Origin of the sequence: Methanothermobacter tenebrarum, from assembly GCF_003264935.1 — an archaeon.
GTDB classification, from domain to species: domain Archaea; phylum Methanobacteriota; class Methanobacteria; order Methanobacteriales; family DSM-23052; genus Methanothermobacter_A; species Methanothermobacter_A tenebrarum_A.
Genome location: NZ_QLOE01000008.1, coordinates 1 through 57030 on the forward strand (window position 1 = coordinate 1; position 57030 = coordinate 57030).

Consider the following 57030-nt stretch of genomic DNA (forward strand, 5'->3'; position numbering starts at 1 on the left):
TACCATCATAATAATATATAAACATATATTATTACACTTTCCCGCCAAATTTAAATACAAAGTAATAACAAAGTTTTGGGATTAGATAGTTTTAATATCATCCTAAAAATTTTCACAGTGGAAATCCCCACCCAAAATAGGGAATAGATCCCAAATCACAGAAAAAAATATTCCACGTGAAAAGGCCCCAAATAAAAAAATAATATAATCTATTAATTGCATTGATTGGCTATGTGTACTGCTGAGGCCTTGAATTCTATCCATACCATAGAGTTTAAGTTTATGTTCATGTCATGGAATGATTTTCTTGTCATGTGCACTGTGAAAATTTCTTCTCCCGCTTTTACTTGGAGTTGGAATAATGATCCTATCTTCTCTATTTTGATTATTTTGCCTTTGAGTTTGTTGAGTGCGCTTGAATTTCCACGAACCCAAGATACTGTTATGTCTTCTGGTCTTATGGTGGCGATGACTTCACCCTCTGCCTTTTCTGAAGAATAAAGGTTTATACCATTAGCTTTTATGAGTGTGAGTCCATCATCTTCTAGGCGAGCTTCACCTTTTATTATGTTCTCCACGCCTAAGAATTTGGCCACGAAGCTATTTGCTGGTCTTTGGAATACTTCATCTGCTTTTCCCATTTGTATTATGGTCTTGTTGAGTATAGCGATCTTCTCTGCTAAACGTTGTCCTTGGATTAGGTCATGTGTGGTGAATATGATTGTAACTTGGCCTTTTATTTTGTTTATTATATTTTCTATCTGCCTTTTTGAGATTGGATCGAGGTTTGATGTTGGTTCGTCGAGGAGTAGAAGGTCCGGCTGGTTTATAAGGGCGCGTGCGAATGCAAGCCTCTGTTTTTCACCCCCTGAGAGTTTCCTGGCGTCCATTTCCCCATATCCTTGCAAGCCTACAATTTCTAGGATTTCCCCTATTTTCTTGTTTGATGGTTTGAGGCCCCTTATCCTGGGCCCGTATAGTATGTTATCATTGACTGTGCCTTTTAGTAGTGGTGTTTCCTGGAATACCATTCCTATTCTCCGCCTTATCTCTACTTTTTTTGCTTTTAAGGCATCTCTACCATTAAATATTATCCTACCGGTGGTGGGTTCCTCAAGGAGGTCTATGATCCTTAGTAGTGTTGTTTTACCCGCCCCAGTGGGTCCTATAATCCCAATCGTTTCTCCCCTATCAACTTTAAGATTCACATCCTCTAGGATTACTTTTTTGCCATAAACTTTCGAAATCTCTTGTAATTGCAGCATCATCTTTTCTCTTCTTTTAAGTTGTAGAGATGGAGTTGCGTGGCTATATTCTCCTCTTTATATTGAGGAGGGGGATTGTTATGAATAGTAGTATTGGCCATATCTCGAGTCGGCCCACCCAAAAATCGAGCATGAACACTAACTTGGTGATAGCTGGGGAAGCTGGGGTCATAAGCCCACAGCTGAGGCCCACATTGCTCTGGGCAGATGCAACTTCAAACATGACTTGTCCAATATTATGATAATAGAATAGGACTATCATGACACTTATTACGTATATTAGAATGTAGGCGAAGATGAATAATCCTGTCATCTCAAATATTTCTTTGCTAATGTTCATGTCAAATATGTGATGGATTTTTCGGGGTATCTTGGCCTTTGGGAATAAAAATGATTTGATCCCCCAGCTTATCCCCTTCAGCATTATCCCAAATCTGATCCATTTTATCCCGCCTCCAGTGGAACATGAGCCCGCACCTATAATCATGAGTATGGTGAGTATAAACATTCCAAGACCCGCCCACTTGCTTATACCAGGCCCGGAAACTGTTTGGAATCCTGTGGTTGATAATGCGGAGACTACTTGGAAAATGGAATATCTTAGAGAGGATAGGATATCATAATAGTGCATATTGTAAAGGAACATTGTGATAATAAGCGTCCCGAGTATGAGTAGAGGCCAGGATACTTTAGTTTCAATATCCTTGAAATATTCTTTCCATTTTCCCTTCAATATTGCATAATGGACTGCAAAATTCGTAGCCCCTATAATCATCACTATCATTGCAACTATCTCTATCCATATACTATGATAATAGGCTAGGCTACTATTATGCATGGCGAAGCCCCCTGTTGAAAGCGCGCTAAAAGCGTGGAACATGGAATCGAAGAGGGGCATGCCAGCCACTAAATATAAGATTATGGAGATTAGAGTGTAGAGAAGGTAGATGTATAGGATTATCCTAACAGTACTCCTTATCGTCGGGAGTACTCTCTCCTCTCTACCCTCTGATATGTACAATCGCATTATATTGCGAGAAGGTGAAAGGATGACAAGAGCCAAGACTATGATACCTATACCGCCAAGCCATTGGGTAAACCCTCGCCAAAAATGGATACTATATGGTACAATGTCCAAATTCGGGAACATTGAAAATCCTGTGGTCGTGAAACCAGACATGGCCTCAAAATATGCGTCAAAGTAGCTGAGATAACCTGAAAGATAATATGGGAGCGCTCCCAGCGCACATACGAGAAGCCAGAGACTACTCGAAAATATCATAGCACCCCTCAAAGAAAGTTCTCCCCTACTCTTAAAGAATCTATAAAATATGGCGCCGATTAAAATGCTTATAAGAGAGGAATAAAGGAATGAGGAGATAAGTTTTACTTCACCATATATTAGGGCCACCACTATAGGTAAGAGCATTAATAGGCCTAGGAGGATGCAGATATAACCAGTATAATGGAGCATTGAATGTAATTCTCCCTTTCTTAATCGAAGAGCATAGTATTTCATCTGCCATCCCCTCTTTTCTCCATTATCTTCCATGATCATTTATAAAGTTTATGGGGTGCCTCCAAATTATGTCTCAACCTATGCTCTGAGATGTCCTACTATCTTTCTTGGAAATAATTGAGTAGCGTGTTTACCATGAGCGAAATTAGGAGTAGTATTATCCCAAGGGCTATTGAAAGTTCAAGGTTTCCTTTGGATGTTTCAAGTGACATTGCGCTTGTTATAACCCTTGTGTAGCCTCTTATGTTCCCACCGATCATTATAGCTATACCAACCTCTGATATTGCCCTGCCAAAACCAAGGATTATAGCTGCTACTATAGCGTATCTGGCTTCACTTATTAAGGTGACTAGTGTCTGGTATTCTGTAGCTCCTAGCGATCGTGCAAGATCCACGATTTCGCTGCCAACTCCTTTAAGCGCTGTTATAGTGAAACCTGTTATCAATGGCGAAATCAGGATTGCCTGTGCAAGTATCATGCCCCCTGGGGTGAATAGAAGATTTAGGGAGCCTAGGGGTCCGGATTTTGAGATGAGCATGAATACAAGTAATCCTACTAGTACTGTGGGTATACTGTATAGTGTTTGGATTAGGTTTATGATGGCTCTTTTGCCCTTGAATTCTTTAAAGTGTATTATGGCCCCTGTGGGTACTGCAATGAGTGATGCGAATAGTGTTGATGATAATGAGATCATCAGTGTACGGGATGTTATATCAATGACTTCTGGGTTTAGTGTTATTATGAGTTCTAATGCTTCTAGGATGCCTTGTAGTATTTCGTTCAATTCGCATCACCCGCTGGGAAGGTTTTTAGGAGAGTGGTGTGAATAGTGGTTTCCCATATTTGTCTTCGCCGTATTGGCTTATGATTTTTTGTCCTTCTTTGCTTAGTAGGAAGTTTATGAATTTCATGGCGGCGTCATAGTTTGTTCCTTTTATCTTTTCTGGGTTTATGGGTATTGCACTGTAAACGTTAAGAAGGTCGCTGTCATTGCTAATATAGACTGTGAGGTTTAGTTGGTTTTTGTATGCTAGGTAGGTTCCGGAGTCTGTGATTGTGTAGGCTTGTTTTTCATCGGCTACTCTGAGAGTGTCGGCCATTCCACTGCCGGTTTCAATATACCATGGACTCTCTTTTATTTTGTTGTAGTCTATGCCGGTTTTGTTCCAGATTTTTATTTCTTTTGTGTGTGTTCCTGAATTATCGCCTCTTGATACAAATTTTATTTTGGGGTTTTTCCCTGCTTCTGTGAGTATTTTTTGGAATGCTTCTTGCGCGGTTTTTGTTTCGTTGATTTTTGCCGGGTCGTCTTTTGGGCCGACTATGTAGAAGTAGTTGTAGGCGAATGGGTATCTTTTCGTCCCGTAGTTTTCATTTATGAATTCTTCTTCTCTTTTTTTGTCATGGACTATTATTAGGTCCGCGTCTCCTTTTTTTCCACGTTCTATGGCTATTCCGGTCCCTCCTGATACTATTTGGACGTCTATGTTGGGATACTTTTTTTCGAATTTGGCTTCGAGTTCTTCGAGCAATCCTGTGTCTTCGAGGCTTGTTGTTGTGGATATTCTAAGGATTTCTTTTTTAGGGTTGCTTAGCTGGTATATTCCTACTATTGCTACTAATATGATTATTATGGTGGCTATTAGGGTTTTGTTCAATTTTATCACCTTGATGTAATCTATCGACATGCATATAAATACATGTCGATTTGGGTGCCAAAAAGAAATAATTTCAACCTAAAAAAAATCATAGTATGGGATTCAACTTCTCCTAGCCCTTCCATGGAAGTACGCCGCCATCTCCTTTTCCCCTTGCCTTGTAAGGATAGCGCCCATAAGATACCATGCCCTCGCATCCCCAGGATTCTTCTCAAGCACATCATGGAGCTTCAACTTCGCCTCAGCAAACTTACCACTCCTATAAAGAGAATAAACCTCAGAATACACACCCTCAACCTCCAAATCAACATCCTCACCCGCCCCGATCTCAACATCCACCAAAAAGCCTCCACTAATCACACTATCCAAATATGCAAGTAAACTCCTAGTAGCCTCCTTATGCAATGGTTTATTATCATTACCACACTTAGGAGAATATATACAAGAGGGACAACCATCAACACAGCCACAAGAATCCACAAGCTCAAAAGTCGAAGCGATAACATCCTCAAATAATGCAAAAGCCTTCTCAGCCAATCCTATACCACCCTCAAAAGCATCATAAATGAATATTGTAGCCGCACCAGTATCAGTATGATGAGAAGTTGACAAACCACCAATATCCATACGGTCACAAAGCACATGTAAAGGGAACAATGAAATAATAGCATGTTCACAACCATGCAAACCACCCTCAAAAGCCTCATCACCAAACTCATCCCTAATCTTCCCCTCAAGTTCCTCTGAGATGGTGAACCAGAGAGCGGTTGACCTAAACTTTAAAGGCGGCAAAACCAATGGGAAAGTTCCAAGAACTTTACTATAAGCCATCACACGATAAAGATAATAATCCTCTGTAACTTCAACCTCCCCAAAATACAAATCTAAACCCTGAAACCTCCTCTTTCTCAAAACCCTTTTAACCTTAAGATCAATCCTTTTAAGGGCCTGCGTATGATAATCCACACTCTTTTTTGTAACATGGATCCTGCGCCTCTTCAAATCGAATTCATCCACTGTATAGGTGTCCCCACGGTTTATAAGCACCGCACCTTCATGGGCTTCACGATAAGCATGCGCCCTATCCATCCTCTCAAGAACCCTACCATTATCCAAGACTGTGAAATTATCATCTGATATCTGATCAAGTCCATAAGTAAACTGAGGATCGCCTCCTCCACTATATACGAGGCCATGATCTGTTATAGTAAGTTCACCATCCTTTAACATCTCTGCTATAACCTTCAAGTTAAAGTCATGCTCAAAAAAATCTTCAAGATTCAAGGGTAGTTCGCTTGCAGCACATGCTATCTGATTCCTGAGTATAAACCTGTTTTTAAGGTCTATTATAGCATTCTCATGAGACTTTTCAAAAATAAATGATGGATTCTTCATAAGATACTGGTCTAGTGGATTTTCAAAAGCCACAAGTATTATGATAGAATCATTCTCTTTTCTACCTGCACGGCCGGCCTGCTGCCAAGTAGATATCATAGTCCCAGGATACCCTGATATTATAACCGCATCTAAAGATCCTATGTCTATGCCAAGTTCTAGTGCGTTTGTCGCGCTAACACCTAAAAGTTCCCCACTTCTCAAGCCCTCTTCTATTTTTCGCCTGTCTTCGGGCCTGTAACCTGCACGGTATGCTGTTACGCGGTATACGAGCTCTTTTTTCTTTTTGTCGAGTTCTTCTCTTGTCCAACGTGCTATGAGCTCGGCCATCCTCCTCGAGACTGTGAAGCAAAGACACTGCAACCTGTTAAATACAAGGTATGATAGTATGTTCTTGGTTTCTTGGTGCGTTGATAGTTGTTCTTTCTTCTTGGAGGGATTGTAGAGTATGAAGTGTTTTTTTCCAGATGGTGAAGTGTCCTTTGAAACTAATTTGAATTTTTCGCCTATGAGTTTCTCCGCGAACTCTTGGGGGTTTGCAAGGGTTGCGCTTGAAACTATAAATTGTGGATCGGAGCCATAGTAGTTACAGATTCTTTTAAGCCTCCTTATGAGGAATGCCACGTTTGATCCGAAAACGCCACGATATTGGTGTGCTTCGTCTACAACTATAAATTTCAAGTTTTTATAGAATCGATGCCATTGTCGGTGCCATGGCAGAATCCTGTGAAGTTGATAAGGGTTAGTTATAACAATCCTTGCATTCGCTCTTATCCAAGGCCGTTTATTTTTTGGCGTGTCACCATCATAAACACTTGGATTTAGTTTCAGTCCAAGCTCGGATTCCAACTCCTTTAAAACTTTTAATTGGTCGTTGGATAGGGCCTTGGCAGGGTATATGTAGAGTGCTGTTGCATTCTCATCATGGGTTAGTTTTTCCATTATTGGAAGGTTAAATGCTAGTGTTTTACCCGAAGCTGTTGGAGTTGTTATGATAACATTCATACCATTACGGATATATTCAAGAACCTTAGCCTGGTGGTGGTAGAGTTTCATCCCTTTTTTTAGGAGGTATCCTTTTATATTCTCTGGCAGACCACCGACTCTAGTATATTTTGCTTTCCTTCCTGGTATGGTCTCTATGTGCTCGATAGCATCCTTGAATCTCCTATCTTCTTTGAATCTTTCTAGTATCCTTTGGATCATGACAGAAATTTATTATAAATAATATTATTTAATTGTTTTTTTCCTGGGAATAAGGTTTCATAGAATGTTAGATTTGCCATTTTTTGCGTGTTGAGGCCCCCCCTAATATTTTTTGTTTATTTGCAATTATCACAAATTGTATGAATTTTATCATGGGGTTTTCAATGTTTTCCATTGTAAAAAGTGCGGGGATTATATATTAGTTTGTATATAATAGATCTTTGGGGTGTTTTGATGAGTCTTTTGGAAACTATCAAGGAGAGAAGGAGTATAAGGAAATTTAAAAGGAAGGATATACCCGAGGAACATCTTGAGAAGATAATGGAAGCCGCAAGATGGGCTCCATCTGCCGGCAACCTCCAAAGTAGAAAATTCCTAATCGTTAAAAACCCTCAACTCAAAAATGAACTTTCAAAGGCAGCCTATGGCCAACAATCCATAGCAGAGGCTCCTATTGTTATCGTTGCATGCGCCGACCTTGAAAGATCCGCCCTAGGCTATGGTGAACGTGGAAGAAACCTTTACTGTCTTTTTGACGTCGCCGCATCAGTTGAGAACATGCTGCTTGAAATCCATGAACTCGGCCTCGGAGCTTGCTGGATCGGAGCATTCGATGAAAGACTCGTAGCCGGAATATTGGATATCCCATCCACTCTAAGACCTGTAACGCTTCTACCAGTGGGTTATCCTGCTGAGAAACCATCACCACCACCTAGGGTGAGCATAGAAGAGGCCTTTAAGGTGATAGATTAGAGTATATCTAGGCTGTTGATGATAATATCAAAGTTTGGATTTTCATTTTTAAAATTCTCTGGAGTGGTTTTACACTCTATGATATAAAAGTAGTCTCCTTTTTGTAAGATTACTGTCCGGGTCTGTTCTCTTGTCTGGGTTTGATCGCAGCCAAAAGTATATACTATTTCATAGGCCTTTGAACCATCTACCGTGAGAGTCCTGTTGGATATTTGTTTGTAACAGTATTCTGAAAGTTCTCTTGACATTTTCTGGGCGTATTCCAGGTATCTTTCTTCTAGGGTGGTGTTTGCTTTTTCTTTGAATATGAAAACCGTGCTTTCGCGTGAGAAGTCTTCGACAACTACAATGGCGCCTGGAAGATCCATTACTGTGCCAGTTACCCAGCCCATTGGATAATCAAATGATATCCCAGAACCTTCATAATGTCCCTTGAAAATACAACCTGTGGCCAAGATTACAAGAAGGAGTATTAGATATTTTTTCAACTTTTCACCTCTCGAAGGATTTTGTTTTTGTCTATTATATTATTTTCATCAAATTTTATACCCTCAGTTTCTAGTAGTCTTTTTTTCATCCATGCTTTGCCTTGGTATCCTCCAAGGCTCCCATCAGATTTCACGATCCTATGGCATGGCACGATGATAGGGAAGGGGTTTGTGGCGAGGGCTCTTCCTATACTTCTAGGACTTGTTGAAAGTTTCTTCGCTATACAAGCATAGGTACTTACAAAACCGGCCGGTATCTGATAGACTGTATTTAAAACTTTTCTTTGGAATTTTGAGCAAAGGTCCAATGCAAGGTTCTCCATCTTCACAGTCTTTAAGGGTAGGCTGGTAAATTTTACCTTTCTATTTAGATTTCCGGGTAAGATGACCTTGTATATGACTGGTCTGTTATCTTTTATATGCCAGAGTATATGGATTGTTCCGATTGGAGTTTTCCTGGGTGTTATTCTAGTTTGCAGATGTCCTTGTAGCATGTGAATATCTCCTCTGTTATCCTTTTTGTGGCTTCTCTTTTCTCCGAGATCACGATATCTGCCCCGGCCCTGTAGAGTGGTTCCTCGTCTTCGAATCCTCTGATTCTGACTATTATCTTCATAAGAGGGTTTAAGTGGCGTGCTTCATGTACAACATGGACTGTTGAATCATAATCTGTTATAGCCACCACCATCACAGCCGCCTCGGAGACATTAAAATGTTTTAAAACATTAAGGTGGGTTGCATCACCATAATATATATTGTATCCTTCATCTTTGAGCCTATTAACAACCTCTGGATTTATGTCAACTCCAACATATGGTATGTTGTTCTCATCAGCCATATTCACAAGTTTTTGACCTGTTAAACCCGTGCCTATGATGATAAGATGATCCTCTGGGAGTTTCGCAGGTTTTTCATAATATCTTCCCCTTCTAACCTTTCTTGGTAATGGGAATTTCATAAAACGATCAGCTATATGCGGCGAAGCCATGATAACAAAGGGTGTCAGAGCCATAGTCACAACAGAAACTAAAAGAAGACCCTGGAATGTTACACTGTCTATAATACCATACTTTAATCCGCTTTCAGATATGATAAATGAGAATTCTCCAATCTGTGATAACATAAGGGCCACGAGTACCATAACCCTAATAGAATATCCAAGCAGGAAACCTACCACATTGTTAATGAGAAATTTTATGAAGATAACAATGGCGACACCGGCCAAGATCAGGGTATAATGTGTGAACAGAAAGTTAAGGTCTACTAGCATTCCAAGGGACACGAAGAAGAAGCTTAAGAATATTTCTTCGAATGGTAGAATTATCCCTTGGGCCCTGTGGGCATAGTCTGTTTGGGCTACCATGAAACCTGCTATGAAAGCTCCTAGGGCTGGTGATAATCCAGCTTCGCTTGTAAGCCATGTTACAGAAGCGCAGACAAATATAACCGTTACCAGGAATAATTCTCTGCTTTTGGTTTTTGCCGCTAAATGCAAAATCCTTGGTATGATATATTTTGAGGCGATTAATGTGAATGCTATGATAATAGCCCCTTTTAATATCACACTTGGGAGTGTTATCCCCTTATTGGCTCCTGCAAGCACTGGTACGAGTAATATCATGGGTACTGCTGCAAGATCCTGGAATATTAATATTGAGGTTGACACCATCCCATGTGGAGATTCTATCTGCTCAGAATCCTGCAAAACCTTTAAAACGACAGCTGTGCTGCTGAGCGAAACTAGAAAGCCTATGAATAATGCCTTTCCAAAATTTAACCCAACCTTGGATAATATGATTAATATTATGATTATTGTCAGGAGAATCTGGAGCGTGCCTCCAAGTAGTGCTGTGCGTTTAAATTCGCCAAATTTTTCAGTTGAAAGTTCAAGGCCAATTGTAAATAATAATAGTATAACTCCTACTTCGGCCATTAGTCTTATCTGTTCTGTATCCTGGACGAGTCCAAGTACTTGGGGGCCTGCTATCATCCCTGTGATGAAAAATCCAACTATAGTGGGCATTTTCATCCTCTGGAATAGGATGAGCACAAGGAAGGCCAAGCCGAAGATGATAACAATATCTTTAAGTATTGGCAGTGCCATGATTTTTCACCAAGGAAACCCTCTACCTTATTTATAGTGGATTATAGAAAGGTGTAATACAAATCTGTGTGCTGATGAACTCTAGGTAAAAGGTTCATAGAGATACAAGGTTTTGATGGGTATGTATAAGAAGGTTTATCTTTATGCCATTATAACTTTGTTGGTTTCCTTTGGCGCGTTTCTTTTACCTCTTAGTTTACGAGTTCCTATCATAAATGTTATAACCTTTGTCACGGCGTTTATAGCATCTTTTGCGTTCTTTTATCTCGCTATTTATTCAAAGAGGGTTTACCAGAAGTATTATCCCACATTTTTATTTTTGGGCCTTGGTTTGTTCTTCTTGGCGCTTGGAGATGTTGCATGGTTCATCCTTGAGTTTTTGGGTCAGGAACCATTCCCATCCATAGCAGACATATTATACATATTATATTATCCTTTTTTTGGCCTTGGACTTCTCATCGTCCCAGTAGAGAGGAAAGCTGATAAATTTAAGGCCATATTCGATTTTTGCATAATATCGGCGGCCATAGCCACGATAGTATGGATATTCCTTCTTAAACCAGTTATACTTGCTGGCGGATCCCTAATTGAAGTTTTATTTTCTGCAATTTACATTATAGGAGATTTCTTGGTGATATTTATCCTTGTAGACTTCATTATCAACAAGATCGGTTCGTTGAAATCTCGGGCCATTAACATATTCCTTGTTGCTATGATAATTTTACTTTTGAGCGATCTTCTATTTGCCGCTGGAGAATTCTATGGATTCTATTATAGTGGCTGCCTACTCGACGTTGGATGGATAATAGGCTACCTATTATTAACATTGTCAACTGTTGAATTTAGACTTGAAGATTTTGAAAAGCCAGTATATTCACAAGAACGCGCATGGATAATGGAACATTTCCCAGACTTCTTCATATTATCCCTCTTCATATTATTCTTGTTTGTAATTTTCAATTTCAACATTAAAACAGCGCAAGGTTTTGCAATAGCATTCCTCATAATATTATCCTTCACGATTGGACGACATCATGCCACCCTAGTTGAAAATAGGAAGCTTATTGAAGATTTGAATGCCGAGAAAAACCGGGTTGGATTATACCTTGAAATCGCAGCATGGGGTCTCATATTCCTAGATGATAAAGCCCGGATACAATACATAAATAGGAGGGGTCTTGAGATACTGGAAGGTAATGAAGAGGATGTTAAGGGTAAAAATTGGTTCTTGAATTTCGTGCCTGCCAATGAACGAGTTGAAAGAGAGAAAAAATACTTCAAGCACATCAGGGAAGATGAGGGTTATACGATCACTGGCAAGATTATCACATGTAAAGGTAATGAGAAGATAATGCAAATGACCGCCAGGCCAATCTATGAAAATGGAGAATTCAAGGGGGCTATTATCGCAGCTGAGGACATGACAAAACTTTACCATATGCAAAGGAAGCTTGAAGAAAGCGAGAGAAGATACAGGGGCATATTCAACACAGCCCCAAGTATCATCCTCTCACTGGACAAGGATCTTAAAATCCAAGACTCTAATAGGATGGTGAGCATACTCGGCTATAAACCAGATGAACTGATAGGTAAAAACATCAATGATATCCTAGAAGATAAGATCAAAGAACCTGTCCCGGGAGAATATAGGATCAAGAGGAAGGATAATAGCATACTATATGTTAAGATAAACTTCAGCAGACTAAAAGATGAGATAATCGCTATAATAGAAGATATAACACCACTAAAAGAATCCATAAAAGAAAAGGAACTGCTCTTACGTGAAATACATCACCGTGTTAAAAATAACCTGCAGATCATATCAAGTCTACTAGGCATACAAGAGCGTAAAATAAAAAATCAAGAATTCAAAAACATGCTCTCAGGCAGCAAAGAGCGCATAAAATCCATAGCACTCTTACATGAACATTTATACCAGTCAACGGATCTTGCAAGCGTGAAAATCAAAGACTATATAGGAAATCTTGTGACAAAAACCCTACAAGCCTACCCAACAGACATCCATATAACAACGGACATTGAAGACATCACATTAAATATTGAAACAAGCCTCCCAATTGGCCTAATAATAAACGAACTATTAACCAACACAATAAAACACGCAAATGCAACAAAAGCAGAAATCAAACTAAAAAAGACAAACCAAGAATTAAAATTACATTACAAAGACAATGGCAAAGGCCTCACAGAAGATGAAATCCAAAAATCGGAAGGACTAGGATGGCAACTCATAAAATCCCTCACAAACCAACTCCTGGGAAAACTAACAATCAAAGACAATAAAGGCCTAGATCTCATGATAACATTCAAAGAACTCAAATACAAAAAAAGATACTAAAGTTTATTTTATGGGGGGGCGCTTATAGAAGAAAAAGAAAAAATAGAAAAATTAAAAAATGAAATAAGGGAAAAGGACAAAAAGATAGAAGAGCTCCAAATGAAACTCTCAGAATATAAGGGAAGAATAGATGAGTTGAGAGAAGAGAAAAAAAGGCTAAATAAAAGATTGAACGAATTCGAAGTTTTAAGATTAGATCTCAAACTCAAAAACATCCAAAGCCTAGAAGATGAAAACAACCGCCTAAAACACCGAGCCGAGATAACCAAGAAACTACTAGATGAAGCCCGCGAAAAAATAGAAATACTCGAAGAGATAATAAAAGACTTCAAAAATCAGAAACTCATAGATAGAATCACAAAAAAAGAACCCGAAACCCTCATATACTATAAAAAAAGATTCAAATAGGAGGGGAGCGTGCATGGACAAAAAATGGATCATAGCCGCGATAATAATAGTAGTAGTGGTCATCACAGCAGCCTACACACTCCAACCCAAAACAGAAGAAGTGATAAGAGTAGGACACCTAAAAGACGACCACCACTCAGCACTATTCATAGCACAAGCAAAAGAAATGTACGAAAAAGAGGGTTTAAAGGTTGAAACCATAGAATTCAACGCAGGACCAGATCTTGTGAAAGCAGCGGCAACGGGACAAATAGACATTGGCTTCTGCGGAACACCACCAGCAGTCACGGGAATAGCCAAAGGGGTGCCCATAAAAATAGTTGCAGCAGTCAACCAAGAAGGATCAGGGATAATAGTCAGAGAAGATGCAGGAATCCAAAAAATAGAAGACCTAAAAGGCAAAACCATAGCAATACCCATGAAAGGCAGCATACAAGACGTACTATTACAGATGACACTAAAAGAACATGGAATAAACCCAGAAGAGGTTAACATCATAGAAATGCAAGTCCCACTAATGCCGAAAGCCCTAGAAGCAGGGAAAATAGACGGGTTCATAGCATGGGAACCCTACGTCTCCATGGCAGAACAAAAAGGTTACGGGCACGCCATCGCATACTCCAGGGACATATGGAAAGACCACCCATGCTGTGTAGTAATAGCAACAGACCAATTCATAAAAGAGCACCCAGACCAGCTAAGAAGATTCCTTAAAGTCCACGTAGAGGCCACAGAATACCTCAACACTCACAAGAACGAATCGGCGTCCATAGTAGCTGAAGCCCTTGGAACAGACCCCGCAGTAGAAAAAAGAGCATTCCAGAACATGAAATTCATAGCAGTACCAACAAGCTCATTCATAGACAATGTCATGAAATTCGTTGGAATAGAAAAACAACTAGGCTATATTAAAAAAGACCTTAAAAAAGATGATATCTTCGACCTAAAGTACCTACCATAATCAGATAAGGTGGAAGGACTTTGAAGAAATTCCTCGAATCACTAATCATACCAGTGATACTAATCATAGTCTGGTCAATATTAACATTCACCAACATAGTACCATCATATATTCTGCCAAGCCCATATGAAGTACTCACAGCATTCTATAACCTCATAATAACTGGGGAATTATTTTTACACGCCATGAGCACACTACTGAGAGTTGTCGCAGGATTCAGCGCGGCAGCCATGATCGCAATACCATTAGGGATAGGGATAGGCTGGTCCGAAGCCCTGGAGAGGATTTTCAACCCAATAATCCAAATATTAAGACCCATACCACCACTAGCATGGGTTCCATTCGCCCTGCTCTGGTTCGGCCTCGGGCTTAAAGCAGAAGCTTTCATAATATTCATAGGATCATTCTTCCCAATACTCCTAAATAGCCTAGATGCTGTTAAAGGCGTGGAAAAAGTCCTAATCGAAGCCGCATGCACACTAGGAGCCACAGAAGGACAAGTACTAACAAAGGTCGTCCTACCAGCATCTTCCCCAGGTATACTACTAGGTTTAAGGGTTGGCTTTGGAATAGGATTCATGTGCACAGTAGCCGCTGAGATGATAGCAGCCAAATCAGGCCTAGGATACCTTATCATGGAATCCATGCGCTTACTTGACACAGGCGAAGTCGTGGTGGGCATGCTCACCATAGGCTTAATAGGATTCGCCATCGACCATCTACTCTCAAAACTAGAAGAAAAATACATCCCATGGAGAGGTAAAACCATCTAGGAGTTCAAGCATGACACTAAAAATAGAAGGACTCTCAAAGAAATTCAAAGACAGGCCCATACTCGAAGACATAAACCTAGAAGTAAAAGATGGTGAATTCCTATGCATAGTAGGACCCTCAGGTTGCGGTAAAACTACACTACTACGGATAATCGCCGGCCTAGAAAAACCCACCAAAGGCAGAGTATTTGCTAATGGCAAGCCAGTCAAGGGGCCCGGAGCCGATAGGGGATTCGTATTCCAACAATACACATTATTCCCATGGCGCACAGTACTCGAAAATGTAACATTTGGAATGGAAATTAAAGGATTAGAAAAGAACGAACGGGAAAAAATCGCCATGGAATACCTTAAACTAGTTGGATTGGAAGATTTTAAAGACGCATACCCCTATGAACTTTCAGGGGGTATGAAACAGAGAGTTGCAATAGTAAGGGCCCTTGCAAATAATCCTAAGGTTCTTCTCATGGATGAACCATTCGCAGCCCTTGACATACAAACACGGAACCTACTACAAAAAGAACTTTTATACATATGGGAGAAAACAAATGAAACTATAATATTTGTAACACATAATGTGGATGAAGCAGTATTCCTAGCAGATAGAATAGTGGTTTTAAGCGCAAGACCTGGTAGAATACTGCGAACATTTAAAGTTGAAATAGATAGGATAAGAGACAGGCTAAGTAAAGACTTCCTAACCCTAAGGGGTGAAATACTCAAAATACTCGAAAAAGAAGTCAAACTAAGGTGATAGGATGGACCAGAAGATGGTAATAGTAGGTGTAGGCACTCTATTAATAGGGATGATAATAGGATGGGCCCTGGGCATTTCATCAACACAAAACCTAGTCCTTAACATAACCAACAATTCAAGTGACCAACCGGTAGACGAACCAAGCGTCACACAACCAACACAACCAACGGGAGGATATCCGGGAAATGAAACAGGTACACCATCCCCAGATAATCAAATACCATCCCCGTCACAGGATGAAACACCCCCAAGTAACACTTCACAATGATCCTAAAAATAGACCTTAGAGGGGGATGCGAGGAAATGAAAGTTAACGATTGGTGCATGTATTGCGGAGAATGTGCGGGAGTATGCCCCAGAAACCTCATAGAAGTTAAAGAAACATCCATAATTTTCTCAAAGGAAGAATGTAAAGATTGCAGACTCTGTATGCAAGTATGTCCTATAGGGGCTCTTGAACCAGAGGAGTGATAAAAGATGATCAAAACAGACGTGCTTGTAATAGGCGCCGGACCAGCCGGTTCAACCGCGGCTAAACACGCAGCCCTTGGAGGCGCTGATGTAATCCTAGTAGATAAGAAGTCTGAGATAGGCGCCCCTAAACGTTGTGCAGAGGGGGTTTCAATGGGAGGTCTCGAATCCCTAGGGATAAAACCCAACCCCCAATGGATAACAAGGAAAATAGAGGGTGTGCGCCTCGTATCACCCAACGGTACCAGTGTATGGTTAACATCCGATACGGTAGAACTCCCAGAGGCCGGATACATACTAGAAAGGAAAGTTTTTGACAAGCACATGGCAATGGACGCTGCCAGGGCCGGTTCAAGGATAATGATAAAAACCCTCGCAAGGAGCCTCCAACAAGAAGATGATGGTTACATTGTAAACCTTGAGACAATGGGGGAGGAATTCCAGATAAAAGCGAACATAATTATAGCAGCTGACGGGCCCGAATCAAGGGTTGCAAGGTGGGCTGGTCTCAACACAGCCACTAAACCAAAGGACATGGAATCAGCAGCGCAGTTCGAGATGGTGGGGGTTGAAATGGAGGATAATCATTGCATAGAATTCTATTTCGGGGGCGTCGCCCCTGGAGGTTATGCTTGGATATTCCCAAAGGGGGATGATATAGCCAATGTCGGACTCGGTGTCCTTTCAACCAAAACCAGTAAGAGTGCATATGAGCACCTACTAGAATTTGTGGAGGATTGTCCAGCCACCAAGAACGCTCAACCAGTTGAATTAAATATAGGAGGGGACCCAGTAGGTGGAATGCCAAAGAAACTAGTAACTGATGGTTTAATGGTTGTGGGTGATGCTGCAGGTCAAGTTAACCCACTCACGGGTGGGGGTATAATATCTGGGATGACAGGTGGCATGTTGGCAGGTAAAGTTGCAGCCAAGGCCATAGAAGATGATGACACCTCAAAGGAAAGGCTTAGGGAGTATGAGAAGCTGTGCCATGAAAGTATAGGTAAGGAGATCAGTAAGTATCTTAAGGTGAAAGATTACATGTTAAGTCTCAGTGATGAGGAACTTGACTCAATTGCAGAAGCTTTTAAGGATGTGGAATTTGAGAAGATAAGCACAACAGAACTTGTTAAAAAGTTGGTGAAGGTTTCGCCAAGAGCCCTCCTAAAACTTGGAAAATTATTTTAGAAAAAGTAGGATGATTATACACGCCAGATAAAAGACCGATAACATCCTATGATATGTTATATCCGCTATTGTGAGCATTTTCTCTCTGTCTGTTATATTGGAGAGATATAATGGTATTGTCGCTATAAAGGATGGTAATATTACTATTAGGATCTGTGAAAGGCTGATATCATGACTAATATATGCATAATATAAGAGTAGGAAAAATATTATGGATACTATGGTTGTTTCTTTAAGTTTCTCCTTATACATGAGATATGTTCCCAGTCCCGCTATAAACATTAGAATGTAAATGCTGATTGGGATAATAGAGAGACCCCCTAATAATATGCTTGCGGAAGCTAATCTCAGAATATTGTTAGTGGCTGTGCTATTCAATGGTGCGATAGGGGTTTCCTTCAACCTCAGAGGGGGCAGAGTATACAATAGTTGATTTAAGACCATCAGGAGGAGTATTATAGTGAAGAGCGGGTTTAAAAAATTTGAAAGCACCAATGAGAATAGTATCAATGCTGATATAAATAATACAACCATCCCTGGTCTTATATCCTCTCTTATGAATGGTCTGTTAAATTTTAACTTGTCCCTTTTATCAACCTCAATATCTGTGAGATCATTAAGGGAATAAAGTCCTCCCCAGAGTATTGATACAATAACAAGCCCTAAGAGGAATTCTAGTGGACTGAAAACCAGATTATACTTATGGGCATAGGTAAGAGCCAGAAGATACATGTGAATATTTTTAGCCGTCCAAGTGATCCTAGTTGACCTTAAAAGAGCCTTTAACATTATATCACCCAATGCCCAGGGGGCAGCGAAAACCTCTCTTTTTTAACCTTTCAACTTGTCTAGTATGTAGCGGGGTCTGCAACCATAAACTTCAATATATTTTTTTATTCTCTCCTCTTCAACGTCTAAGTGTGCCTTCACGATCTTGATGGTCTCTTTTGGCGTGTATTCTATCCTCACTACTGTGAATATCATTCCCAAGATTTTTGCGAGTATTCTTGAAAGTATGGGGATGTCTGTGAAAATATCATATTTTCTATCTCCCAGTTTTAGTCGCCATGCTGTCTGGAATATGATGTTAAGATTCTTAAACTTCTCCTTATATTTTAGGTATTCTTTAATGCAGAGCAAATAGAAGTATGGGGTTCTCTTTGATTTTAGGGTCCATTCGCTGAAACCATGAACACCATCTTTTAGAAAGTGGCTATCATGGAATTTATCAGCGAACAGAATAGCATCAAAGTCTGAAAGGCGCCTATAAGCTTCATGTTTCTCTTTAACGTTCAATGACCTCTTGGTGTTATCTATTATGGTCTCGAAGACTTCCTGTGGGGTTGCTGACAAATCCTTAAGGTCGCATTCTACATTATATACTTTGAGTCCAAGTTCATCTATGGCCTGGTAAATGTTAGCTGATTTACCAGTGCCGGGGGTGCCTATAACATGTATTATATTCCCTTTTTTATACTTCAAATCCTCTAAGACGTTTTTAAGTTTAAGGTAAGCTTGGGTTTCTACAAAAATTCTATTGTCTGAGGGCACATTTATTTTATGATCCATCACTATCATATAACTAATAATAAGATAATATATATGGGGGTGTAATTGTTGAAGATTAGAAGTAGTGCATTTAATGATGGAGAGAGAATACCAAAAAAGTATACTTGCGATGGTGAAGATGTTTCACCACCACTCACTTGGGAGGACGTGCCTGGGGAGACTGTCACACTCACCATAATATCTGATGATCCGGATGCACCATCCAAAACTTGGACGCACTGGCTGATATTCAACATACCACCAGAGCTTAACGGCCTCCCAGAGAATGTTGAGAAAGTTGGAGAATTGGAAAATGGGATCATGCAAGGATTTAATGACTTTGGACGTATAGGATATGGTGGTCCATGCCCACCATCTGGCGTGCACAGATACTTCTTCAAATTATACGCACTTGACACAAGACTCAACCTTGAACCTGGAACATCCAAGGAAGAACTTCTAAAGGCTATGGAAGGACATATAATCGAAAAAGCAGAAATGATAGGATTATATTCAAGGGATTAGACAATCGATGGTTTATATTCTGTTGGGTACTCTCAGTTTTGGTGGTAGTGCTTTGATTTTTGCAGGGGCTCCTATAGCAAGTGACCATGGTGGAACGTTCCTTGTTACAACGGCACCAGCAGCTACTATAGCCCCTTCTCCAACCTCAATATTTGAGAGAAAAGTCGTGTTAGCGCCTATGGACGCCCCCTTCCTTATTATAGGGCCTCTGAGTTTATATTTAACCCTTACGGGGTATCTGTCATTGGTGAAACAAGCGCATGGTCCTATGAAGACATTATCCTCGATATAACTTTTTTTCGGCAAGTAAACATTGGATTGTATGCTCACATTATCCCCGATCTTGGAATGTCCCTCTATGACAGTATTAGTACCTATAAGGACATCATCTCCAATTGTTGTTTTCTCCCGGATCAATACATTATGGCCTGTGCGTAGATTGTCTCCAATGGTCACATCATTATAAATAACAGTATTAGATCTTATAAGGGGGTTTTTACCTATAATCGGGGGCTTGCTGAACTTCTTATAACCATAACCTATTATTATATTCTCTGTCTCCCTTTTACGGATCCATTCTTCCTCCCTATCCCCGAAAAGAAGGCTTCTAATATCTGGCATTACAATTTCACCCATTCTTTCCAATAAAACCTAGTGGCACCCCAAGTATCTGGGATCCGATTTATTACCTATCATCCCCTTATTATATTATATGGAGTCCTCATATTTAAAGAAGATGATAGAAGAACTTAGAGAAGAGATAGGCCATGAAAGGGTTGATGTAAACATCAAGGAGGCCATTTTTAACAAGAGAAAAGATGAACTCATCATAATAGCCCCTGACAGGTCAGATAAATCCGCTATAATAGGAAAGGGTGGATGGGTTGCGGGTAGGCTTAAAGAAGCCCTTGGAGTTGGCAGAGTCCATGTTGAAGCCTATACCGATATAATCCTGAAAAAGTATAGGATAAAACTTTCACTAGATAAAATAGAGTCCTTAATAAAAAAGGGAATATTCCCAGACCAATTAAAGGTTTTCAGGGATCTTCTCCAAGAAAGGCTGGATAAGATCCCAGAATTCGATCTCTTGGAGTATAAAATTGAGGACTTGAAAGGAGAGGCTATAGTAGCATTATCTGGTGGAGTTGACAGCAGCTTTTCCACAATAATCGCAAAAAACCTCGGTTTTGAAATAAAAGCCGTGACAGTAGACCCTGGGAGCATAATATTACCAAGACATGTTAAAGAAAACATAAAAAGACTATCCAAGACATTGAAAATAGAACACGAATATATTAAGGCCGATTTTTCAGATATTATAAAAGAGGCCCTTGAGGGGAAATTCCACCCATGTGGAAGATGCTCCAAGAGGATAAATGATAAAATATTAGATTATGCAAGGGATCAGAATATTAAAATTGTAATATTCGGCGATTTACTACCCACATCATCCCAGGCTGTAAATCTGGGAGATGATATTCTGAGGCTGAACCTCCCAGCACTCCTCGCAGCATCTAAACAAGAAGTAAAAAGGGTAGTCTCGCAATTCAATATCAGAGGATACGAAGTTTTTGGGTGCCCCCTCCTCGGAGAAGTGCATAAAAAATTCCCACACCTCAGACGATACTCAATACAGAGGATACTAAGGGAGACACGCGCCGGAATATTAGAACCTGGAGAGGCGCTAACCCTTATCCTAGGCCTATTCAAAGAACTTTAATATACCATAGACAATCAAGAAGATACCCACGAGATAACCTACAAGATAAGGGTATATGATCATTAATATGCCTATAATTATTGCAAGAATTCCTATTACGCGGGGGTCAGTTTTCGCTTCCATACAATATGATAAGATAATAGGATATATATATAGATTATGATGAGGTTATTGATTTAAGCTCATTTTTAATATAGGTTTTCAATTTTTTGATAGACTCCTCCACCATCCTCGGGGAAGGACCCCCTGGGACATTCCGCGCCTTGACATTTTCCATGGGGTCAATGACTCTTCTTATAATATCATTATCTAATCTGAGTTTTTCCCCGGTGACCTCCTCACTAATCTTGTCCAGTAGGATAGTATCAACATCTAATAGACTTAAACCTTCATTTATAAGATGGTTGATGAGGCGTCCCACTATTTGATGAGCTGTCCTAAAAGGGATTTTCCTCTCTTTCACAATAGCATCTGCAAGGTCTGTTGCCGTGGCGAAATTGGAAATCGCAAGTTCGAAACCCCTCTCCTTGTCCACTTTAACCGTCGATAACATCCTCCTAACTATATGGATCATGTCATAGCATGTCTCAACAGCATCCCAAAGATGTGGTGTGACCTCTTGAAGATCACGATTATATGTATATGGTAGACCCTTTAAGATCCCAAGGACGCCCATAAGATTACTATAAATGTTTGATGTTCTGGCCCTAGCTATCTCAGCAACATCCGGATTCTTTTTCTGGGGCATTATAGATGATGTTGATGAGAATTCATCAGCCAATTCTATCAAATTGAACTCATAGGTGCTCCAGAGTATTATCTCTTCACAGATCCTGCTCAAGTTCGCGGCTATCATTGAAAGGTCGAATATGGTCTCTGCTATGAAGTCTCGGCTACTTACAGCATCCATTGAATTTTCCATGTAATCACTGAATCCTAGTAATCTTGTTGTAAGTTTTCTATTTATTGGGAAGCTAGTTGTTGTCAAGGCCGCGGAACCCAAAGGGTTAACGTCGACTCGACTATAAGTGTCCTTTAGACGTTCATAATCTCTTTTAAATGCATGGGCATATGCGAGTAAGTGGTGTGCGAATGTGGTGACCTGGGCGTGTTGAAGGTGTGTGTAACCTACTATGATTGTCTCTTTATGGTCTTCAGCCATCTTAACTAAAAGTTGCATGAAATGTAAGAGTTCTTTTTGTATTTCTCGTATTTTTTCTTTGAGGGCGAGTCTGAGGTCTGTTGCTACTTGGTCGTTTCTTGATTTCCCTGTGTGCATGAAACCGGCTTCTTCCCCCACCCTTTCCGTGACATATTCTTCTATGGCCATGTGGATATCTTCGATTGATGGATCCAAATTGAGAGCTTCTATACCCTCTTTTTCAAGTTCTTCTAGGACTTTTATTATCCTATTGGCGGTTTTTTCGCTGATTATCCTCTCTTGGGCTAGCATCCTGGTGTGGGCTATGTTACATTTTATATCGGCGTGGAATATGTGGTGGTCGAATTCTAGGGATGATGTGAATTTGGCAGCTTCTTCATCCATCCTTTTTTGCAGTCTGCCGCCTCTAAGGTTCAATTATCCTCCATCCTCTACCTGTTCTTCCATTGGGTGTACCCACATTTTCCACACGCGTATCTGTCCCCATGGTCGGCCATGAAAACTCCGCTTGAACATCTGGGACAGAATGGGTTTTTCCTCTTGATCTTATCCTCTTTGACTTCATATAATTTATATTTGCTCATTCTTCTCCCTCGGTTTCCATTTTCTCCTCTAGGTTCTTTTCTATGACATGTTTCTGTTCGATCTCTTCTAGTGCTTTTTTGTCCTGGTAGAGTTTAGCATATCCTTTGGCTTTGCCTTCTCCAAAGTATGGTTTTAGGGCGTCTACAACAAGGAGATCCTTATCAGAGTTTAGCATGGCGACTAGTTTCTTTTTAACTTCGAGTATTTTTGGTGTTGGCTCTCCATGATATAAGCATTCAAATTTTATCTCAGTCCTTGAAAGGAGCGGGTTTTCCTTTTCATCTGTTATTTTGATCTCCATCTGCTCTTACCTCCTTGAATTCTCTAATTATATTTTCTGCTTTTTGCTTCATCTTTTCTGCTTTGATTAGGACAACACCCTCATTGGGTTGTCCATATAATATAATAGCATCTGCTGGTGCTAATATGATTGATGGTAAAACTGCAAGGTCCTCCTCGCCATCTACTATGATAAGGAAATTATCCCCAGATTTGATAGCCTTTTTTATAGTTGTCCAGAGTTCATCTGTTATGGTTCCAGGGGGATTTTCACATTTTAGGATTTTAGCATCATATCTAATCTTGTAATTTGAGGCTTTCCTCTGAACCCGATTATCTATTATAGCTAAGCGGGGTTTTAAACCTGCCTGGAGTAGTCTATGTGTTGTAACATCACCCACTGAGATTATAAATGCACCCTCTGGTATGGGCGCCTCCATGGGTGAAGGGTATAATCTCCCAAGAGGTTCCTTTAATTTTCTCCTTAATCTCCTTGGTAGGATTAACACTTTATCTGACCCTCAGCGCATATTCACCAGGTTTGTTAATTGATAATTCCTTGGCTATCCGGGACTTTTCAGGGTTGATTATGATTAGCACTCCACTCCAATTAGTGGATGTTAATCCTCCACAATCTGGGCAACGTTCTTCTTCTGTAATCCTCTTACATTTAGTGCAAGCTTTGAGTGTCATTTTTTACTCTTCCTCTTCTCCTCTTCAATCCATTCAAGCCTTCCAAGTCCTGGCTGTCTCATGGTGAGGCCTATCTTTATCTTCCCTTCTTCTTTAAGGCTTAATGAGACTATCCTGGCCCTTACACGGTTGCCTTCTTCGAGTCTCCTGTTAGTCTCTTTACCGACTAGGACGCGCTTCTTGGCATCATATGTTATGAAATCATCTGTAACCTGTGAAACATGGACTAGACCATCCATGGGTCCTATCCTGACGAATGCACCGAATTCCGCTATCTCGATCACTTCACCCTCTACTACTTCCTGGAGTTCAGGTTTGAAGAAGAGTGCGTTGAATGTTACTTCATGGTAGGCGGCCCCGTCACCCATTATAACCTTGCCTACTCCTATGTTTTCTATGTCTATTACTGTGAGCATCTGTCCAAGTTTCTTATCTATTTTACCTACATAGGTTTCGTTGAGTATGTCAAATGTAACCTCCTCTAGGGGCTCTTCAAACCGGTGTGGTGGTATTCTAACCGTGTCTATGATTTTTGTCTTATAGTACAAGGTATCCCCCTATCCAAAACTTTATTCTGGGTATTTTTCTTTATATAATTCTACTGAGTGGGTGACCGCATCTAATGCTTTTTGCCGGCCTTCCCATCCTATTATCTCGGTATTTTTATCTTCGAGTTTCTTGTATTCCTCGAAGAAGTGGGCTATCTCTTTTAGAATGTGTGGGTGGATGTCACTGATATCATTCACGTCATTATAATGGGGGTCTTTGACTGGTACTGCGAGTATCTTATCGTCCTGGTCGCCGCTGTCAATCATCTTCATCAGTCCTATTGGCCTTGATTCGATGATGCAACCAGGGAATGTAGCCTCGTCTATGAGTACGAGGATGTCCATCGGATCCCCGTCGTCGTATAGTGTCTGTGGTATTATACCATAATCTGCAGGGTAGAAGAATGGTGAATATAATACCCTGTCGAGTGAAAAGGCTTCTAGGTCCTTGTCATACTCGTACTTGTTCCTTGAACCCTTCGGTATTTCGATTATGGCATATACAACCTCGGGGATTGATGGCCCCGGTTTAATATCCTTCCAGAGATTCATATTCTACTCCTCCCATTATCCATTTTTTTATGTGATGTATCCGTTGATGGTGAGATATTTTTTCTGTCGTAGGTAAATGACTGGCACGCCTTTTCTGCGCGCCTTTTTTCTAAGTTCTTTATCATTTGTGCATAGTATATCTGATAAGCGTATTAGCGCATCATCCACGCTTTCACCCTCATTCAGGGGGAGGTTGACGATTTTGAAAGGTCCTGTTTTCGCTAATTTGAGGGCTATTCGCGCGGCGATCCTATCCTTCCCCTTGGATTTCATTTTAATCTTTTTGAGTTCGTCTATTACGAATGATGGGATGATAAATTCGCCATTGGGTGCTATTTTCTCCAGTTCAGAGATGATATCAACCTTGAACTGGAATGGTATCATAAAAAATTTGTGTCGATGATGATCCTATTTGATGATACCATATCCTATCAGCCTCCATCTTGCACCTACCCGCCTTGATAATGCTATTCGCTGACCATCCTCTGCGCAGGCTGGTAACTTTAATGTGATATCAGCATCGTTTTCCCTCGCAGAGGTTACAATACCTACTGTGGTTGTTGTCCCCACGTTGATCATAAGGGGTTCATTTGTCCTTATAGGTTCAACCTTTGCCTCTTCCTCTGTGCCAACGATCCTCTCTAATAGGTGTGTTTCAATGGTGAGATTGTGTCTAACAGGTGGTAGTGTGTCTGGTTCGCCCACCACTGAACCTGATAGGGAATCTGCTTTTGTAAGTGATGGATCTAATTTTGTACCCACACCTACAAGGCCTCCTGGTCCAACTTCTTCCATTGGCTCCCCACCTGCAACTAACCCGACTATCTCTGAATAGAGGCTGTTCCATGATGCTCTACCATCCTTTTTGACTTGTATTCCAGGTTTTATCTCTATTTCGTCCCCGACCCGGAATTTGCCCTGTATCAGTGATCCGCCGATAACCCCACCCTTTAATTGGTCCGGGGTGGCTCCTGGCTTGTTTATATCAAAAGAACGGGCTACGTACATCCTAGCCGGTTTTTTAAGATCCCTTTTAGGCGTTTTAATATTTTCTTCTATTGCCTGGATTAATATGTCGATGTTAGCCCCTTGTTGGGCTGATACGGGTATTATCGGCGCATCAGCTGCACATGTGCCCTTCACGAACTCTTTGATCTCCTTATAATTTTCTATGGCCCTTTCCTTTGATACTATGTCTATCTTGTTCTGGACTACGATAACATCTTTAACTCCTATGACATCGAGGGCCATGAGATGTTCCTTTGTCTGTGGTTGGGGACAAGGTTCATTAGCTGCTATTACGAGTATTGCACCGTCCATGATAGCGGCGCCGGATAACATTGTCGCCATGAGTGTTTCATGGCCTGGAGCATCTACGAATGATACTTTCCTTAAAAATTCTGTCTCGGAACCGCAGTATTCACATTTTTCCTTTGTTGTGTAGGATTGGGGTGGTGGACAATTGGGACACTTCCTAAAGGTTATATCCGCGTATCCTAGGCGGATGGATATTCCCCTTTTAGTCTCCTCGCTATGGGTGTCTGTCCACACCCCTGATAGAGCCTTTGTGAGTGTTGTCTTCCCATGATCGACGTGCCCTACAAGGCCAATATTTATCTCGGATTGTTTTTTCACAAGGATACACCTATAAGTTTTTTTATTCTTCCTCTGAACTTATAAGTTCTTCTAGGGGTTTATCACCCCTTTTAGTTACTACGGTATTTATTTGAACGATATCCTCGGATATAACGTTACCCCTTAAGGTTTTGCGTCTTCTTTCACCCTTGCGCTTTGGCTTGTAACCTGGGCCGGCCGAGACTAGACTTCTAACCCGTCTGGGGCCTGGTATATCCTTTCTCATTGGGAAACCGTCTTTATCGCTTCCACCGGTTATTTTTAACTTGTAACCTTTTAGTCCGATTATTGAACCTTCGAATTCGTCCCCTATTGCGAGTCCTATGAGTTTTCTCTCCTGTGAGGGGTCTGTTTCCATTTGGATGCTTTTTTCTTTATCGGAGATTACTATTTTGAAAGGCACTGTAATCTTCCCTCCCATAACTATTTTTGGATCCCCCATGTTGGGTCCATTTTCCTTTTGATTTCAGCTATTTCTTGGAGCGTATCATATTCGTCTTCTGTAAGATCGTTTTTGAGTTTGTCTATGAGGATTCTATAGTGTTTCTCTGGGATGTCAACGTAGAGTATGTCACCTTCATGGACGTTCCTCCCGAATATGGCGTCACTTATTGCCATTGCTAATTTCTGCCCGACTTTAGCGGATTTTCTGCTTTCGCCCTTGTCTTGCATGCTAGCTACTCTACCAAGGGATTTGCCTTCACTTGTCATAAGGGGGTAGCCTTGTTTTATGGTTCCGGCGAGAACTTCTATACCTGCTATGGCTGGTTTGCTCTGTCTAAACACTAACTTGGGTATTATTCTGATCTTAGCAGGTCTTATGATGGTCTCCATCCATTTTTTCTTCCTTTTCTCCTTGATTTCCTCCATCCAGTCCTCGTATTCTTCCATTAATTTGTAGATTACATTCCCCTGGAATAGTTTTATCTTTGAAGCTTTGATTTCTTCCATGGCAGAGGGTAGAACTTTTACATTGAAGGCTATTATAACACCATAGAGTTCGTTTTCTTGTTTTGCGATCTGTGCATTGACAACGTCTTTCCTTGAAACATCACCTATATCAGCAATTTTTATAGGCACTTTGATATCTTCTAGGAGCTTTATCATGGCTTCAAGGGAACCTAGAGTGTCGGCTTTGACGATTATGCCTTCATCTTTTGTGGCTATCTTAACATCCTCTATCTCTTTTTGTAGTTCATCCTTTATAGATTTTATATCATCTCGTATAACCCTCAGGGGCGAGCCAGGGATAACATCATCTATATTCGGGGCTACTATTTTTATACCCGCGGCCGCCACAACCTCATCTACTTTCTGGAATCTTCTCCGGGTTTCTCTCATCTCTTCAAGGGGTCTTGGCTTTAGTAGTGATCTTATCCTCGTTATTATAATATCATCTACGGTTACTAGGGCTATCTGGTCGTTCTCCCTGATTATACCATCATAGATAACCGCGTCTAATGTTGTCCCCAGTCCTTTTTCCTCTTTGACTTCTAGTACTGTGCCCTTGGCTGGTGCATTGGGTTCTATCTCTAACTGTTTTTTGAGGTATTGTTGTGCAAGGCCCATGAGCATTGTTAAGAGTTCTGGGATGCCTTCACCTGTCTTTGCACTTATGGGTATGATGCTTACTTGGCTTGTGAAGTCTGTTATCCTGTCGAAGCGTTCAGATGCGAAACCTTCCTCGTGGAGGCTGCCGACAAGCTCATATACTCTTGTTTCAAGCTTCTCTTGGACGTTGGCAGCTTGTAATGGGAATGTGTCCATGAATGGCATGTCCTCGTGGACTTGCCATCCGGGGATTTTGTCTATTTTGTTCGCCGCGACTATGAATGGTGTCTTGTACATTTTGAGGATGTTTAGAGCCTCATAGGTTTGGGGTTTGAAGCCTTCGTTGATGTCCACGATTAGTATGGCTAAGTCTGCTAGTGCTCCGCCCCTTCTCCTGAGGGTTGTGAATGCTTCATGGCCTGGTGTGTCAATGAAGAATAGGCCTGGTAATTTTTCTTTTATGGAGAATCTTTCAAGGAATTTGCCACATATCTCTTTTATTGTTTCTATTGGGATTTCCGTCGCCCCTATGTGTTGTGTTATGCCCCCGGCTTCTTTGGTGGCGATGGCGGTTCCCCTAATATGGTCTAGTAGGGTTGTTTTGCCATGGTCCACGTGGCCGAGGACTGATACTATGGGCGATCTTATTTTCATTTTGTTTAGTCTCCAGGTTCGTATATTATTTTTTCGTCTGGCATGGTATAATCGTAGATTTCATCTTCGTTGAAGAATAGTTTTATTTCCCTTTCGGCTGATTTGGGCGAATCTGATGCGTGTATTATGTTTCTTCCTGTGTGGAGTGCGAAGTCTCCTCTTATGGTGCCTGGGTCTGCTTCTTGTGGGTTGGTGGCTCCGACTATCTTTCTTGTCAGTTTTATGCTGTTTTCGCCTTCTATTACTAGTGCCAGTACTGGTGCCGATGTTATGTAGTCTATGAGGTTGTTGAAGAATGGTTTGTTTTTGTGTTCTTGGTAGTGTTCCATTGCTAGTTCTCTTGTGATTTGTAGCATCTTGGCAGCGACTATTTTAAGTCCTCTTTCTTCGAGTCTTGTTATGATTTTTCCTGTTAGTCTTCTTTGGATGGCGTCTGGTTTTAACATTATGAATGTTCTCTCCATTTTATATCACTATTTTTTCTTTGTGACCCATTTGGTTTTCCTGGGGACTCTTTTGAGTTTTAGCATGTTCTTTTCGCATTTGCTGCTGCAGAAGAAGTATACTGTACCGTCTCTTTTCACAAACATTTTCCCGGTTCCTGGTTCTATTTCTTGGTTACAGAATGAGCATGTTCTCATAGGCTTTACACCTTAGGGTGCTTTGATTTCTTTGGCTTCTCTGATGGTGTCCAGTAGCATTAGTATGTCGCCTTCTCTTACTGGTCCCATCACGTTTCTTGTGAGTATTCTGCCTTTGTCTCTTCCTTCTAGTATTCTACATTTTACTTGTAGTACTTCCCCTGTCATCCCGGTCCTTTTTAGGACTTCGATGACTTCTGCTGGGGTTGCTTCTTCCAATATTATCACCTATGCTATTTTTTGAGTTCTTCGACCTTCTCTATCACTTCTTTTATTAGTTCTTCTGATTCTCCAGGGTCTATTATGCATGCAGATGCTGAGGGCACGTTTAAGCCAGCTGCTGCTCCTAGTTCGTCTTTTGTGGGTAAGTATACGTATGGTATTTCTTTTTCTTCTGCCAAGACTGGTAGGTGGGCTACTATCTCTGGCGGGTCAACATCCTCAGCTATTAAGATGAGTTGTGCAACTCCCCTTTCAACTGCTTTGGTGACCTCATTGGTCCCCTTAGCTATCTTACCCGTGTCTCTCGCTATCTCTAACGCCTCAACGGCTTTGTCAGCTAATTCTTTTGGCACGTCAAATTTTACATAGATTGGCTTTGCCATAAAATATTACCTCCTTTTTCATCTGGTCTTTTTTTCTTGATACCATCCATCGGCAATACTCTGAACTGGTGAGTACCCTTTTATATTAATGGGAATATATAAAATTTTTCTAATAAAAAAAATTAGAACTGAATAATATTATTCTAGTTTTATCATTTATAAAACTTTCCCCCGGGAAAAGAAAAAATGAAAAAATTAAGAGAGTTTATATCCTTTTAACGGCCAATTCTATGTCCTCTGCCTTAACAGTCTTTCTACCGGCGTGTTTTGCGAATTTTATGGCTGCTGCTGCTATTTCCTCACCTTTTGCTTCTAGGGCCTTTGCTAGTGCTTCTCTTGCATCATCACTAACTCTCTCGGCACCGGCATTTTTTATGATTCTCCCAATAGGGGCTATTGGCAATTCCATAACCAACCACCTCAATTTACAAATATGATCTATTAAACTACTTCTATATAAATATATCGCCGATCATGCAAATTCTCTCGGCCAACCATGAACTTTTTGCCCATGATATCAAAATATATTATCATCCAAGATTTCATAAAAAACAATAGACTATAGGAGAGCCCAATGAAAAAAGAAACAACCAAAAAATACAAATCTACATAGAACTCGTCTTTCCACCCATAACCTCCAATAAACTGCTAATATCAGCTTCAACTTCCACTGGCTCTTCACAGGCCCTTATAGCAGTGTCAGGATCCTTCAAGAGGTGGCCGGTTGCTATGCAGACAATCTCCTCTCCCCTGTCAATCTCGCCTTCATCCAACAACCTTATAAGGCCTGCTATGGAAGCTGCTGAGGCAGGTTCAACGCCTATGCCCTCCCTTCTCGCCAAGAGCTTCTGAGCTTCCAAAATCTCCTCGTCACTCACAGACTCTGCGAGTCCTTCAGACTCATAAATGGCCCGAAGAGCTTTACGATAACTCACAGGAGCCCCTATACGTATAGCTGTTGCAACAGTTTCAGGGTTCTCAACAACTTCTATCTCCATCTCACCCTTCTTAAAAGCTTTAACGATAGGAGAAGCACCCTCAGCCTGTATACCAACCATCATAGGCCTCTCATCAATAAAACCGGCCTGGTAGAATTCGCTGATACCCTTCCATATCGCGGATATGTTACCAGCGTTACCCACAGGTAATATAATGCGATCAGGAGATCTCCAACCCAATTCATCAACTATCTCAAACCCAATGGACTTCTGACCCTCCAAACGGAAAGGATTCACAGAATTAAGAAGGTAGACTTCACCCATCAAAGCCAATCTAGTCACAGCCTCAAGAGCCTCATCAAAATTACCCTTCACAGACAAAACCCGGGCACCATGAAACATGGCCTGGGCAAGCTTGCCAAGAGCAACCTTACCCTGGGGTAAAAGCACTAAACAGTCAAGGTTGGCCCTCGCAGCATACGCAGCCAATGAAGCTGAAGTATTACCTGTTGAGGCGCATCCAACACTCTTAACCCCCAACTCGAGGGCTTTGGTTATACCGACACTCATACCCCTATCCTTAAAGCTTCCTGTTGGATTAGCACCCTCAAATTTAACATACAATTTCACCCCAAGGTCTTTGCCTATGTTATCACATTTTATAAGGGGTGTTCCACCCTCCTGGAGTGTTACTATTTTTGATTCATCAACTGGCATGAACTCTTTATACTTCCACATTGTTTCTTTCCTACCCTCGAAAACATCCTTTGAAACCTCAGGTTCTATTATGACCTCGAGTATAGAACCGCACTCTCTACAAGTGTATATTATCTCATCTAGGCTGTACTCCATTCCACATTTTATACACCTTATCATAACCTCAACCCATAAAACCTTTTATTATATAATATAATGATAGTGTGAGCTCTGATTCGATTATAGCCGCTATAAATATGAGTATAACAGCTATAAGGAGTATGACTAATGAATCCTTAAATTCCTTCATGTTCTCATTTAATGATCTTTTCAATTTCACAGTGAATGGCCCTGAAATTTTTATAAGATCCCCTATAAATTGTATGAGGAAACTTGATAACTTGAAACCAGCCACGCTAGCAATTATAAGACCAGGAATTTCAAATATGCCATGGGGCGCCACTAATAGGATGAAATCAACCATTGGAACCTTTGTGGCGAAATATCCCATAAATAATCCGTTAAGCGCGAGGAATAAGCCAGTGAAGATGCCCAAAGACAAACCACCGAGATACAATAATATGATGGCCTGCAAATTATGTGAGAATATGGAGAATATGGTGATACCCTCTTCTATGACACTCTTCTTAAACTCTCTCATGATAGGGGCTAGAAGAATATCTAGAAATCCTGAAAGGAAGTATCCTATAAAGAATGCTCCTACAAATATCAGCGCGGATATGATAAGATAGTTTCTATTTTCCCTATAAAGTTCTATGATATTCATGATTGCACCTTGTCAAGTATGGATTCTGCGATTTTCTCGGCTCTTTTCCTCTTCTTTGAAAATTCTTCAAAAAATCTCCGCATATAATCTGCGACATTATTTTTACATTCACCACACATAAGCGTGCCGTTCCTACAATCCTCATACATCTTTTCAAGCTTTTTATCAGAGCCTAGCATATGATATAATAGGATCTCATATACTATACAATCCTCTGGAACCCCGCCGAGTCTCCTCTGCTCCTCTAAGGTTTCCCTCCCACCAGTCTTAGCATTTCTGATCTTCCACTCGATCTCCTCAAGGGAATCTGTTAAAAATATTGCGCTGGCTGGTTTGCTGCTTGACATTTTACCTCCAGTAAGACCCCTCATAAACCTATGATAGGTGGAAGAGGGGAGGATGAAACCATACCTTTTCTCAAAACGGGACGCTATATCCCTCGTAAGACGTATGTGAGGGTCCTGGTCAGGCCCCACTGGTACAAGGGTTGGTCTTGGACCCCCATACTCCTCTAATTGGGGGTGTAGTATATCAGCGACTTGTATAAGCGGAACATAAACATGTGCCATGTTAGTCGAACCAGTGAAACCATATATGGCCCTTAACTCGTTAAAGTTAACCTTTTTTGCGAATATATAAGCGAGATCCTCCACTACAAGATTCTCAGATTGCAAATATACGTGAATGTTATCCTTTGTAAGGTCTAGGCCCAATGCTATATAATTACTTATATATTCTTTGATTGCGAGTTCCCTTGATTCCTCAAAGTGGATGTCGCGTGCAGAATAGGATTCCATATCAGCTATTGGAATGTAGATTTCTGCTCCTTGTTCATCATACCAGATGAGCTGGTCAACTACCATCTTATGTCCAATGTGCATCCTCCCACTGGGCATCATCCCAGTTACCACTGCGAAATCTCTTTCCTCATCCATGGCTGTGAGTATCCTCTCATAGTCCCTGTGGCCGAATATTATACCCCTTCTCATGAGCCAATGAGGATCCTTTATCTTATCTATGATTTCTTTGAAGGGTTTTATGCCGAAGTTTTTCATTATCTCATTGTATTCTAGTATGCTTGAACTCCATGGGTCTATCATCCTCTTCCACCCTTTATGGTCTGATCCATTCTACCATGTAGTAGGTGATGTCTTCTTCGTCATCAACTACTGCAAGGATTAGTTTTTTTCTCACGCCATGGGCGACTCTCACATAACTTGAAAAATCTAGGATTTTAAGGTTTGTACTTTCATGTAGTATCCTTATAAGGTAACTTGAATGATCCTTAGTTGGGGTTTCGCCCCTTTCATATACTCTGAATTCTGAACCATATTTGAAGCCTGTTTTTACTATGTAGCCCCTGTCTCGGAGATCCCTATAGACTATGAATTTCTGGTATAATCCGCGCCTGTTTAGGATGGATATGAGCTCATTGAAGCTTATCTCTTTGTCACCATCCCATATTGTGAGTTTGCCCTTTCCTTGTAGGTAGGCTGCCTCCACTAGTGAAAGTTTTAATTGGTCGCCTTCTAGGTTGCCATAGTGGCTTTTCTGGTTTAGGCGTAAAGCCGTGGGATCCCCTTGTACTGTTACTGTGTTACCTGCAAGTTGACCATCCAAGCCTTCTCACCCTCTAATAGTGTGCTTCTGCAAGGTCCTTTTCTTTTTTCCCCATTTTCTTCATTAACTCGTATATTATACCATCTAATATTAGGAGGCTTGTATCCTCATATAATGTTCCAAGGGGTACTTCATCAGTTTGATTCCCTTCACTTATCGCCTTATTGTAATCTCTCCATGGCCCTACATCTATTATGGCCTCAGATAATCCCTTTGCAAGTTCTGATTCTGCATTTGCTGTCACTCCAATGATCTTAGCACCTTTATCTTTCAATCTTTGGGTTTCTTTTACTATGCAGCTTGTACTCCCAGAACTTGAAATGACTATAATAAGATCTTTTTTCTTGGGTGATATTGTTGTAGAGTCTCCGATTACATGGACATTTAGTCTTAGTTGTGCTAGTCTCATTGCAAATGCTTCACCTACTAGTTTTGACCTGCCACTTCCCAGTATAAATATGGATTTTGATTTTGCGAGTAGGTTCAGGATCTTATCTAGGTTTTGGTATTCTTCTTTGATTCTTTTCACAACATTTTGTGTATGTTCTATTATCTTTTCTATGGTTTCATTGAGATACATGGGATTCCCCTTTAGATGTTTGTTATCCTTATGCCAGCATTTTTTATCTTATTTTTCATGTTTAGGTTTATGAGTAGTGGTGTTATCTTCTCGATTATCCTAGCATTTTCCAAGGGTCCGCAGTCTATACCTCTGACCCCTGGTATTTTCTCTGCAAGTTCTATCACAACCTTCTTGGCCTTTTCATCGTCTGATGTTATGAGGCAGTCGCATTCTACATCCTCTTTGAAGTTTAGTAGGCTATAGGCGCTTATGTTGTTAAATGCTGATACTACGGTCGCATCTTCTAGGAATTTCGCGGATCTTTCAGCGGCTGAACCATCCCAGAGGTCAAGGTATTTTGCACCGGAGCCGCCGATTGAACTTTCAAGGGGTACTGTAGCATCTATAAAGATCTTATCCTTTACATGCTCTTTTATAGACTTTAGGGTTACCATCTGAGCATGTAATGGTACTGTTAATACTATGAGATCTGCTAGTCTGGCAGCGTCCTCATTTTTCATACCCTCCAATTTCAACCTGGGATCCCCTGTCATCTCCTTTATCTCATCCACGGTATTCTGGGCTCTTTTAGCATCCCTAGAGCCTATTATAACATTTTCACCCGCCATCGCTAATCTTAGGGCCAATCCCATGCCCTGGTCTCCGGTTCCGCCTATTATAGCAATTTTCCCATCCATTGTACATCACCTTAGATTAGGTTTAATTTTTCAAGGAAATTTAAACTTTCAATTAACTCATCTTTACTCTTCACTTCAATTGTTAAGATACCATCATATCCCTTAAGGTTCTCGAATACTTTAGGGAAATTTATGCTCCCTGTTCCGAGGGCGTTATGGGAATCTTCTATGCCATCGTTATCTGAAAGGTGTATATGGCCTATTAGTCCCATTTTAATGTCTTTGATTGTGTGACCCATTGTGTGGGCGTGGCCTATATCAAGGGTGGCCATGATTCCAAGTTCCTCTACTAGTCTTTGTAGTTCTTTTAAGTTATTGTAGAGGTATTTTTCCATTCTTGGCATGTTTTCGAGGCAGAGTGTCACGCCCAGATCATCGGCATAATTTTTAAGTTCTTTGAGGGATTTGAAATTATATTCTAATATTCTATCCTTGTATACTCTTGCAAGGAATGGTACACTACCTGGGTGTAATATTAATTTGTCTGAGTCTAGGTGCGCTGCCAGGTCCAGTGAGGATTTTATCTCCATTATTGATGATCTTCTTATCCTATTGTTGGGGGAGGCTATGTTAACATCAGAAATCGGAGCATGTACTATGTATTGGAGGGAGTATGAGCCTGTTAGATCCTCCTCTATCCTATCCAGTGGGTATTCGTTGATTATTTCACAATAGCTGATCCCGAGTCCTTCTATGTATTCCAAGGTGACATTAGGTGGTGCTGGGTGCAAGGCCAATGTTGAAACTCCAAAATCCAAAGAATACCCCCATATTATGTTTCCGATCTTACACGGGCTTTTATTGGCACGCCCTTTTTAACCGCATCTAATATCATCTCTGCCAATTCAATATCCTTTTTTATCTTTATAGTACCCCTTTTACCTACGGTGGCCGTGAACAAGTATTCTTCATCTATTAGTATATCATAGGATACTCCTATAGAATCTTTACCAAATTCTAGTACCACATAATTCCCAGATATATCCACTGGGACTTTTATCAGACCCTTTTCCTCTACCTTTTTGAGTGGTTCTATGTTGATGCTTATTCCTATATTATTTTCGATCTCCTCGATGGTTTTACCCTTCTTGCCTATAATCTGGGGTATATATTTTTCCTCAACCCATACTCTCGCCCTCTCATCAGATTCGAGTTCTACCTTGAACTTACCAGGGGGTAACCTTTTGCTGAACTCCTTTTCAATTTCTCTCTCAACGATTAACTGGGCTGGAGTTTTCCTTCCAGCTACAGTAGAAACTTCCATCACTATGGTCTGTTCACCATAAGTATAAATCTCATATACTAACTCTCCTGTTTCAAAGTCTCTGATTTCTATAACTGGCCTTGCAAGGTCTGCCTCCACCATGCCAGTTGGCACTTTAACTGTTAATGAAATGTCATAGACTGCTTTTATCTTCCCATCTTCGATGAAGATGGTTGTATCTACTATTGAGGGTATCATTCCAAGTTCTACTCGTCCTATTATCCTCTGGATGGCGTCTATGGGTCTGGTGGCGTGGACCACACCCACCATGCCCACACCTGCAAGGCGCATATCAGCGAATATCTTAAAGTCTCTTGTTTTCCGCAGTTCGTCATATATTGTGTAGTCTGGTCTTACGAGGAGTAGTATGTCCGCGGTTTTTTGCATGTCCCTTTCTATTGGGGCGTATTGTGTTATTTCATCCCCTACTTGTAAATCCCTTGGGGATTCCATAGTTTTGACTATGGCGTTCATCTCCTTGCTGAAGAATTCGGCAACTGCCTGGGCAAATGTGCTCTTCCCAGCGCCTGGGGCCCCTGCGATTATTATACCCTTGGCCGTGTCCCTTAAACGTTCCATTAGTTCGTCTGATAAACTATAATCTTCGAGTGAAACCTTTGCAACTGGTCTTACAGCTGTTATCTCCATGGCCTCTGAGAATGGGGGTCTTGCAATGGATATTCTATATTCGCGGAATTGGACGACTGTGGCGCCTTCCATTTCTATTTCAATGAAACTTTTCAAGTCGCTCTTGGCCCTTTCAACTATTTCACGGGCCATCCTATGGATTTCTGAACGTTTAAGTGGTTTGGACCCTATCTTGACAAGTTTTATTTTCCCTGGTTTTCCCTTTTTTGCCATGGGGACAACGTTCTCTTTTAGGTGGACTGACATTGTGTCTTTGTCAAAGTATTTGCTTATTTCGAGTTTATCATATTCTAGGACTTCTGGTTGTATGTATACTACTTCTAGTCCTTGTGCCCTTGCAACTTCTGCTTGTACCCTGTCACTTGTAACTAGTAGGGCATCATGTTCCCTGGCTGTGCTCCTTATCATGGCATCTATTTCACCACCCTTTGCAAGGGCTATCTCGTCTAATGTGGGTCTTCTACCAACGAAGGTTATGGAGATTATATTCTCCTTACTCAACTTTTGCAAGTTTTTAAGCTCCTCTAAACCGTTAAATCCCGTTTCACGGCCCCTGTTCGCCTGATATTCTAGTTCTGAGACTACTGCCTCTGGTATTATAACTTCGCTTCCTTTGAATTCTTCTTCTTGTACTATGTCTGTGATTCTACCATCCACGATAACGCTTGTATCTGGGACTATCCTCATACTATATCATCCCCTATAGACTTCTTCGGGATTGAAAACCTTCTGGCCTATATTCTCCAGTTTCTCTGGGGGGATTAATTTCCGGTAGAAGCATGAGTAATATCCTGTATGGCATGCTCCACCTTTTTGTTCTACTTTGAGTATTATGGCGTCCATGTCACAGTCTACGAGTATTTCATCCACTTTCTGGGTGTGACCTGAACTTTCACCTTTCAACCAGACTTTTTTCCTTGAAGTGCTCCAGTAATGGGCCATACCAGTCTCTATTGTACGTTCTAGGGCTTCTTTGTTCATATAGGCTACCATTAGGACCTCTCTAGTATTTTTATCCTGTGCTATTGCTATTATAAGTTTCTCCCCGCCTATTTCGTGCCTGAAATTTAAAATTATTATTCCTCCTTTAGATATTCCATTATCTTATCAATTTCTACAAGCTCTTGGGAGCCTGTTTTCATGTCTTTTATGGTGACTTTACCCTCTTTGAGGTCTCTTTCACCTACGAGGATGACCTTTTCCACGTTGAGATGATCTGCGTATGATAATATTTTCCTCAGTTTACGACCTGAGAGATCAACATCTGAGGGTATGCCCTCCTCTCGGAGCTCTTGGACTATCCTGTAAGCTGATGGGCGGGTTGAATCCGAAACAGGGGCCACGAAAACCTTTGCGAATTGGAAAAGCTCATCCTTTTGTTTTTTGAGAGCGGCTACTAATCTGTCGAATCCGAAGGCGAATCCTGTTGATTGGATTTTTTCACCACTGAACAATTCTATGAGGTTATATGTGCCCCCTCCACAAATCTGTTTCTGGGCTCCCAAGGATGGTACATAGATCTCAAATACTATGCCAGTGTAGTAGTCTAATCCCCTGGCAATCCCCAAATCAAGGTTATAATCTTCAACTTTAAAATCATCTAGGAGTCTTATAAGTTCTCTGAGATCATCTATAGACTCTAGTGCAGGTTCACAACCCCCAACCATTTTCTCAACATTTTCAAGCACACCTAGGCCACCTTCCATGCCTATAATGGATAATAGCAGACTTTTCATGTTTTCATCCGCTTCTATCCTTTCTAGGTGGAGTTTAAGTTCCTGCACGTCCCCTTTATCGATGAGACCCATTATCCTATCCTGTGATCCTCCTCTTATCCCAGCATCTTCCAATAAGCCCCTGAGTATTCCAAGGTGTCCTATATGTAACCTGTATTCTTTGAGGCCGAGTTCTCGCAGACAATGCACTGCTAATGCTATCACCTCCGCCTCCGCCTGTGGAGATTCCGCGCCCATAAGTTCGCATCCAAACTGCCAGAATTGTCTGAATCTACCAGCCTGGGGCCTCTCATACCTGAAACAACTCCCATAATAGTACATTTTTATAGGCTTCGGATGTTTTCTCAGCTCATTCAAATATAGTCTGGCGGCTGGTGCTGTAAGCTCCGGCCTCAAGGCCAAGTCCCTGTTCGCTTTATCCTTGAAATGGTATATCTGTTTCACTATCTCTTCTCCAGATTTTAAAGTGAAAAGTTTCAAATCTTCGAAAATTGGAGTTTTTATCTCATGATAACCATAAGTTTCAAAGACTCTCTTCAATGTTCTTTCCACTTCTTTCCTCTTTTTCATCTCTTCAAAGAGGAAATCTCTTGTCCCACGTGGCCTTGTTATCTCCATGTATTCTCCTCCAAATCCGTGGACTATTCATAATATTTAAGGTATTCCTCTAACATTTTAGGGAATGATAACGCATCAAGGAATCTTAAACCTAATCTTTCAGCCCATACTTGGATACCTTCATCTGCTGCGACTACACCAGCACCTAGTTCCTTGGCCAATAATAGAACATCAAGATCTGGGGCGCTGTCAAGAGTCCCCTTACGGAGGGCGCCCCTATATTTTTTCCTGAAATCTTTTATAGCCCCGCCTATCACTTCCATTTCTATCTTACTCTTTTTAACACCCTTTGAGGCCATTACCATAGCCTCTACTGCAGCCTCCCATATAGCGGCCTCTGAGATCCTCATACCCTTGTTCATCCTCTCCCTTATATCCCTAACATACTCGAAGAACACCTGGGAGGGTATCTGAGTGTCATAACGGTTTGGTGTCTTTTTCACTATCCATGTCTCTGCCTTCACAAGTATATCCTCTGGACAACTATACCTGTTCATATAATCAGTGAACTCCTTATAGGTTACTGGGGGCATATGACAGCTTATATTTAATCTTATACGAGATCTTGCTATAAGATCAAGGAGCTTATCAACTGCCTTGTGGAGATCCCCATCACCTATCATAGCTCTCAACTGATTATCAGTAAATGCAGTTGTATCAAGTACAAATCTTTGTTTTGCAAGCACCTTTATTCCCCTCTCATGAACGTGATAGAATATATTATCATCATCAACAAATAAATATACTTGGATCTACCCAAAGGAATTAAGGAAAGAGGAGGCTCCTACTAATGATAACGGGAAAAACCAATGTTGTTGGAGTGATAGGAGATCCAGTGGAGCACAGCCTATCACCCATCATGCATAACGCTGCATTCAATCACCTAAAACTAGATTATGTATATGTGGCCTTCCACGTGAAAAAGGGAATGGCAAAAGAAGCGATAGAAGCCATGAAAACCTTTAATATCAAGGGCCTTAATGTCACAATCCCACACAAAGTACGCATATTAAAATATATTGACGAAATAGATGAAACAGCAAAACTTATAGGGGCGGTTAACACCCTAAAACTAGAAAAGGGGAAAGTATGGGGTTTCAACACAGATGGTATAGGTTGTGTAAGAGCCCTCGAAGAGGTGACAAATCTCAAAGGCAAGAATGTCATAATATTAGGTGCTGGTGGCGCCTCAAGAGCCATCACATTCCAACTAGCTTCTTCCAATGTAGGGAGCCTACACATCCTCAACAGAACACCTGAAAACGCCAAGAAAATAGCAGAAGACATAAAAGAAAAGCTAGGAATCAAGGTATTCGCAGGCGGCCTAGAACACTTAAAGGAGAAAATCGGGGATGCTGATATACTCATCAACACAACACCAGTTGGAATGTACCCTAACATCGATGCAAGACCCCTCGCAACCGCGGACATACTCCACGAAAACCTCATAGTGAAGGATCTGGTCTATAATCCACCCCAGACAAGATTATTAAAAGAAGCAGAAAAGGCAGGGGCCAAAACAATATCAGGAATAAAAATGCTAGTATACCAGGGGGCAGAATCATTCAAAATATGGACAGGGAAAGAAGCCCCCACAAGTATAATGGAAAAAGCAATACTAAAAACCATAAGGTGATCAAAATTGGAAGGACCATGGGTTGAAAAATACAGACCAAGAACACTAGAAGAGATAGTGGGACAAGAACACATAATATCACGACTTAAACGCTACGTTGAACAAAAGAGCATGCCCAACCTCATGTTCACAGGACCGGCAGGAGTCGGTAAAACAACAGCGGCACTAGCACTCGCCAAGGAAATATTAGGAAAAAATTGGAGACAAAACTTCCTAGAACTCAACGCCTCTGATGCAAGGGGAATAGACACAGTAAGGACAAACATTAAAAACTTCTGCCGCCTAAAACCCATAGGAGCGCCATTCAGGATAATATTCCTAGACGAAGTAGATAACATGACAAGAGACGCCCAACACGCCCTGAGAAGAGAAATGGAAATGTACACGAAAACGGCAGCATTCATACTCTCATGTAATTATTCATCGAGGATAATAGAACCACTACAATCAAGATGCGCCATATTCCGCTTCCTACCACTTAAAGGCCACCAGATAAAAGAAAGGCTAGAATACATAGCAGAAAAAGAAAAACTAGAATATGAACCAACAGCTTTAGACACCATAGCATACCTCTCAGAAGGCGACCTTAGAAAAGCCATAAACATATTACAAGCAGCAGCATCACTACAAGAAAAAATAACCGAAGACACAATATACGAAGTCGTCTCAAGGGCCAGGCCGAAAGACGTTCGTAGAATGATAAAAACAGTCCTAAAGGGAGATTTCATGGACGCCAGGAAGATTCTAAGAGAAATAATGGTATTACAGGGTGTGAGCGGAGAAGACATGGTAGACCAAATATACCAGGAAGTTTCAAGACTAGCCATGGAAGGATCCATAGAAGCTGAAAATTACATAAAATTCGTCGATTCCATAGGAGAATACGACTTCAGGATAAGAGAAGGTGCAAATCCCAGAATACAATTAGAAGCGCTCCTCACAACATTCCTAAGGGAATAATCGGAGAATGAATAGGAATGGCATGGACCGAAAAATACCGCCCCAAAACATTCAACGAGATGGTTGGAAACAAAAAAGCCATCGAAGAGATAAAAGAATGGATCAAAGAATGGAAAGATGGCAAACCACAACCTCCACTCTTACTATTAGGACCCCCAGGGACAGGGAAAACAACACTAGCCCACATCATAGGATCCCACTTCTCAGATACATTAGAGCTTAACGCCAGTGACAAAAGATCCTATGATACCCTTATAGACATTATAGGAGAAGCATCAACCACTAGATCACTATTCAATGATAACCTTAAACTCATCATACTAGACGAGGTTGATGGCATCCATGGAAACGAAGACCGAGGAGGAGTTCGCGCAATAAACAAGATAATAAAAGAATCAAAGCATCCCATCGTTTTAACTGCCAATGATCCCTACAGTAAAAAACTCCAAACAATAAAACCAGCCTGTAAAATCATCAACATCAGAAAGGCACACCCAAACTCAATAGTAGCATACCTCAAAAGAATCTGCGAAGAGGAAAGCATAGAAGCAGACCCTAAGATCCTAAGAGAACTTGCAAAAAGGTCACACGGAGACCTAAGATCCGCAATAAACGACTTAGAAGCCATGGCAAAAGGGGAAAAGAGGATCGGAGCCGAAATCTTAGAAGCTGGTGAAAAAGATGTTTTCCCAGGCTTATTCGATGCCATAAGAGCCATCTTAAAGAGTAAAAACATTAGGCATATAAAAGAAGCCATGCAAATCGACGAAGACCCCCAACTATTACTTGAATTCACAGCAGAAAACATCCCAAGAGAATACGAAAAACCCCACGAGATAAAAAAGGCCTATAATCATTTATCCCGTGCTGACATATTCTTCGGAAGAGCAACACAGACAAGAGACTACATATATTGGCGCTACGCATCAGAACATATAGGAGTAGGAGTAGCCCTATCAAAGGATGAAACTTATAAAAAATTTACAAGATATGCAGGCCCAGGATCATTCCAACTTCTCGGAAGGACAAGAACCAAACGCCAAATAATAGAAAACTTAGCGGAAAAAATTTCAAAAAAGCTCCACATATCAAAAAAGGTTGCCATCACAACACTCCCCTACCTCAAGATAATCCTAGAAGATGAAAAAACCGCCCAAGAGATTAGAAAGTACTTAGAATTAACAGATGAAGAATACAAGATCCTAAAAGGGAAGAGAAAGCAGCGCAAAAGCAGAAAAGCAAAACCCAAGAAGATGAAAAAAGAGGATCCCCCACATCAAGGGAAACAGACAACACTCCTACAATTCAAATAAACCCCTTATCCCCCCTGATATACTCCAAAGATTTCAACATGTTCTCCCTAAACTGTGGGAGAACCTCCTCAAAGAATCCAATAAACTCTTGGACAACATCATCCCTCGTCACCTTTATTGGCCCAACCCCAAGCCATCTTTCAATCCAAGCTACAGGCACCTTAGATAAAGGATACAACAACCTTCCCTTACGATCCTCCAATGGAGGACCACTAATCAACTTACCATTTATCATTTTCTCTATCGCATCGGCGATTATATGATCAAGTGTTAATGGGCATGCGATAAGATCAAAACCTTGTCTAGTCACCAATCTGACTCCATATTTTCTAGTGTAGGGTTCCAATACAGCATATAAAGTGTATGAGAGGGGATCATCACCCTCCTTGATGAGTATCCTCTGGTGGGGCTTTAATTCATTTGAAAGTACACGCGAAACCCTTGAACAAATCATCTGGAAGATCTTAGACCTCACAACCTTCATATTAGGATAATATTTCTTGAAGAGTTCCTCTCGCTTCCTGGAAAACCTTGAAAACCTAAGATTGTTTATAAGGATAGAATCTTCCATAACACTCACAAACCTCGTGTCAACACCAATACTCGACAAGAACTTGATAACCTCGCCCTTCCCCATCTTGATCTCCCCCTTTAAAATACTCTAAAACTTATTATCTCATACCCCCTAAATAATAATATAATAAGATGAGGAGAAAGGTGGGCAAGTTGTTCAACTTCCTAAAAAGGAAAAGTGGCAAGGAAAATATCCTCGAAATAGAACCAGAAGGCCCCGTAGATTGCATAGCAGATTTCACCTACAATTTCTATTGGCAACAAAAAGGCGAAGAACTCGAACCAGAAGACCAAATACCAGGAACAGATCACACATACAAAGACATTGTAGAACACCTGAAAAATAAAGGCACCCTAAAGATAATAGGGGACGCAGGCCACAGATTATGTTCAAGCATGGGAGTTGACCTAAAGTTCTTCGGGGGGACAGGAAAAGCAATAGATGTAGGCAATGTTATCGTAGACGGCGACGTTGACACCCGAATGGGTATAAGCATGCTAAGAGGGAGCATATACGTTAAAGGCAAGGTAAAAGAGCCAATCGGCAACCTAGTTGAGGTAGAATCTGACAGAAAAGGCTATAAGAAATTTAAGTCGATCACAGACATAGTCACCAATGGCCTCCAAGGAGAAAAGCTTATAGGGGCAGTTTTAGCTGGTAATAGTCTTAAGATAAATGATGGGCGTGTAAGGGACACAATAGGGGCGCGCTTGGACGTGGAAGCCCAGATAATACATGAAGGCGACGTTGACCTTTCCACTGGTATACTAATGAAAAAAGGTGTTGTTAAAGTAAATGGGGATGCTGGCAGGAATACAGGAGCACTACTAAGTGGCGGAACAGTGATAATAGATGGGGATGCCGGCGACTTCACAGGCATCGACATGAAATCAGGCACAATAATAATAAATGGAAATGCAGGCAAGTTCATGGGGGCTCAAAGGAAAGGAGGGATCATACTAGCAAAAAATGGTAAGCCAGTACCGCCAACATCAGAAAATAAACTCACAGAAGAAGACAAACAAACACTAATAAGATTCGGCCTCAACCCTCACTCATTCAAAAAATTCTCATAATAAACTCCAAATGGTAATGTGACTCTTCCATCTGGGGGCGAATCCACCATATTGTTTAACACAGTCCAAAAAAGTGTGTATCCTAGGTGAATTTTATCCCTTTTGATATCGTAAGGGAGGCTTAGCCACGGAAAGTTAAAATTTTAAATTGCATAATTTTTTTTGAATTCGGCTTTAGATCGACCTTCTGATATACTTGTGCATTCGTTGGTTGAAAATTGCTTCACCTTTTCGGGGAAGGGTTTAGGGGCGGAACCAGTTTTTTCAAGGTTCCAATAATGAAATTTTGAATCAGCATAATGTATAATTATAGCAAGGATGATGATTCCCATCATCCACCCATAATGACCTGTAATATAAAATATTATCGCAAAAATAAGTGGTACTCCGATAAATTTCAAGTGTCTGTTCCTTACCATTCTATATTCTTCGTCCAAGTTTTCTGGTTCCTTTGGCATAACAACACCTATTATCACAAAAGGCTGTTAAATGCACAGCTAACTTAAAAACATCTCCAGGATCGCTTAAAGGTTTGGCTATGTAAACTTCACTCTTTAGCGTGTTAGCATGAATATCCTCCACAAGTAAGGATTTAACAGTTTCTAATGGGAATTCGACCTTTGAAAGTGATGCTTCAAGCCTATCATGCCCTTCTTTACTCACAGTATAATCCTGCAAATAATGTAAGGCCCCTTCCCAAATATATTATCCAAGTGTTGTCTTTTTTTTTATCAATGCCCCTTCTGGATTGGTATAAGTAATCCCATGCCTTTTTTCTGATATCCAATTTTTTTGAGGACTATTACGTTGTATTTGTCAATGTGGTAATGGGAGAGTTTGTGGAGGAAGTTGTTTCTCTGGTTTTTTTTTCGAGCTTCTCGTAAAAAGCTTGGCATACTTTCCTTTTTGCTTTCTCCCTTTCTTTGACCTTTCCTTGTCAATTGTTTTCGGGCTTTCTTTTATCTTCTTTATTGTCCTGTCGAAGAATAGAGGATTTTCGAATGTTACACCATCACAGTCAATACGGTAGTCGGTTTTATCGATGTCAAGGCTTATGATTTTGCCAGATGGTAAGTGATGATCGGTTCAATTTGAAAGATTGCGAAACATTTCCCACTTTTACTCTTTTTCACTATTACTCCTTTCATTTGACTGTCGATGGGGGCCACTTTGACTTTGCCAACTTTTGAGAGTGAAAGTCTGTTTCTGTTCAGTTTGAAGCCAGTTTGGTTGAAATTTAGGAGTTTTGAAAAAATTTGGGGGGAGAAGCCTTGTATCTCACCTTCTTCAGCTCTTTTGAGGGCTTTGACCAGAACCTCTTCTCTGGAATAAGATGATATTATACTATCTTTCCTTAGCCAATTTCTAACCTTATCATTTATTATCTGATAAAAAAAAGTATATATTGAATGTTGGATAAAATAGGAGGCTGATGTTTAGTATTGTAGAGTATTTGAGTAATATTGTTATTGGGTTCATCCAAGAAACAGGATACTTTGGAGTTTTTATATGTATGGTCCTTGAGAGTGCATGCATCCCATTGCCTAGTGAGGTTATAATGCCGTTTAGTGGATATGTAGCATGGAAGGGTGCTATGAGCATCCTTGGGGTCACATTTATAGGGGCTCTAGGAAACCTTATAGGCTCATGGATAGCATATCTTGTGGGATTTTATGGTGGCAGACCATTCCTTGAAAAATATGGTAGGTATATTCTCATCACAGAGAAAAAGCTTGAAATGGCAGAAGAATGGTTTGCAAAGTATGGTCATGAGGCGGTTCTAATCTCAAGGGTTCTTCCTGTTATACGTACATTCATCTCATTACCAGCTGGGATAGCAAAAATGGACTTGAAAAGGTTCACAATCTACACCTTCATAGGATCGGTGCCATGGTGTTTCGCCTTAACATACATTGGATATAACTTGGGTCCTAACTGGTCGACTGTAGAATCCATATTTCATCTGCTTGATTATGCTGTTATCATAGGATTGGCCTTGCTTATAGTCTATCTGTGGAGGAAGATTTAACTATCCTCTTTTTTTTGATGGGGAGTTTCTCATAATATTCATTGTAGCCTAGATGGAAGTGTGGAAGTTCCCTTTTAAGCTCCTCTTCAAGTTCTAGTATCATCTGGTATTCTTTGGAGTTTACGTAGGCTATTAGTTTATTCTCCCATGCTTTTGGACATTTTAAACTGCAGGGTATGAAACCTGATGGTAGTATAAGTGCATATGCGTCTTCTGGAAATTCCATTTCGTCTAGTTCTTTTAGGTGTTTTTTGTCTATTGCGAATCTTGTCTCTTCTGAAAAGCTTTTCATGCAACATTCTGGATAGCCTAGTAGTCGGCCTATCTGGTAGTCGTCGCCCCGGTAGATTCCAAGTTCTGTGGATACGAGCGGGTCTAGGGCGGGTCTTGTTGGGGGATTATATCTGTTGACGATCTCTATCTCTTTTTCTAAGCGGGCCATTAATTGGCTGAAGTAGAACTCATCCACGCGACAGATGCTTTTGGGGCCGTCCTGGCACCTGTTTTTTCTTAATTTGATTATTCTTTTGTAGATTTCCTCGAGCAATATGGTCTTCCCCCTATTTTTGGGATTTTAGGACTTTATATTCTAGTATTAGGTCTTTTCCTAGGGTGTGGTATTTTTTGAGTTGTAATTTTATCGCATCTTTCATATAGGGTATGCCCTGGCCGCCTACTAGTGTTTTTGCTTTAACTCCACCTACTATCATAGGCGCTATAGCGACTCTTACTTCATCTACGAGGCCTTCTTTGAGCATGGAGAAGTTTAGGGTTGAACCGCCTTCTAGCATTAGTTTTTTTATACCCATCTTTTTTAGTTCGGCCATTAATTTTTTCAGGTTTACTTTTTTGTTGCCGGTGGTGATGATTTTGGCTTTTTGTGATAGTTTTCTGATTCTTTCTTTTGGGGCGCTTTTGGAGGTTGCTATTATTGTGGGGGCTTCTTTGTTGAGTATTCTGGAATTTAGGGGTGTTCTTGCTTTGCTGTCGACAACTATTCTTGTGGGGTTTTCTGATTTGTCTGCTTTTATCTTGTGTATTGTTAGTCTGGGGTTGTCTATGAGTACTGTGTTTATTCCTACCATTATAGCGTCACATTCTCTTCTTAGTCTATGGACTCTTTTAAGATCTTCTTTTCCTGATATTTCCGAGCTTCCGGTGTGGGTTGCTATTTTGCCATCAAGTGTCATGGCAGCGTTTAATATAACATAGGGTTTCAATTTATTGTACACCCCCTAAGATTATTATGTGGGGATGATATATTCTATTTGATTTGGAGGTATAAAGTTATGGACAGGTATGAGAGAGGTTTGAGGATATTATATGAGATTAATAGGGATTCCTATGAGGAGCTTAAGGGGGAGTTGGAGGATATAGCGCCTGATTTTGCGCGTATTGTCGCTGAGTTCCCTTATGGTGAGATATATTCCCGTGGAGGTCTTGATCTTAAAACCAGGGAGCTTATAACTATTGCTGCTTTAACAACCCTTGGAAGCGCCACTTCGCAACTTAAAAGTCATATACGTGGTGCTGTTAATGCTGGTTGTACTAGGGAGGAGATAATAGAAACAATAATACAAATGTCAGTATATGCTGGGTTCCCAGCCGCTATAAATGCTCTTATAGCGGCTAAAGAAATCCTAAAAGATTAGGGGGGGATGATCATATCCCGAATACTTTTTTCGCATTTTTTTCTGTTATCTTATCAACTTCTGCCATGCTCATATTTTTTATTTGTGCTATTTTTTTCAGTGCTTCTTCTATGAATGATGGTTCGTTCCTTTTGCCCTTGAATGGGGATAGGTATGGGCTGTCAGTTTCTGTTAGGATACTTTGAAGTGGCAAGTCCTTGATCAGTTTCTGGTGATGATCTATGAAACATACCATAGTAGAGAATGAAAGATAGTAACCTTCCTCTATTATATTTTTTGCCGTGTCTATGCTGCCACTGTAACAGTGGAATATCACATCTTCTATTGGGTGTTCTTTTATGATTTTGAAGGCTTGTCTTTCACTGTCCCTTGCATGGATTATGAGTGGGAGCTCATATTCAATTGCAAGTTCTATGAATAATCTGAAGATTTTTTCCTGCCTCCTGCGACCTTCCAAGTCCCTTGTATGGTGGAAGTCCAATCCACTCTCACCAACACCCACCGCTTTTTCTATATTATCCTCTATTTCTCTTATAGTGGCCTCTATGATATTATCTTCCATCCTAGCCGCGTCTACTGGATGTAAACCCAAAGTAGGATATATGAAATGTTTATACTCTTCTGATAACCCTATGGACCTTCTCACACCCCCAAGACCGACTCCACAATCTATTATGCCTGTTAACTTCTTCTTGGCCCTTTTTATAACCTCTTCCCTGTCCTTGTTAAATTCTTTGAAGTCTATGTGGCAATGGACATCTATTATCCTACCAAACCCCCACAAACTAGATGCCGAATCTCCTCTCACGTTCCTGATATGATCTCAGAGCCCTTAAAAAGTCCACTTTCCTAAATTCTGGCCAAAGACTGTCACAGAAATATAATTCAGAATATGATGATTGCCATAGTAGGAATCCACTCAGTCTTTCCTCGCCACTCGTCCTTATGATAAGGTGGGGGTCTTCTAATCCTGCAGTATAAAGGTTGTCATTTATAGTGTCCTCATCAATGTCCTCTGGTTCGATTTTACCTTCTTTAACCATCTGAGCTATCTTCCTTGTGGCTTCAACTATTTCTAGCCGCCCATCATAGCCTATGGCAATATTAAGAATCTTATCATCGTATTCTTCCGTGGCCTTTTCAGCTATTCTAATAGCTTCTTTCACATTCTCGGGTAAAAGGTCGAGGTCGCCTACGGCTTTGATCTTCACACGATTTTTATGGATCTTCTCATTTTCGGCGACTTTTTTAAAGTTTTCCTCGAATAGTCTCATAAGACCCTCCACTTCATTCTTAGGACGTTTGAAGTTTTCAGTGGAGAATGCATAAACTGTCACGATCTCTATTCCAAGGTCTATACACCAATCTAGTACTTTTTCAAGGGTTTTAATACCCTTTTTATGGCCTTGTATAGGATCTTTACTTCCTTGTAATCGTGAATAGCGCCTGTTACCGTCCATTATTATGGCTACATGCCTTGGCATTTTCTCCTTTTTCAAATTTCTTAAAATGTACCATTCGTAGAGTTTATAGATTGGTTTTAGGAGTTTCATGCACGTCCTCCTTCATATTAGCAAGTTTATATGCGAATTTTAACGCTCTCTCATAGCCCTCGACGGTCTGGGCCCTTGAGGTGTCTATAAAAATAGGGTCTATTCCAAGGGTTATAGCCCCATGACTTTTAGCTGATCCGATTAACACAAGACTCCTGAATATCAGGTTACCTGTTATACCATCTGGGGCTAGAATCAGATTACGTCCATCCTTTATAGCATCCTCTATCAGAATATAATAATGTTTTATATCATATTTATCTTTTATCATTGATGTTAACTTCTCGGCTTCTTTGATTGATTTGTCGATTTCTGGTGCTCTTCCAATATCCTGTGGCCTGCCACCTGAAATAACAGCTATACTAGCCTTGAGACCTATTTTTTCCATGAACTTGGAACAATAGGCTATTATCTTTATCTTCTCGTCTATTGTGAATCCTTCATCTATACCAACAGGGGCGAGGAAAAAACTGTGATCATCTAATTCTATAAATGATGCCCTCTTAGGATCGCCAATCTTTTTTAATTCTCGTATTATAGGCGCTGAATTTAGTGAACCTCTCACATATGCATCCCCAAGATCCTCATGGATCATCTTGATAAATTCATCCTCTGAATAAGATAAAAGAACTTCAAAGTCTATATTATTCGCCGCTTTTTCAACATTTTTGTTTTCACCAACTCCTACTACAACCACCATATTTAGAGCCTCTCAATGATAATTTTACTCACTCATTTCAAATTATGATAGAATTCTCAATACTCTATACAAAAGGTTTATTTATGAATAATAATATAAGATAATTTTGTACGCTCCTTTTTGTTAAGATGATGAAAAGGAGCAATGATGATACCTTAATTTGGGGGTGTTTACTGGGGGGTGTCCCAGTTGAAGGCTGAAAAATCCCACTCCAAAGGTTATCTTATCTGTAGTGAATGTGGAGGCTATTACAAGTTGGAGGAAGGTGAAAGCCCTTCTGATTTTGTCTCATGTCAATGTGGGGGTTCACTCCAATATTACGATTCTCTAGAAAAAGCTTACAGAGAAAAACCTCACGAAATTAACGAAACCACCGAAAGAGTGAATTCTGAGAAATTTGAAATTATCAAAGAGAGTAAAATCATAGAAGAACCCCATGGGGAAATAATCGGCGCTGGAATTACTAGTAACAGAGAAACACTTGAAAATTTACTCAAAAATGACCTTGACGATGCCCAAGATCTAATCTACACCATACAAAATAAAAGAAAAGAAATTAAAACCCATAAAAACACCAACTATTATTTAATATTGGCGGCTATAGTCACAGTTATCCTTCTAATCATTTTAATCTTTTAACTGGGGGAAGCCCCCCACATTAACACCAATATAAAAGAGATTTCAGCTACTCCACTACCTTTTCCATGTTTACCCCCCCACAGTGGGGGGTGCTCACACGAGGACAAGTCCTTAAAATGATGACAATTTATATAATAGAAAGGTACCAACAGAATATCCATGAGAAAAAAAATCATCATAATATTCATAATAGTTCTTGCAATTATTATTTTTATTTCCTCTATGTATATTAAAAGTCCTCAAAATGTGATGATAGGAGAAAAAAAAGGTACTGCTCTTATGCGCTGATCCAAGCGAGCCAAGACCGGGCATAGGAGCAGTTGACATGGCATTCATCATAACCTTGAATAATGGGAACATAACAAGTATAAAATCTATCTACCCAGGGCAGATGGCCCATCCCACTGCAGTACCGCCACCATCCCTAAGAGCTATAGGTGTTAAAAAATGGTATCTACATGATGCTCTCTGGGAAAAAGACACAGAAAAGGGGGCGAAGCTCGCCCAGGAGATAGTGGAATATAATACTGGTGAAAAGACAGATGTTGTGGTTATAGTAACCCCAGAAGCTGTTGACGCGATCCTGGCAAGGGTAGGGCCAGTATACGTGGAGGGGAGAGGTTACGTCTCAGGCAATTCAATAGACTTCCTAAGAGAAGAACAGAAAAATGGATACACTAGGGGAGAGGCGGTGAAATCTCTTATGAAAGCCATATTAGACTCTGCAAGGGATAGGGGCAAGTATGTAGACTTATTAGATGAGGTGGTTAAGCAAAATGCACAAGGTAATATCATTGTAATCCCACAAACCGCCCTTGTGGAATTTTTAACATACACAGGATTCGAAAAACTTATAAGATAAGCATGCAATTCACCATGCAGGGTCTATTTGATGGCCTTTTTAATGGATTCCTCCATCACCTCTAATGTCATGTCGAGATCTTCTTTTCTGTGAGCTGCTGAAATAAAACAGCATTCAAATTGTGATGGTGGCACGAAAACCCCACCCTTTAAGAGACCATGGAAATACCTTTTGAACATTTCTAAGTCAGCCGTCTTGGCACTAGTATAATCTTTAACCCTTCTCTCGGTAAAGTAGACCTGGAACATTGATGATAACCCTGCTATATAAAATTCTAGACTATTATCCTCTAGAATATCCTTCATACCATTTCTTATCATTTCCCCTTTCTTATTAAGCTCCTTGTAAATGTCCTCTGTTAATCCTTTAAGGGTTGTTATACCCGCAGTTACCGATACGGGATTCCCATTGAATGTTCCGGCCTGATAAACATCTCCTGCAGGTGATATATGCTCCATTATCTCTCTAGAACCTGCTAGTGCGCCCATTGGGAATCCTCCTCCTATGATCTTCCCATAGGTTACAAGATCTGCAGCTATATTATAATATTCTTGGGCACCACCAGGGGCTATTCTGAAACCTGTGATAACTTCATCAAATATTAAGAGTATGCCATTTTCACTTGTTATTTTTCTCAAAAATTTTAGGTAGCCATCCTCTGGTTCTATACAGCCTATATTAGCCATAATAGGCTCTACTATTATTGCTGCAATATTATCATCATCTTCTATTATACTCGCAACTGCTTCTTCATTATTGAAAGGCGCTGATATAGTGTTTTTTATCGTGTCTGTGGGTATGCCCGGTGAATCAGGGGCTGCTGTCGCGCCAGATCCTGGTTTTACCAAGACATAATCATGTGCGCCATGATATGCGCCCTCAAATTTGATTATTTTATCTTTCCCAGTGAATGCCCTTGCAAGTCTTATTGCAGCCATTGTAGCCTCTGTACCCGAATTCACAAACCTTATCATTTCAGCGGCCGGCACCCTTTCAATGACAAGTTTTGCAAGTTCCACTTCGGCTTTTGTTGGCGTACCATAAGTACTGCCTTTTTTGATTTGTTCGCAGACCGCACTTATAACCTTCTCTGGGGCATGTCCAAGAATAAGGGGGCCATAGGCTAGACAATAATCTATGTAACGGTTGCCATCAATGTCATAGAGCATGCAACCTTCACCTTTCTTGGCAAAGAAAGGGTATGGTTCGAATCTTCTTACCGGAGAGCTCACACCACCAGGTAAAACCTCTAAAGCCTCTTTAAATAGACTATCGGATCTCATATTATTCCTCCTCTCTTTTTCGCGAGGTTTATTAGGGCATTTGTAGCTGCCACTGCAACTGGGGTCCCACCCTTTGGACCGGAAGTTATAAGGTATGGTATGTCTGTTTTTGTGAGGAGTTTTTTGGATTCAGCAGCACCTACGAAACCAACAGGCACACCTATTATGGAATTGACATCCATACCCGCTTTTGCCAATTTTATGAGTTTTAGGAGTGCTGTTGGCGCATTACCCACTACCACAACTCCACTGAAACCCTTTGAGGCCGCATATTCCATTGCAGCAGCTGCCCTGGTCATGTTTTTATCCTTCGCCATCCTTATAACACTAGGATGGTTTATATAACATTTGACTTCCCCATCATAGGATATCCCTACTTTCACCATTTCAACATCTACTAGTATATCTTTAAGGCCCCATAAGGCATCTATAGTTGAAGGTATGAAATCTTGGCTCATCTTAGTGATATCAGCATATTCTGGGTCGGCCGTGGAATGAACTATCCTTTCTATGATGGCCGATTCCTCTGGGGATAACCCTTCTATCTTGTCTCTTATAAGCTTCTTTATGATCTTTCTACTTTTTTCCGCGATTTCTTCTCCTTTTCTCGTGGATGCGCCCATCATCCAGATCACATTTCAAGGGGTTAATCTTCTTCTATCTCTTGGGAATAACACTGTTTCCCTGATATTTTTAATCTCTAACAGTGCCATGGTGAATCTTTCAGCTCCAAGACCCCAACCTGCATGTGGTGGCATACCATACCTGAAGGCTGAAAGGTAACTTTCGAATGATCTGGGATTTAGTCCCTGTTTCTTGATCTTTTCAACTAGGAGATCGTGTTCATGGACCCTCATGGCACCAGAGGATATTTCAAGGTCCTTGTACATGAGGTCGAAGGCATAACTTTTGCTTGGATCGTCCTCCCTTGGCATTACATAAAATGGTTTTATGCTAGTTGGCCAGGATTTTATAAAATAGTATCCGTCCATTATCTCGCCTAGAGCTTTTTCAGCAGCCCTTGAGAGGTCCTCCCCATATCTAAGGTGGACTCCTTGGGAGTTGACTATCTCCACAACTTCATCATACTCTAGTCTTTCAAATGGTAGTTTTGGTATTTCAAGTTCTCTGCCTAGAATTTCGAGTTCATCTTTGCAATGTCCCCTAATGTCTTTTATGACATTTACAACAAGTCTTTCAAGTATTTTCATAACATCTTCATGGTTCATGAAGGCCGCTTCTATGTCGATGGATATGACCTCGTTTAGGTGTCTGAGGGTGTCGTGTTCTTCGGCCCTGAATATTGGTGCTATTTCATAGACTTTGTCGAGTCCGCTTGCCATCATCATCTGTTTGTAGAGTTGTGGACTTTGGCCTAGGAATGCTTCCCTTTCAAAGTAGGTTATGGGGAAGAGTTCTGTCCCTCCTTCGGTTGCTGATGCAACCAGCTTGGGGGTGTTTATTTCGATAAAACCTTCTTTTTCGAGGAAAACCCTCACAGAATGTAACATTCTACTTTTTATCTTGAATATTGCACTTACTTCGGGCCTTCTAAGGTCTAGGAACCTTGAGTCTAGTCTTGTGTCAATTTCGGCTTTAACCTTTCCTGTGGGGTCAAGTGGTAATGGTTGTTGTGATTTAGCCAAAACTTTCACATTGGAGGGTATTATTTCAACGCCTCCTGGGGCCTTGGGGGATTTTTTGACTGTCCCTTCTACTTCTATAACGTATTCTTTTTTAAGTTTTCTTAACTTTTTGAATAGGTCTTTTGATGTTTTTTTACTTGGGGCGGTGATTTGTATTATACCTGTCCTGTCCCTGAGTAGTATGAATATGATCCCTCCAAGGTCTCTTATTTCATGCACCCAGCCCATGAGAATAGTGTGGGATCCGTCAAGTGATGTTGTGATCTCATTTGAATAATGGGTTCTCCTTGTCTTACCGAGCATGATTGTCACCTCATAAGCCTTTTTTTAAAGGATTCTGCATGTGCATAGAGTCCCTCATATTCTGCAAGTGGGATTACAATATCCTTAAGTGTTATAAGACCTTCTTCTGATAATATTTGTACTGTGGGTTTTTTCAAGAAGGATTCTGTTGATAGTCCTGAGTACATCCTTGCACATCCACTGGTAGGTAGCACATGGTTGGTTCCTGAACCATAGTCTCCTGCAGAAACTGGTGTTAGCTCTCCGAGGAATATAGACCCCGCATTTTCAATCCTATCTAATAGTGTCTTAGGGTCCTTGGTCATTATTATAAGGTGCTCAGGGGCGTATTCATTGCTGAAATAAACAGCCTCTCCAAGATCCTTTACAATGATTATCCTACCATAATTTTCGAGGGACTTTCTTATGATGTCACCCCTTTTAGCATGTTTAATCTTATTCTCTAGGATATTATAAACTTTCTCTCCAAGACTCTTTGATGGTGTTACAAGTACCGAGGCTGCATCAGGGTCATGTTCGGCTTGGGCTATCATCTCAATGGCTATATATTCTGGGTTAGCGTGCTCATCAGCTATTATAAGAACCTCAGAGGGGCCTGCTATAAAATCAATGTCCACATCCCCATAGACCAACTTTTTAGCTGCTGTTACGAATATGTTCCCAGGTCCAACGATTTTGTCAACAGGGTTTATGGTTTCGGTTCCGTATGCCATGGCAGCTATGGCTTGAACGCCCCCAACCTTGTATATTTCATCTGCACCGGCCATGTCGGCCGCTATGAGTGTGGCTTCATTGATGGTCCCATCGTTGGCTGGTGGGGTGCAACAGATTATCCGTTTGACACCAGCTATCTTGGCGGGTATTATTGTCATAAGGGCTGTGGAAGGATAAACTGCCCTGCCTCCAGGTATGTAGCAGCCCACACTCTCAATTGCCCTTATAATTTGACCTCCGATTATACCATTGTTTATCTTCTTCAGCCATTGGTTTGGGAGTTGTAGTCTGTGGAATTTTTTGATATTTGCAGCCGCCATATCCAATGCATTTTTCACTCTTTCATCTATCTTCTTGTAGCTTTCTTCTATTTCCTCCCTTGTAACTTTGAATTCTTCGATGTCGGCACCATCGAATTTCTTTGTGAATTTTCTGAGTGCCTTGTCACCATCTCTTTTAACCTCGTCAATTATCTTCTTAACAGGTTCTGTTACATTATCGATATTTGGTGAGGATCTT

70 protein-coding genes (1 of these 70 only partly in view) are annotated in these 57030 nt (G+C 40.7%); 19 read left to right on the forward strand and 51 right to left on the reverse strand.

Annotated features, from left to right (window positions below):
• Positions 1–212: 212 nt before the first annotated feature.
• The 5 genes from DPC56_RS06275 to DPC56_RS06295 all read right to left on the reverse strand — a co-directional run bounded on the left by DPC56_RS06275 (position 213) and on the right by DPC56_RS06295 (position 7044).
• The gene (locus tag DPC56_RS06275) at positions 213–1268 is read right to left on the reverse strand and encodes an ABC transporter ATP-binding protein (protein WP_112094229.1); all 1056 of its coding nucleotides are present in this window, start codon (positions 1266–1268) and stop codon (positions 213–215) included.
• 40 nt (positions 1269–1308) lie between these two features.
• Positions 1309–2784 (reverse strand): TrkH family potassium uptake protein, encoded by a 1476-nt coding sequence (locus DPC56_RS06280; RefSeq protein ID WP_112094299.1) that lies wholly within the window; start codon positions 2782–2784, stop codon positions 1309–1311.
• A 98-nt stretch (positions 2785–2882) separates the two neighbouring features.
• Positions 2883–3569 (reverse strand): ABC transporter permease, encoded by a 687-nt coding sequence (locus DPC56_RS06285; RefSeq protein ID WP_112094230.1) that lies wholly within the window; start codon positions 3567–3569, stop codon positions 2883–2885.
• A 25-nt stretch (positions 3570–3594) separates the two neighbouring features.
• Positions 3595–4443 (reverse strand): ABC transporter substrate-binding protein, encoded by an 849-nt coding sequence (locus DPC56_RS06290; RefSeq protein WP_245923940.1) that lies wholly within the window; start codon positions 4441–4443, stop codon positions 3595–3597.
• 102 nt (positions 4444–4545) lie between these two features.
• Positions 4546–7044, reverse strand: coding sequence for a DEAD/DEAH box helicase (locus DPC56_RS06295; RefSeq protein WP_112094232.1), 2499 nt, complete (start codon positions 7042–7044; stop codon positions 4546–4548).
• Between the two features lie 234 nt (positions 7045–7278).
• Between DPC56_RS06295 and DPC56_RS06300 the strand changes: the two genes are divergently transcribed.
• Positions 7279–7797: a nitroreductase family protein gene (locus DPC56_RS06300; RefSeq protein ID WP_112094233.1), complete on the forward strand. Its 519-nt coding sequence runs from the start codon at positions 7279–7281 to the stop codon at positions 7795–7797.
• Here the strand turns inward: DPC56_RS06300 and DPC56_RS06305 are convergent.
• From DPC56_RS06305 to DPC56_RS06315, 3 genes are read right to left on the reverse strand one after another with little or no spacing between them, the layout of a single operon-like run.
• Entirely contained in the window at positions 7794–8285 is a 492-nt protein-coding gene (locus DPC56_RS06305; RefSeq protein WP_112094234.1) for a PsbP-related protein, read from the reverse strand. The two genes, DPC56_RS06300 and DPC56_RS06305, sit on opposite strands and share 4 nt — an antisense overlap.
• Complete coding sequence (locus DPC56_RS06310) at positions 8282–8779, reverse strand: MGMT family protein (protein WP_112094235.1); 498 nt, start codon at positions 8777–8779, stop codon at positions 8282–8284. Before DPC56_RS06310 ends, DPC56_RS06305 begins: the two co-directional genes overlap by 4 nt.
• Positions 8749–10389 (reverse strand): cation:proton antiporter, encoded by a 1641-nt coding sequence (locus DPC56_RS06315; protein WP_112094236.1) that lies wholly within the window; start codon positions 10387–10389, stop codon positions 8749–8751. Before DPC56_RS06315 ends, DPC56_RS06310 begins: the two co-directional genes overlap by 31 nt.
• Positions 10390–10729: 340 nt before the next feature.
• Here DPC56_RS06315 and DPC56_RS06320 point away from each other — a divergent pair, with 340 nt between their 5' ends.
• The 8 genes from DPC56_RS06320 (at position 10730) to DPC56_RS06355 (ending at position 17306) form a co-directional block, all read left to right on the forward strand.
• On the forward strand, positions 10730–12748 hold the full coding sequence (locus tag DPC56_RS06320; protein WP_220084823.1) for a histidine kinase dimerization/phosphoacceptor domain -containing protein: 2019 nt from the start codon (positions 10730–10732) through the stop codon (positions 12746–12748).
• A 99-nt stretch (positions 12749–12847) separates the two neighbouring features.
• Positions 12848–13156 (forward strand): hypothetical protein, encoded by a 309-nt coding sequence (locus DPC56_RS06325; RefSeq protein WP_245923943.1) that lies wholly within the window; start codon positions 12848–12850, stop codon positions 13154–13156.
• A gap of 13 nt (positions 13157–13169) precedes the next feature.
• Positions 13170–14117, forward strand: coding sequence for an ABC transporter substrate-binding protein (locus tag DPC56_RS06330; RefSeq protein ID WP_112094239.1), 948 nt, complete (start codon positions 13170–13172; stop codon positions 14115–14117).
• Positions 14118–14137: 20 nt separating this feature from the next.
• Positions 14138–14890, forward strand: a complete 753-nt coding sequence (locus DPC56_RS06335) for an ABC transporter permease (protein WP_112094240.1) — start codon at positions 14138–14140, stop codon at positions 14888–14890.
• Between the two features lie 10 nt (positions 14891–14900).
• On the forward strand, positions 14901–15644 hold the full coding sequence (locus tag DPC56_RS06340) for an ABC transporter ATP-binding protein (RefSeq protein WP_112094241.1): 744 nt from the start codon (positions 14901–14903) through the stop codon (positions 15642–15644).
• A 4-nt stretch (positions 15645–15648) separates the two neighbouring features.
• Complete coding sequence (locus tag DPC56_RS06345; RefSeq protein WP_112094242.1) at positions 15649–15915, forward strand: hypothetical protein; 267 nt, start codon at positions 15649–15651, stop codon at positions 15913–15915.
• A gap of 35 nt (positions 15916–15950) precedes the next feature.
• The gene (locus DPC56_RS06350; protein WP_112094300.1) at positions 15951–16118 is read left to right on the forward strand and encodes a 4Fe-4S binding protein; all 168 of its coding nucleotides are present in this window, start codon (positions 15951–15953) and stop codon (positions 16116–16118) included.
• 6 nt (positions 16119–16124) lie between these two features.
• Positions 16125–17306, forward strand: a complete 1182-nt coding sequence (locus DPC56_RS06355; protein ID WP_112094243.1) for an NAD(P)/FAD-dependent oxidoreductase — start codon at positions 16125–16127, stop codon at positions 17304–17306.
• Here DPC56_RS06355 and DPC56_RS06360 read toward each other — a convergent pair.
• Both DPC56_RS06360 and DPC56_RS06365 read right to left on the reverse strand, forming a co-directional pair.
• On the reverse strand, positions 17298–18095 hold the full coding sequence (locus DPC56_RS06360; RefSeq protein ID WP_112094244.1) for a UbiA family prenyltransferase: 798 nt from the start codon (positions 18093–18095) through the stop codon (positions 17298–17300). The genes DPC56_RS06355 and DPC56_RS06360 overlap by 9 nt on opposite strands.
• A gap of 42 nt (positions 18096–18137) precedes the next feature.
• Entirely contained in the window at positions 18138–18875 is a 738-nt protein-coding gene (locus DPC56_RS06365; protein WP_245923945.1) for an ATP-binding protein, read from the reverse strand.
• Between the two features lie 48 nt (positions 18876–18923).
• Here DPC56_RS06365 and DPC56_RS06370 point away from each other — a divergent pair, with 48 nt between their 5' ends.
• Positions 18924–19379: a YbhB/YbcL family Raf kinase inhibitor-like protein gene (locus DPC56_RS06370; RefSeq protein WP_112094245.1), complete on the forward strand. Its 456-nt coding sequence runs from the start codon at positions 18924–18926 to the stop codon at positions 19377–19379.
• 12 nt (positions 19380–19391) lie between these two features.
• On the opposite strand, the gene DPC56_RS06375 is transcribed toward DPC56_RS06370, so the two are convergent.
• Complete coding sequence (locus DPC56_RS06375; protein ID WP_245923947.1) at positions 19392–20015, reverse strand: acyltransferase; 624 nt, start codon at positions 20013–20015, stop codon at positions 19392–19394.
• Positions 20016–20091: 76 nt separating this feature from the next.
• On the opposite strand from DPC56_RS06375, the gene DPC56_RS06380 reads away from it, so the two are divergent.
• Positions 20092–21099, forward strand: coding sequence for a 7-cyano-7-deazaguanine synthase (locus tag DPC56_RS06380; RefSeq protein ID WP_112094247.1), 1008 nt, complete (start codon positions 20092–20094; stop codon positions 21097–21099).
• Here DPC56_RS06380 and DPC56_RS06385 read toward each other — a convergent pair.
• From DPC56_RS06385 to DPC56_RS06520, 28 genes are all read right to left on the reverse strand, one after another.
• Positions 21082–21222, reverse strand: coding sequence for a DUF3096 domain-containing protein (locus DPC56_RS06385; RefSeq protein ID WP_112094248.1), 141 nt, complete (start codon positions 21220–21222; stop codon positions 21082–21084). The two genes, DPC56_RS06380 and DPC56_RS06385, sit on opposite strands and share 18 nt — an antisense overlap.
• 34 nt (positions 21223–21256) lie before the next feature.
• A complete protein-coding gene (gene argH, locus DPC56_RS06390; RefSeq protein WP_112094249.1) occupies positions 21257–22678 on the reverse strand; it encodes an argininosuccinate lyase in 1422 nt (473 codons plus the stop codon).
• 14 nt (positions 22679–22692) lie between these two features.
• On the reverse strand, positions 22693–22845 hold the full coding sequence (locus tag DPC56_RS06395) for a 30S ribosomal protein S27ae (RefSeq protein WP_112094250.1): 153 nt from the start codon (positions 22843–22845) through the stop codon (positions 22693–22695).
• Positions 22842–23147 (reverse strand): 30S ribosomal protein S24e, encoded by a 306-nt coding sequence (locus tag DPC56_RS06400; RefSeq protein ID WP_112094251.1) that lies wholly within the window; start codon positions 23145–23147, stop codon positions 22842–22844. Before DPC56_RS06400 ends, DPC56_RS06395 begins: the two co-directional genes overlap by 4 nt.
• A complete protein-coding gene (locus DPC56_RS06405) occupies positions 23125–23634 on the reverse strand; it encodes a GTP-dependent dephospho-CoA kinase family protein (protein ID WP_112094252.1) in 510 nt (169 codons plus the stop codon). The genes DPC56_RS06400 and DPC56_RS06405 overlap by 23 nt, the downstream gene beginning before the upstream one ends.
• A gap of 1 nt (position 23635) precedes the next feature.
• The gene (spt4, locus tag DPC56_RS06410) at positions 23636–23818 is read right to left on the reverse strand and encodes a transcription elongation factor subunit Spt4 (protein WP_112094253.1); all 183 of its coding nucleotides are present in this window, start codon (positions 23816–23818) and stop codon (positions 23636–23638) included.
• A complete protein-coding gene (gene rpoE, locus DPC56_RS06415; RefSeq protein ID WP_112094254.1) occupies positions 23815–24366 on the reverse strand; it encodes a DNA-directed RNA polymerase in 552 nt (183 codons plus the stop codon). Before rpoE ends, spt4 begins: the two co-directional genes overlap by 4 nt.
• 21 nt (positions 24367–24387) lie before the next feature.
• Positions 24388–24918 (reverse strand): inorganic diphosphatase, encoded by a 531-nt coding sequence (locus DPC56_RS06420; protein WP_112094255.1) that lies wholly within the window; start codon positions 24916–24918, stop codon positions 24388–24390.
• A 27-nt stretch (positions 24919–24945) separates the two neighbouring features.
• Positions 24946–25302 carry a type II toxin-antitoxin system VapC family toxin gene (locus DPC56_RS06425; RefSeq protein ID WP_112094256.1) on the reverse strand — a complete coding sequence of 119 codons (357 nt, stop codon included), beginning with the start codon at positions 25300–25302 and terminating at the stop codon, positions 24946–24948.
• A 24-nt stretch (positions 25303–25326) separates the two neighbouring features.
• Positions 25327–26553 carry a translation initiation factor IF-2 subunit gamma gene (locus tag DPC56_RS06430; RefSeq protein ID WP_112094257.1) on the reverse strand — a complete coding sequence of 409 codons (1227 nt, stop codon included), beginning with the start codon at positions 26551–26553 and terminating at the stop codon, positions 25327–25329.
• Positions 26554–26575: 22 nt separating this feature from the next.
• Positions 26576–26956, reverse strand: a complete 381-nt coding sequence (locus DPC56_RS06435) for a 30S ribosomal protein S6e (RefSeq protein WP_112094302.1) — start codon at positions 26954–26956, stop codon at positions 26576–26578.
• A 20-nt stretch (positions 26957–26976) separates the two neighbouring features.
• Positions 26977–28758, reverse strand: a complete 1782-nt coding sequence (infB, locus tag DPC56_RS06440) for a translation initiation factor IF-2 (protein WP_112094258.1) — start codon at positions 28756–28758, stop codon at positions 26977–26979.
• A 5-nt stretch (positions 28759–28763) separates the two neighbouring features.
• Positions 28764–29222: a nucleoside-diphosphate kinase gene (gene ndk, locus DPC56_RS06445; RefSeq protein ID WP_112094259.1), complete on the reverse strand. Its 459-nt coding sequence runs from the start codon at positions 29220–29222 to the stop codon at positions 28764–28766.
• Positions 29223–29231: 9 nt separating this feature from the next.
• Complete coding sequence (locus DPC56_RS06450; protein ID WP_112094260.1) at positions 29232–29399, reverse strand: 50S ribosomal protein L24e; 168 nt, start codon at positions 29397–29399, stop codon at positions 29232–29234.
• Between the two features lie 12 nt (positions 29400–29411).
• Positions 29412–29618 carry a 30S ribosomal protein S28e gene (locus DPC56_RS06455; RefSeq protein ID WP_112094261.1) on the reverse strand — a complete coding sequence of 69 codons (207 nt, stop codon included), beginning with the start codon at positions 29616–29618 and terminating at the stop codon, positions 29412–29414.
• Between the two features lie 14 nt (positions 29619–29632).
• Positions 29633–30004: a 50S ribosomal protein L7Ae gene (gene rpl7ae / locus DPC56_RS06460; protein WP_112094262.1), complete on the reverse strand. Its 372-nt coding sequence runs from the start codon at positions 30002–30004 to the stop codon at positions 29633–29635.
• Positions 30005–30209: 205 nt separating this feature from the next.
• A complete protein-coding gene (locus DPC56_RS06465) occupies positions 30210–30413 on the reverse strand; it encodes a histone family protein (RefSeq protein ID WP_112094263.1) in 204 nt (67 codons plus the stop codon).
• Between the two features lie 196 nt (positions 30414–30609).
• The gene (gene thrC / locus DPC56_RS06470; RefSeq protein ID WP_112094264.1) at positions 30610–31818 is read right to left on the reverse strand and encodes a threonine synthase; all 1209 of its coding nucleotides are present in this window, start codon (positions 31816–31818) and stop codon (positions 30610–30612) included.
• Positions 31819–31822: 4 nt separating this feature from the next.
• Positions 31823–32425 (reverse strand): stage II sporulation protein M, encoded by a 603-nt coding sequence (locus tag DPC56_RS06475; RefSeq protein WP_112094265.1) that lies wholly within the window; start codon positions 32423–32425, stop codon positions 31823–31825.
• Positions 32422–33525, reverse strand: a complete 1104-nt coding sequence (locus tag DPC56_RS06480; protein ID WP_112094266.1) for a tryptophan--tRNA ligase — start codon at positions 33523–33525, stop codon at positions 32422–32424. The genes DPC56_RS06475 and DPC56_RS06480 overlap by 4 nt, the downstream gene beginning before the upstream one ends.
• A gap of 13 nt (positions 33526–33538) precedes the next feature.
• Entirely contained in the window at positions 33539–34045 is a 507-nt protein-coding gene (gene endA, locus DPC56_RS06485; protein WP_112094267.1) for a tRNA-intron lyase, read from the reverse strand.
• Positions 34046–34058: 13 nt separating this feature from the next.
• Positions 34059–34625, reverse strand: coding sequence for an SIS domain-containing protein (locus tag DPC56_RS06490; protein WP_112094268.1), 567 nt, complete (start codon positions 34623–34625; stop codon positions 34059–34061).
• Between the two features lie 11 nt (positions 34626–34636).
• Positions 34637–35305, reverse strand: a complete 669-nt coding sequence (npdG, locus tag DPC56_RS06495) for an NADPH-dependent F420 reductase (protein WP_112094269.1) — start codon at positions 35303–35305, stop codon at positions 34637–34639.
• Positions 35306–35316: 11 nt separating this feature from the next.
• Positions 35317–36063 carry a sugar phosphate isomerase/epimerase family protein gene (locus tag DPC56_RS06500; protein WP_112094270.1) on the reverse strand — a complete coding sequence of 249 codons (747 nt, stop codon included), beginning with the start codon at positions 36061–36063 and terminating at the stop codon, positions 35317–35319.
• A gap of 14 nt (positions 36064–36077) precedes the next feature.
• Positions 36078–37904, reverse strand: a complete 1827-nt coding sequence (locus tag DPC56_RS06505) for a PINc/VapC family ATPase (protein WP_112094271.1) — start codon at positions 37902–37904, stop codon at positions 36078–36080.
• 6 nt (positions 37905–37910) lie between these two features.
• Positions 37911–38294 carry a phosphoribosyl-AMP cyclohydrolase gene (hisI, locus tag DPC56_RS06510; protein WP_112094272.1) on the reverse strand — a complete coding sequence of 128 codons (384 nt, stop codon included), beginning with the start codon at positions 38292–38294 and terminating at the stop codon, positions 37911–37913.
• Positions 38294–39571, reverse strand: coding sequence for a histidine--tRNA ligase (gene hisS, locus DPC56_RS06515; protein ID WP_112094273.1), 1278 nt, complete (start codon positions 39569–39571; stop codon positions 38294–38296). The genes hisI and hisS overlap by 1 nt, the downstream gene beginning before the upstream one ends.
• A 23-nt stretch (positions 39572–39594) precedes the next feature.
• A complete protein-coding gene (locus tag DPC56_RS06520) occupies positions 39595–40257 on the reverse strand; it encodes an RNA ligase partner protein (protein WP_112094274.1) in 663 nt (220 codons plus the stop codon).
• Between the two features lie 104 nt (positions 40258–40361).
• Between DPC56_RS06520 and DPC56_RS06525 the strand changes: the two genes are divergently transcribed.
• Genes DPC56_RS06525 through DPC56_RS06535 form a run of 3 tightly spaced genes read left to right on the forward strand, consistent with a single transcriptional unit; the run spans position 40362 to position 43480 of the window.
• Positions 40362–41207, forward strand: a complete 846-nt coding sequence (locus DPC56_RS06525; RefSeq protein WP_112094275.1) for a shikimate dehydrogenase — start codon at positions 40362–40364, stop codon at positions 41205–41207.
• A gap of 6 nt (positions 41208–41213) precedes the next feature.
• Positions 41214–42167 carry a replication factor C small subunit gene (locus DPC56_RS06530; RefSeq protein WP_112094276.1) on the forward strand — a complete coding sequence of 318 codons (954 nt, stop codon included), beginning with the start codon at positions 41214–41216 and terminating at the stop codon, positions 42165–42167.
• A gap of 17 nt (positions 42168–42184) precedes the next feature.
• A complete protein-coding gene (locus DPC56_RS06535) occupies positions 42185–43480 on the forward strand; it encodes a replication factor C large subunit (RefSeq protein WP_112094277.1) in 1296 nt (431 codons plus the stop codon).
• On the opposite strand, the gene DPC56_RS06540 is transcribed toward DPC56_RS06535, so the two are convergent.
• Positions 43473–44117 (reverse strand): hypothetical protein, encoded by a 645-nt coding sequence (locus DPC56_RS06540; RefSeq protein WP_112094278.1) that lies wholly within the window; start codon positions 44115–44117, stop codon positions 43473–43475. The two genes, DPC56_RS06535 and DPC56_RS06540, sit on opposite strands and share 8 nt — an antisense overlap.
• Before the next feature lie 68 nt (positions 44118–44185).
• Between DPC56_RS06540 and DPC56_RS06545 the strand changes: the two genes are divergently transcribed.
• Complete coding sequence (locus DPC56_RS06545; RefSeq protein ID WP_112094279.1) at positions 44186–45130, forward strand: hypothetical protein; 945 nt, start codon at positions 44186–44188, stop codon at positions 45128–45130.
• Positions 45131–45273: 143 nt separating this feature from the next.
• Here DPC56_RS06545 and DPC56_RS06550 read toward each other — a convergent pair whose 3' ends face one another.
• Complete coding sequence (locus DPC56_RS06550) at positions 45274–45588, reverse strand: hypothetical protein (protein ID WP_112094280.1); 315 nt, start codon at positions 45586–45588, stop codon at positions 45274–45276.
• The gene (locus DPC56_RS08130; protein ID WP_146737621.1) at positions 45551–45808 is read right to left on the reverse strand and encodes a hypothetical protein; all 258 of its coding nucleotides are present in this window, start codon (positions 45806–45808) and stop codon (positions 45551–45553) included. Before DPC56_RS08130 ends, DPC56_RS06550 begins: the two co-directional genes overlap by 38 nt.
• 754 nt (positions 45809–46562) lie before the next feature.
• Here DPC56_RS08130 and DPC56_RS06560 point away from each other — a divergent pair.
• Entirely contained in the window at positions 46563–47159 is a 597-nt protein-coding gene (locus DPC56_RS06560) for a DedA family protein (RefSeq protein ID WP_112094282.1), read from the forward strand.
• On the opposite strand, the gene DPC56_RS06565 is transcribed toward DPC56_RS06560, so the two are convergent.
• Both DPC56_RS06565 and DPC56_RS06570 read right to left on the reverse strand, forming a co-directional pair.
• Positions 47131–47706, reverse strand: coding sequence for a DUF483 domain-containing protein (locus DPC56_RS06565; protein WP_220084824.1), 576 nt, complete (start codon positions 47704–47706; stop codon positions 47131–47133). The two genes, DPC56_RS06560 and DPC56_RS06565, sit on opposite strands and share 29 nt — an antisense overlap.
• Positions 47707–47719: 13 nt before the next feature.
• Positions 47720–48379 (reverse strand): 2,5-diamino-6-(ribosylamino)-4(3H)-pyrimidinone 5'-phosphate reductase, encoded by a 660-nt coding sequence (locus tag DPC56_RS06570; protein WP_112094284.1) that lies wholly within the window; start codon positions 48377–48379, stop codon positions 47720–47722.
• A gap of 69 nt (positions 48380–48448) precedes the next feature.
• On the opposite strand from DPC56_RS06570, the gene DPC56_RS06575 reads away from it, so the two are divergent.
• Entirely contained in the window at positions 48449–48811 is a 363-nt protein-coding gene (locus tag DPC56_RS06575; protein WP_112094285.1) for a carboxymuconolactone decarboxylase family protein, read from the forward strand.
• Positions 48812–48821: 10 nt separating this feature from the next.
• On the opposite strand, the gene DPC56_RS06580 is transcribed toward DPC56_RS06575, so the two are convergent.
• From DPC56_RS06580 to mtxX, 3 genes are read right to left on the reverse strand one after another with little or no spacing between them, the layout of a single operon-like run.
• Positions 48822–49595: a TatD family hydrolase gene (locus DPC56_RS06580; protein WP_394339530.1), complete on the reverse strand. Its 774-nt coding sequence runs from the start codon at positions 49593–49595 to the stop codon at positions 48822–48824.
• A 1-nt stretch (position 49596) separates the two neighbouring features.
• On the reverse strand, positions 49597–50364 hold the full coding sequence (gene uppS / locus DPC56_RS06585) for a polyprenyl diphosphate synthase (protein WP_112094286.1): 768 nt from the start codon (positions 50362–50364) through the stop codon (positions 49597–49599).
• Entirely contained in the window at positions 50339–51064 is a 726-nt protein-coding gene (gene mtxX, locus DPC56_RS06590; RefSeq protein WP_112094287.1) for a methanogenesis marker protein Mmp4/MtxX, read from the reverse strand. Before mtxX ends, uppS begins: the two co-directional genes overlap by 26 nt.
• A 189-nt stretch (positions 51065–51253) precedes the next feature.
• On the opposite strand from mtxX, the gene DPC56_RS06595 reads away from it, so the two are divergent.
• Complete coding sequence (locus DPC56_RS06595; RefSeq protein WP_112094288.1) at positions 51254–51703, forward strand: hypothetical protein; 450 nt, start codon at positions 51254–51256, stop codon at positions 51701–51703.
• Positions 51704–52013: 310 nt separating this feature from the next.
• Positions 52014–52565 (forward strand): DUF4012 domain-containing protein, encoded by a 552-nt coding sequence (locus tag DPC56_RS06600; protein WP_245923948.1) that lies wholly within the window; start codon positions 52014–52016, stop codon positions 52563–52565.
• Positions 52566–52588: 23 nt separating this feature from the next.
• Here the strand turns inward: DPC56_RS06600 and hemL are convergent, their stop codons facing one another.
• The 4 genes in view from hemL to hisD are tightly spaced (at most 12 nt apart) and all read right to left on the reverse strand, a layout consistent with a single transcriptional unit that may run on beyond the window.
• Entirely contained in the window at positions 52589–53848 is a 1260-nt protein-coding gene (gene hemL / locus DPC56_RS06605; RefSeq protein WP_112094289.1) for a glutamate-1-semialdehyde 2,1-aminomutase, read from the reverse strand.
• Positions 53845–54474, reverse strand: coding sequence for a cobalt-precorrin-8 methylmutase (locus DPC56_RS06610; RefSeq protein ID WP_112094290.1), 630 nt, complete (start codon positions 54472–54474; stop codon positions 53845–53847). Before DPC56_RS06610 ends, hemL begins: the two co-directional genes overlap by 4 nt.
• A gap of 12 nt (positions 54475–54486) precedes the next feature.
• The gene (gene aspS, locus DPC56_RS06615; protein WP_112094291.1) at positions 54487–55797 is read right to left on the reverse strand and encodes an aspartate--tRNA(Asn) ligase; all 1311 of its coding nucleotides are present in this window, start codon (positions 55795–55797) and stop codon (positions 54487–54489) included.
• A 5-nt stretch (positions 55798–55802) separates the two neighbouring features.
• A protein-coding gene (gene hisD / locus DPC56_RS06620) for a histidinol dehydrogenase (protein WP_112094304.1) crosses the window boundary here: on the reverse strand, positions 55803–57030 show its 3' portion. Its footprint extends 47 nt past the window's final position; 1228 of the gene's 1275 nt are visible here — the last part of the coding sequence; its start codon lies beyond the right edge, outside the window — the gene reads right to left on this strand; its stop codon occupies positions 55803–55805.

Bases quoted from the DNA above. Each gene is read 5' to 3' on its own strand.
- DPC56_RS06275 (WP_112094229.1), bottom strand. From the start codon at position 1,268: ATGATGCTGCAATTACAAGAGATTTCGAAAGTTTATGGCAAAAAAGTA.
- DPC56_RS06280 (WP_112094299.1), bottom strand. From the start codon at position 2,784: ATGAAATACTATGCTCTTCGATTAAGAAAGGGAGAATTACATTCAATG.
- DPC56_RS06295 (WP_112094232.1), bottom strand. From the start codon at position 7,044: ATGATCCAAAGGATACTAGAAAGATTCAAAGAAGATAGGAGATTCAAG.
- DPC56_RS06300 (WP_112094233.1), top strand. From the start codon at position 7,279: ATGAGTCTTTTGGAAACTATCAAGGAGAGAAGGAGTATAAGGAAATTT.
- DPC56_RS06310 (WP_112094235.1), bottom strand. From the start codon at position 8,779: ATGCTACAAGGACATCTGCAAACTAGAATAACACCCAGGAAAACTCCA.
- DPC56_RS06315 (WP_112094236.1), bottom strand. From the start codon at position 10,389: ATGGCACTGCCAATACTTAAAGATATTGTTATCATCTTCGGCTTGGCC.
- DPC56_RS06325 (WP_245923943.1), top strand. From the start codon at position 12,848: ATGAAACTCTCAGAATATAAGGGAAGAATAGATGAGTTGAGAGAAGAG.
- DPC56_RS06330 (WP_112094239.1), top strand. From the start codon at position 13,170: ATGGACAAAAAATGGATCATAGCCGCGATAATAATAGTAGTAGTGGTC.
- DPC56_RS06340 (WP_112094241.1), top strand. From the start codon at position 14,901: ATGACACTAAAAATAGAAGGACTCTCAAAGAAATTCAAAGACAGGCCC.
- DPC56_RS06345 (WP_112094242.1), top strand. From the start codon at position 15,649: ATGGACCAGAAGATGGTAATAGTAGGTGTAGGCACTCTATTAATAGGG.
- DPC56_RS06350 (WP_112094300.1), top strand. From the start codon at position 15,951: ATGAAAGTTAACGATTGGTGCATGTATTGCGGAGAATGTGCGGGAGTA.
- DPC56_RS06355 (WP_112094243.1), top strand. From the start codon at position 16,125: ATGATCAAAACAGACGTGCTTGTAATAGGCGCCGGACCAGCCGGTTCA.
- DPC56_RS06360 (WP_112094244.1), bottom strand. From the start codon at position 18,095: ATGTTAAAGGCTCTTTTAAGGTCAACTAGGATCACTTGGACGGCTAAA.
- DPC56_RS06365 (WP_245923945.1), bottom strand. From the start codon at position 18,875: ATGGATCATAAAATAAATGTGCCCTCAGACAATAGAATTTTTGTAGAA.
- DPC56_RS06375 (WP_245923947.1), bottom strand. From the start codon at position 20,015: ATGGGTGAAATTGTAATGCCAGATATTAGAAGCCTTCTTTTCGGGGAT.
- DPC56_RS06380 (WP_112094247.1), top strand. From the start codon at position 20,092: ATGGAGTCCTCATATTTAAAGAAGATGATAGAAGAACTTAGAGAAGAG.
- DPC56_RS06385 (WP_112094248.1), bottom strand. From the start codon at position 21,222: ATGGAAGCGAAAACTGACCCCCGCGTAATAGGAATTCTTGCAATAATT.
- DPC56_RS06395 (WP_112094250.1), bottom strand. From the start codon at position 22,845: ATGAGCAAATATAAATTATATGAAGTCAAAGAGGATAAGATCAAGAGG.
- DPC56_RS06400 (WP_112094251.1), bottom strand. From the start codon at position 23,147: ATGGAGATCAAAATAACAGATGAAAAGGAAAACCCGCTCCTTTCAAGG.
- spt4 (WP_112094253.1), bottom strand. From the start codon at position 23,818: ATGACACTCAAAGCTTGCACTAAATGTAAGAGGATTACAGAAGAAGAA.
- DPC56_RS06420 (WP_112094255.1), bottom strand. From the start codon at position 24,918: ATGAATCTCTGGAAGGATATTAAACCGGGGCCATCAATCCCCGAGGTT.
- DPC56_RS06425 (WP_112094256.1), bottom strand. From the start codon at position 25,302: ATGATACCATTCCAGTTCAAGGTTGATATCATCTCTGAACTGGAGAAA.
- infB (WP_112094258.1), bottom strand. From the start codon at position 28,758: ATGAAAATAAGATCGCCCATAGTATCAGTCCTCGGCCACGTGGACCAT.
- ndk (WP_112094259.1), bottom strand. From the start codon at position 29,222: ATGGAGAGAACATTCATAATGTTAAAACCAGACGCCATCCAAAGAAGA.
- DPC56_RS06450 (WP_112094260.1), bottom strand. From the start codon at position 29,399: ATGAGAACATGCTCATTCTGTAACCAAGAAATAGAACCAGGAACCGGG.
- rpl7ae (WP_112094262.1), bottom strand. From the start codon at position 30,004: ATGGCAAAGCCAATCTATGTAAAATTTGACGTGCCAAAAGAATTAGCT.
- DPC56_RS06465 (WP_112094263.1), bottom strand. From the start codon at position 30,413: ATGGAATTGCCAATAGCCCCTATTGGGAGAATCATAAAAAATGCCGGT.
- thrC (WP_112094264.1), bottom strand. From the start codon at position 31,818: ATGATAAGGTGTATAAAATGTGGAATGGAGTACAGCCTAGATGAGATA.
- DPC56_RS06475 (WP_112094265.1), bottom strand. From the start codon at position 32,425: ATGAATATCATAGAACTTTATAGGGAAAATAGAAACTATCTTATCATA.
- DPC56_RS06480 (WP_112094266.1), bottom strand. From the start codon at position 33,525: ATGATAGACCCATGGAGTTCAAGCATACTAGAATACAATGAGATAATG.
- DPC56_RS06490 (WP_112094268.1), bottom strand. From the start codon at position 34,625: ATGTATCTCAATGAAACCATAGAAAAGATAATAGAACATACACAAAAT.
- npdG (WP_112094269.1), bottom strand. From the start codon at position 35,305: ATGGATGGGAAAATTGCTATAATAGGCGGAACCGGAGACCAGGGCATG.
- DPC56_RS06505 (WP_112094271.1), bottom strand. From the start codon at position 37,904: ATGAGGATAGTCCCAGATACAAGCGTTATCGTGGATGGTAGAATCACA.
- hisS (WP_112094273.1), bottom strand. From the start codon at position 39,571: ATGGAGATAACAAGGCCACGTGGGACAAGAGATTTCCTCTTTGAAGAG.
- DPC56_RS06525 (WP_112094275.1), top strand. From the start codon at position 40,362: ATGATAACGGGAAAAACCAATGTTGTTGGAGTGATAGGAGATCCAGTG.
- DPC56_RS06535 (WP_112094277.1), top strand. From the start codon at position 42,185: ATGGCATGGACCGAAAAATACCGCCCCAAAACATTCAACGAGATGGTT.
- DPC56_RS06540 (WP_112094278.1), bottom strand. From the start codon at position 44,117: ATGGGGAAGGGCGAGGTTATCAAGTTCTTGTCGAGTATTGGTGTTGAC.
- DPC56_RS06545 (WP_112094279.1), top strand. From the start codon at position 44,186: ATGAGGAGAAAGGTGGGCAAGTTGTTCAACTTCCTAAAAAGGAAAAGT.
- DPC56_RS06550 (WP_112094280.1), bottom strand. From the start codon at position 45,588: ATGCCAAAGGAACCAGAAAACTTGGACGAAGAATATAGAATGGTAAGG.
- DPC56_RS06560 (WP_112094282.1), top strand. From the start codon at position 46,563: ATGTTTAGTATTGTAGAGTATTTGAGTAATATTGTTATTGGGTTCATC.
- DPC56_RS06575 (WP_112094285.1), top strand. From the start codon at position 48,449: ATGGACAGGTATGAGAGAGGTTTGAGGATATTATATGAGATTAATAGG.
- uppS (WP_112094286.1), bottom strand. From the start codon at position 50,364: ATGAAACTCCTAAAACCAATCTATAAACTCTACGAATGGTACATTTTA.
- mtxX (WP_112094287.1), bottom strand. From the start codon at position 51,064: ATGGTGGTTGTAGTAGGAGTTGGTGAAAACAAAAATGTTGAAAAAGCG.
- hemL (WP_112094289.1), bottom strand. From the start codon at position 53,848: ATGAGATCCGATAGTCTATTTAAAGAGGCTTTAGAGGTTTTACCTGGT.
- DPC56_RS06610 (WP_112094290.1), bottom strand. From the start codon at position 54,474: ATGATGGGCGCATCCACGAGAAAAGGAGAAGAAATCGCGGAAAAAAGT.
- aspS (WP_112094291.1), bottom strand. From the start codon at position 55,797: ATGCTCGGTAAGACAAGGAGAACCCATTATTCAAATGAGATCACAACA.